The following is a 56,632-nucleotide window of genomic DNA, read 5'->3' on the forward strand; positions in this document are numbered from 1 at the left end:
GCGTTGAGCGCATCGAGCCGTGCCGTGAGTGACGCGCGACGCACCCGCAGGCTTGGGCAGTCACGCACGCAACGTCGAACATCGGCGGAGGTAAGCTGTGCCGTCACGACGGCGCGCTCGTCCATGACGGCGGTGAGACTGCGTCCGGACGGCATCGCTGGCGACGCGACCGACGCCGCACGCTTTTCGCCCGCGTGCATTTGCGCCAAGAGAAAGAACGTCGCATGACCGAAAACGGCAGCCCCCATACAGCCTAGCCACAATCCGGCGGCGACGACCCGAACGCGTAGGACGGCCGCGCGCGCGAGCGCTGGTAACAGATGTGCGGTGACGACTAGCACCACGCCGATTGCGACCCACACAAGTCGTTCCGGCAATGTGCTGCCGCGCTGCCACCCTGAGAGGATGGACAGCGTGACGGCCGTACCGGTGGCCGCGACTGCTAAGGCAAACGCCCAGCGCTGCGTCGTCATGCCGCTGCTCCGCCGAGCAGCACCGCCTGACGCTCCAACTTCTCGCGTAGCGCCTGACGGGGCGATGATCCGTCTCCAGTGGGAGGCGGAGGCGTGCCATCCGATTTCGGCGGTTCCGATGGCGGGTAGAATTCCTCCGCTACGGCGGCCTGCTCCTCAGCACTGTCCTCGAACGCCCCGTTGGCGAAACCAAGACGGGCGGCTGCATCGAGCGCAGCCTGATCGAAACCGGCCGACTTGCGTCGGGCGTCGAGTTCGCGTGCCTGCGTGAGCGCTTCCTCGAGTGTGCTGCCCGCGCGCACGGACAGGTCGACGTAGTAGATCGCCGAGCGGTAGCTCTGCGCGGTCGACTTTCCCCTGAGCTTCAATTCCAGAGGTAAGCACGCGAGTAGGTTGCCCGACACCGCAGCGAAGTAATGCAAGCGCGCGGTAAGCGTACGGATTGAGTTCCAGGACGCCGAGCGAAAGATGAACGAGCCCATCTCGTCCTCGTCACCGATCAGCACGTTCAGCCGCGCATAGGGCTTACAGCCGCCTTGCTGACCGTACATGCAGCCGTCGGGCGAGGCGCACAGCAGTGTCTCGATGCCGTTGTCCGTAGCACGCTTGCACGTCTGACCGTCGCCGACACACACGGGGCGGCCGGTGTCGCGATCGAACAGGCTGTAGTCGGCCCGGAGGTTCAGATCTGGATCGTTAAAGAGCATCCGAACGGGAATCGCGCGCAGCTTACCCGACGTGGCTTTGCGCAGTTGTTCGTTGAGCGGGTGAAGCAACCATTCGCCGCGCTGCTGCACCTGGGTTGTCAACGTGAACTGGTCGTCCTTCTCGGGCAGACGCTTGCCGGCCTTCTCGACGATACGTCCGATGGCAATGCGCCCAACGACGGGCGGCGTAATGGCTAAACCTTTGAGCATGATGGTCCTCAAAATGGAAAGGTGAACGGGGGCGCGACGATTGAGTCACTGCGTCCGGTTGTCGGTGCAAATCGCTTGGCGGGCCGCTACTGTGCGAAGTGAGCCTCGAGCTTTTCGTGAATCTCCTTGGCGACGAGTTGCCAAGCGTTGGCGCCGATCATCGGGTGATCGCCGAATTTCTCCTCCAACTCGTCAAGCGGCATCTGGGCGATGTGCTCGGCGTGCTTGCTCAGTGCGTCCATGACGAACGCTTGCGCGAGCGCGCCGTACCGAGAGAAAGTCATGATCCGCGTGAGGCATTCGAGATTTGTCATGGCCTACTCCGATCAGGTGGAAACGAGAAAGCGGCGCGAACCGGGCTTCGATCCGGCGTATTGCTGCTCCAACTCGGGGTGATCGGCGAGCAGCCGCGCCAGGTCGACGGTGGATGAATCTCGGCTGCGCTTGAACGAGACTTGCCCGGTCTCGAACACCGCGCGCGTTGCTTCGCCCATCGCTTGCTGGATCGCTTGCTTTAACTGGGCTTCGATCGCTTGCTGCGCTTCGATCTGCGCGCGCACGGCAACAAGGTCGGCAAACACCGACGAGAGCTGGCGGTCGTCTGTGAAATCGACCGTGCCGCCGTTGCCGGGATAAAGGTGCCGCAGTGCTCGATCGGCAGATTCCGACCCGTCTGCTGGCGGTGGCATGTCCGATTCGACGTAACGCCAGAAGCGCGCTTCGAGTTCGACGAGTCGGCCGATCAAGGCATCGTCGCGTTCGATGCGATAAACCTCCAACGCCTGCCCGCACAGCAAGACGGCAACATGGGCTGCCTGCTTGCCGGTGACCGCGAGCTGATGCTGCACCTGTAGCTCGACATATTCGGGCACGCCTGCTCGCCACAGCCGAGCGCCAAACTCGCCGGCGGTCTTGCATTCGAGTAGCTGGACATCGCGGCAACCCACGACTTCCCGATCGATGTTGGCGAGCATGAACGGGATGGTCGGGTGACGCAGTACCGCATTGACCCGCCGAACTCGGTTGCCGGTTTGCTTGGTGTAGGACGCGGCGACGATGGGTTCGAGCAGCGTGCCCCAGTAAGTGGGAGCAGTCGTGTCGTTTGGGTCGGGGCCGGGCAGGCCCTCGCCGCGTCCGGTCTTGTCGAGCCACAGTTCAAGTGCGCTCATGTAAGGATTCAGGCCCACGGCGGCTGCGGCATCCGATCCACCGATACCGGTGCGGCGCACGGCGAGCCAATCGTCGCGGCTCAGTTCCTGCGTCTTGACGAGCTTGAGCGCCGGTCGGCGCGTACGAGGCCCGTCGGGTTGAACTGCTCTCATAGTGCCTCTCAAAACAAAGCGGCCCGGCAGGCGAACCTGACCGGGCCGAGGGTGAGGGAAACGGGAGAAACCCGGCTCACACGACGAGCTTGAGCGCTTCATCCCAGGCTTTTTGCTTGATGGTTGCGCCTTGACCGAACCAAGCGGCGTCGCGCCGGTGATCGTCGCTGCGCGCACGGCGATGGTGGTCGACGTACTCCGTGACTGCGTTGAGCAGGCCCCATGCTGTTCCGGAAGCCGACGCGAGGTCCGCGCCTTTACCACGTCCGGCATAGAGCTGGCCTACTGCCTTGATTGCGCGCTCGTTGACGGCGATGGCATCGCGGTCCGCCACGTTCGCCGTCGAGTAAGTGAGCACGCGCCGCAGGAACGCGTCCGCCGCTGCGTCGGAGACCTTGCGCTCAGATAACGCCTTGGTACGCGCCATGAATGCATCCCACGACGAGATAGCGATGCCGAGTTGGCGTTTCACAGCCTGTGCGTCGAATTGGCTGCGGTGGGGCACCTTGACGGCACTGCTGCTGTCCCCCAATGCGATCTGCAAGGTGTTATTGCAGACGACGCGTACGGACGTAAACTGCGCGGTGGTGGCGAGCGTGCCGTCGCAGGCGGTGGCGAGCAGCAGATAACCGCTGATTTTGTCCTTGCCCTTGAGCAGGCCAGACTGCCCGGTCTTGGCGAGCGCCCAGAACTTGCGGCCCTCCTTGAGCACGCCCGCCGTCTCGAGTTCGAAGCCGCCCACTTCGGTCAGATCCCGATAAAACTCCAGAATCTCCCGGGGCTGCACGACCTGATAACGGGCGGAGACGACGGAGAGCGCGGACTTGGTATCGGAGCGATACAGCACCTTCTGATCGGGGAACGCGTGAATAGCGCCGATTCCCGAGGAGCCGGTCACGTACCGCACTTCCGAGGACTCGATGGTCCAGTTCATGCCGGCGCGATCGGCCCAGACTTCGATCGGTTGTTTGGGCGTGAGCTTGTTGCCGAGGCCGTGCCACGGTTCTTGGCCGACGTAGGCCATCGTTTGAACGAGATGCATGGGTAACTCCGAGAAGAAGGCATAAGGTCCGGCGCCAGCCGGACAGCGAGAAATCGATAAATGGGAGACGGGGTAGCCGAGACGGCTCGATGAATACGACGAGGGCGGCGATTAGTCTTGCTGCACGCTGAAGACGTGACCACATGTGCGACACCGATAGTTGTCGAGGACGTTCTCGTCGATGGCCCCGCCGACCATAGATCCGGCCGCGCACCCTGCGGCGCTGCCAACGAGACCGGCAATCACGGCTCCGGCAAGGCCGCCGAAGATCGACCCAATTGGCCCTCCGACCGCGCCGACGACCGCTCCAGCCTCCGCACCGGAGAGAGCCATCGCCATGCCGCTCGTCGCGCCTGCCACGCTACCGATCGTCGTGCCGGCCTTGCGTGCGATGTTCAGCGTGTCGATGCGCGACGAATGGCAGCGCGGGCAGGACAGCCCGACGTCGCTCACGGCCGTCCTTCCAGTCGTGGGTGATCCTGACGGGGAAATCGTAAATCGAGGCTCCGGTATGTCGTCGTGCTCCCCGCGCTCGCTTGGTTCATAGCGGTCGTCCAACTCCGAGTCATCGAATGAGAAATTGCGGTGACGGATCTGTGCTCTGGACGCTTCACGCATGAGCGAGGCGGAGATGCGGGCTGTTCGGGGCGTGTAGTCCGGATAGGGCGCGTTGGCCTGCCATTCGTCGTCAAATGCGGAGGCGTGCGGATCGGCTTGATGCGGAGAAGTTGTGGCCAGTGTCGGTGATACCGGAGACGGTGCCGGGTTGACACGACGCCGGCGGTACCAAATGAAGAAGACAAGAACGGCAACTACGACGACTGTCGCGGCGGCCGTAGCTGCAATGACGAGAGAGGGGGGCATGAGACCTCCTGAGCGAAGTGCGCCGATGCCGGATTGCAAGGGCGGAGCGACCCTAGACGGCCGTGCTCAGGAAGGTGATATGTAACTTCAAAAATCTACGATCGAGTTCGGAGCAAGATTGGAGCCCGGCGGCGGTTTACTCGTCAGGCAAACGGGGGCCGTGATGAGCACGACTCTTGTCGGTTTTAAAAAGATCAGCCGGACTTGTGGCGTGAACCTGGGGATGGCCTGTACAGTGATTACAGACGTCGTGAACGCACGACCCGCACTGACCAATAACGGGAGAAAAAACGTTGATCGATCGGCTTGAAATTGCCGCGTTGTTAAGCAAGGTACGAGACCATTTGCGGATTGTGACGGGCCCCAACCGCGACACGCTGGACGAATGCGAGTGCCTCGCATTACGAGTCGAAGTCGAGGAATGTCTTGATCGGTTGGAAAACGACAATTGAACCAAAGAAAGCGATGATCTCCGCGTTCCGATGGTCGTTAACCGGCAGCTATTGATGGCAGAATACAAGCGAGTCATTTCTCGTGTGCAGCCGGAGATTTTCAGTGTCGAACAAGGAAAACGAAAAAAACCTTCAACGTCTCTCTCTTGCATCCCATACGACATTGCCTACGAGCAAGCGTCTCATCGCGGCGGCATTAGGTAAACTCCTTGTTCGGCTAGGTGCACGGCATGCCGAGTCTTTCGTACAAGGGCGTAGCGTGGGGTACGGAGAAGGTCGCTCGGCGGGCTATATCGCTGGCCTAACTGTGGGACATGCGAACGGCTTTAAAGAGGGGCGAGAGCAAGGGCTCGAAGACGGGCAACACGAAGGGTGGGGGGCGGGTCACGGCGCTGGATATGAGCAGGGCCTTGAAGCAGGCAAGCAGGTGCTAGAAATCGTCGATCGATGCTCGCGTTTGCGCGCTGTGCCCGGTGTGGACGACAAGCTATTCGATGCATGGTTGCTTCCGATCGACGAGCCACTCAAGGCACGTGTACGAGCCGATGTATGTGCGAGGCTACCGAAGCGCAAGCATCCGACGGATGATCAGTGGAAAATGATCTTCAGTACGACGCCGTCGACTTGCGTGGTGGCCGGCGCCGGCTCGGGAAAATCGACGACGCTCGTGCTGCGTATCTTGCTGCTGTACTACTACCTTGGCTACGAACTATCCTCGCTGACCGTGGTGACGTTCACCAACATGTCTCGGTGGGACTTCGTCAGGAAGCTGCAAGATGTATTCGCCCTTTGGGAGCTCGATTTGGAGTTTGGCGTCGCCAAAGCGATCGTCTGCACCTTCCATTCGAAGATTCTGACGTTTGTTCGTGGACTACCTGGTTACGAAAAGGTCCAAGCGTTCGAGTTTGCAAAAAAGCGTGATAGTGGTGGCATTCGTGAGCAAAGCGACGATGAGGGCGACCGAATGCCGTTCGAGACACGTTTGAACAGTCTTCAGCAAGAACTCTTGAATGAGACGTTCACGCGACTCTATGCCGAGGATGAAACATTCCAAACGTTGATCCAAATTCTGTACAAGTGCTCGCTAGTTGCCCCGCCGCTTGAGAACGACGACGAGGTTCAAAAGAAGCTTGCCGTGATCAAGAAAGCGTCGAAAAACGACACTGCGGTTATGGATGCGGTTGAAACGGCATGGCGAGCTGCCGGCAAGTGGCCGATCGCCGGCATTACCGAAAGCCGCGAGGTGATCGTTGTCCAAGGGCAAAAATTCCATGTTCACGGCAGGGTCGCCGCGCTAGACATGCCGGTGATATTGATGCCCGACAAGGTTCCGGGCTCGGACTTCGTTCGTCCAGGCGGGAGTTACCGCTTGGGGCAGGAATTGGGCGTGAAGCAAACCATCTTCCGGGTATGCTGCGACGAGCAGATCGTTTGGTTGAATGAACCCGATGCAACGGATGGCCTTCTGAAGTGGCTTGCGGATGGAGCGAGCGCGCCGCCGGGATTCGAATACCAGGTCGCTGGCGAGATCAAGCGGGAACCGCTGCTCCAGTGTTTTTTCTCGGCGGCTGCATTCATCGAGAACCTGGGGCTAGACGTGCCTCAGACGATCAGAGAGATGGCATTTACGTCCTCTGACCCGGACCGATTCTTCTTTCAGGCGTTGGCGATCTTTTGGCCCGCGTTCGAGGCCCATCTCTCGCAGCAGAAACCTAAGATCATGACGTTCAATCGCATGTTCGCGCTCTTTGGGGAGCAGTCTCCGAGGAATTTGCGCTGCGTGACGGATTCGATGTTGCGCACGATGTCGCATCTGATGGTCGACGAATTCCAGGATATATCGCCGCAGATCGTGTCATGGGTGCGGGCGGTATTGACAGAGATTCGGCGACGCGGCCCGGCGTTGCACGAGGGACGCACAGCGCCCCACAGCTCCCTGCTTTGCGTGGGGGACGACTGGCAATCGATCTATAGCTGGCGGGGCAGTTCGCCAAAATACTTCATGGAGTTTGAAGACCGGTTCAAGTCACCTGCCACCACGCAAATCATGTTGCGCGAAAATTTTCGCAGCCATCAGCACGTCATCGATGCGGCTGAGCACATTGTGCGTTCGGCGCCGGCCATTCCGGGCAAAAGAGCGCGGGCGGCCGGCCCTGCGGCTAAAGACCCCATCCCCATTGTCGTACGTGATCGTGATGATGGCGCGCTCGCTGCGTCCGCCCATGAATTTTACGCGCGAGGACTCTCGGTAATGGTCCTCTTTCGTCGCGGTACGGACGGCGACGAATTGAAAAAGGTGCTAGCCGATTTGATGCGGTTGGACTGCAAACTTCCCGAGGAGCAGCGGCGCTTCAAGCTCCTTTCTTACCACCGCTCGAAAGGATTGGAGGCGGATGCCGTGTTGCTGGTCGGGGACTGCATTCACATGACGGACTCCCCGTACAAGAACCAAGCCTATTTGATCGCAAGGTTGGGCGACAAGAACGATATAGCGCCGTTCGATACAGCCCAGCGGCATGAAATCCTCCGCTTGGCGTACGTGGCAATCACTCGTGCCGCGCGATATTGCTTGTGGTATATCGCGCCGACTGGAGCGCAAGGGCGGGCGAGAGCATCGACGAATGTCCCCGTTGATAAGCCGTATTTCCGTGATGAACGCGAGCGGTGATGGCCCAACGTGCCGTCTGACGAAAACACCGTTTTCACCGAAGTCGACCGCATGGGCGCGATGGTCCCACTATTCGAGAATTCGGCGCAGCGGTTGAGAAGAAGGCGAGATATATTGGCCTCGACCCGCGACAAGGAGGCCGATATGCATCAACTTCGTGAGTGGCGCAGCGCGCATCAAATGACGGAAATTTTCGACCGGTTTGACGAGCTATGGGGTGGGGCGGACCGTCTATCCGACGAAGACCGCATGCTGCTATGGACATCCGGAGAGTACTGCGATCAAGTTGTCGATTTCATCAACACCTGCGAAAAGGTGCTGACATCGGACGACGATGCTCGACACTTGGTCTCTCGAGCAAGGCGGGAGGCGAAAGCTGGACATGTGAGATTTTCCCTATTGACCCTGCGGATAGCGATGCAAGTACACAAACGCGCTATGGGTGAATGATGCTTCCAGTTTTTATCGAACGTGCTCCAAGAGTACTGCTCGCTCTCCCGATGTAAGTTCCGACCATAGAGAGCAACGCCTAACCGCGGGTACTCCACGTAGTATTTGGAGATCGACCTGAACTCCGCATTGCATCTAATGCGGGATTCATAATTGACAATCTACAAGTAACCGTCAAGCGCCTGGACATAGGCGGCTGACTTACCGTCTGGATCACGTCACGACCATCCTGGGTTTCAGATTGCTGAGAGCTGCAGCGATGCGATTGCAACCGAGAATGATACGTTCGTCGGTAGTGGAAAATGACAGCCGCAGGTGGCCGGGACTACCGTATGCCCCGCCATGGACGACTGCCACATGCGCCACTTCAAGGAGGTAGCTGCAAAGATCTTGATCAGTGACGATATTGTATCCGTCGGGTGAAACTGTATTGAGGTATGCCCTACAGTCGGGAAATACATAGAACGCGCCTTCCGGCGGTAAGCATGCCAAGTGCGCGATTTCTGTCAGTCGTCTCATCATTAGATCGCGCCGTCGCTTGAAATCACGACCGGTGGCGGCAACCCATTCTTGAGGGCCGCCGAGGGCTGCCACTGCAGCGGCCTGACTAATCGAACATGCACCTCCCGTGCTCTGTGACATCAGAGTGCTGATGGCATCGATTAGCGGCGAGGGCCCGCCAGCGTAACCAATACGCCAGCCAGTCATTCCATAGGTTTTTGAGACACCGTTGACAGTCAAGGTGCGTTGCCTTAGCGTTGGCATGCAGGCCGCGAACGAAGTATGGAGCGCTCGACTATAAACATAGTGTTCATATATCTCGTCAGACAGCACCCAAACATGAGGATATCGCTCGAGCACGCTGCCCAGCAGTTTCAATTCGTTGATTTTATAAACAGCCCCGGTTGGATTATTAGGATTATTGAGTATTAGCCATCTGGTGCGCGGGCCGATTGCATCTTCCAATGCCTTCGAGGTGAGTTTGAAGCCGTGCTTAGCGTAGCACTCAATTCCGATTGGAATGCCTCCGCTGAAGCGGACGACATCGAAATAGGACACCCAGCAAGGAGTCGGTATGATGACTTCGTCGCCGTCGTCAATGCTTGCCGCCAACGCATGAAATATTACGTGCTTGGAGCCATTGCCGACGACGATTTCGGAGCGTGCGTAGTCAATGCTGTTCTCGCGGGCGAACTTTGCGCGAATTGCTTCAAGAAGGGCGGTCGTTCCTGCGATAGGCGGGTAGCGGGTGTCTCCGCCTAGGGCTGCAGAATGAGCTGCGCTCACGACGTGCGAGGGAGAATCGGTGTCCGGCTCGCCAACGGTAAGGTCGACAATGTCATGACCCGCTGCAGCCAGTTCGCTGGCTCGCGCCCTAGAGGCGATACTCGCTGAAGTCGAAACCCGCCCCATCCGTTTCGCCACAATAGCTGGTGTCATGATTGCCCTAACGATATTGAACGATGAGCTAGCTATGCTCCGATCTGGCCAACCCGTGTGGGTGGGACGCAGCTAGGGTTGCGCGCTACGTTTTCTTTTCGATCCGTGGATGCTTCCTGCTGCCAATAGATTGCGTTCTCCACCTGATCGATGCCGCCAAGACAAACGCATAACCCCAGAACAGCGGCAAGGTGCCCAACGTGCTACCCAAAGCGCCGAAGCCGAGGGGGACTGCGAATTGAGTCAGATTGACGAGCGCTATACGCAAGCCGATAGCCTCGGCGATTTGTTGTGGCGGGGTCACCTCGTGGAGTAGTGCCATGACATTGGGTTGACTGGTGCCGAGAGCAATGCCGAGAAGAAACGACAGGGCGAGCAATTGTTCCAACCCGTTGACGAGCGGGTAAAGCATGAATACGCCGGCGGCGCATGCCATCGCGAGTGCTAGCAGCGTTGCAGACGACAGTCGCGCTCTGGTGAAGGGTGTGCTCAGCCGTGCAAAAAACGCAGCCAGCGCAAACGCCGACATGATTGTCCCAATTCTTGTCGCTGAAAGGCCGATTGCAGCCCCATAGAGTGGGAGCATGAACGCGTGGGTATCCCAGGCGCCGGAAAGCACAGTGTTCGCGATCAATATGCGTCGCACGGAAGACGTGGTGAGTAAGGAGCGGGTATAGCCCGTGTGTCCGTATGTCGTACCGCCTGTGGCGTGAAGAAGGTGTGCGCGCTGTGTTAGAAGAATGGCCGTTGCCGTAGCTGGAAGCAATGCAAGTACGGCGAAGGTCATTCGATATCCGAAGAGACCGAGTACGCCGCCGACTAAAAGCGGGCCGCTGAACGCGGAAACCGATTGCGTTACGGCTAACCGCGAAAAATTGTGTAGACGTCGCGACGGCTCTGATTGACCGAGCAGGTTCTGCATGGCGACCTGGAATACCATGAATCCCGCGCCGATTAGCGACGATGCCCAAATTAATGCGCCGGTGGAGACGAGACATACTGGCCCCAGACATCCGAGAGTGGCGAGCCCCACACCGATAAAAAGAGGGGCTTGAATACCGATGCGGTCTATCCACCGGCCGGTATGCAATGCCAGGAGCATAGGGAATACTGCGAAAAGTGCGATTAAAATGCCGAGTGTCAATGGTGACGTGTGGGCACCGATTGCGCTCAGCGAAACGGCAACTCGCCCACCCGTCAGAGCCGTATGGGTCAATATCGTCGCGATATAGAGAGACATGCCCGATTTCGATGGTGAAATATCGATATTTTGCATGGGGCGATAGTTCTGCGGGAATCAGAGTGCGGTGCCACACAGCAGTGGTTTTTGTTTTTGGGAGATTATTTTGTTATTTATAAGTAAATCAATAATAATGGCAACCGCTTCTTCTGGCGTGCAATTGTCGGTGTGCAGATGCAGATCGGGGGACTTGGGTTGCTCATATTCTGAATCGATGCCTGTAAACCCACGAATCTCGCCAGTCCTGGCCCTTCGATATAAGCCTTTCGGATCCCTCGATTCGGCCACGGATAACGGAACATCGACGAAAATTTCAAAGAATTCTCCCGGTGCAAATCGCAATTTTGCCAGCTCGCGATCACGTCGAAATGGCGAAATAAGGGCGCAAAGGACAATGAGCCCACTGTCAACCATCAGTCGAGCTAACTCGCTGACCCGTCTAATATTCTCGCTTCGAGCGATGGCGTCATAGCCGAGATCCGTGTTTAGTGTCGAGCGAATCTCATCTCCATCCAATATATAAGTGTGCTTTCCTAGGGAAAATAATGCTTTCTCTGTTAAGGTTGCGATGGTTGATTTTCCGGCGCCGGATAATCCGGTAAGCCATATTGCACATGCTTTCTGTTGCTTGATGGATGAGCGTGCAAATTTATCGATGCAAATTGAATTTGTTGTATTCGAATGCATGACCGACTCCTAGATTGGTTTGTTGTCAGAGTAATTGAAAGCACTGTGCGAAAATGGCGCGCACCTGTGCTGCATTATTCGTGAGCACCCAAACAACCTAACCTGGCGCGATCTTCCGGTACGCCGAAAACTGTTTCGTAGTTCGAGCATTGGTCATGCCTTCATTAAAAATTCATAAAATGAACGAGCATCCGGTTTGCATTGTCGACGACTATTTTGTTACGCAGTAACGGATAAATATTCCTTCCACTCATTGCCGTCACGATCAAGCGTCGCGAGAATCTGCTGATCGGCGCTCAGGACGAGTTGCTCTAGCATTTCCCGTTGCGTTATGCCGTAACGTTTAATCAAGCGTCCCAATGCGACCGCCGTGCCATTTGAGATCCAGGTGTTGATTCTACGCTCGCCACTGTCTCCGGCGCATGCCCGAGATTGGCGGTATTTCGCTTGCCGTTCTGCTGACGATTTTGCCATGACTAAACCCTCTTGTTACGCAGTAACGCTATCTTTAATCGTTACTGCGTAACAAGATGATCAATCTGAAAAATCCGGATATTACTGGTCTGCTCGGATTTCGGCATGACCGTAATCCACCGTGTGAAGAATGATAACTGTCAAGGTTTACAGGATTCGTTGCTGCAAAATTTTAAAAAGGGGCAAATCAAAGTTGTCCTTGATGTATTCGTGAATTGTGTTATAAGTAAATACGTTTAACTTCTTTACTAAAGATGAAGGTTATTTCAAAGGATCGGAAGATGCAGATCGAGAGCGCGATTGCTGATTTCTTAAAGAGAAATTCGGGATGTGATGAAATCGTTTCCGTGGGTGATGTGTTTCAATCGGGGCTTGTCAACTCACTATTTGCTATGCAGATTGTGATGTTCATCCAGAAGGAATTTGAGGTGATTATTTTGGATTGCGATCTGAGTGTTGACAATTTCAAGAATTTCGACGCAATTGTCAAACTTGTTCACCGTAAGAGGGGGGGGCGGGTCGCAACCTTGTGAAATGAAAAGGAATTCGGGTGGTTTCGAGGAGAAGTTGATGTCGCCAGATCTGGAATTCAAGAAAAAGATCGACTTGCACCGCGCGTTTGTGGACAAATTTATCGCTCCCTCGGTTGACGTAATCGAGGAAACGAGAGTGCTGCCGTTCGAACTCATCGATGCGCTTGGCGCCCATGGCTATCTCGGTGGCCTTGTTCCAGTCGCCTCGGGCGGAAAAGGCCTGGGGCGTCTCGACTTCGGCTTCGCAGTGGCTAGCTTGAGTGCGGAATCGTCTTCGATCCGAAATTTGCTTACGGTACACAACATGGTTGCCGCCTCCATTTATCGATGGGGGGGCATGCGGTGAAGGATAGATGGTTGAAGTCCATCGCGACAGGGAAGGCAATTGGCGCGCTAGCATTGACAGAGCCCGCGAGCGGAAGCGATTTTGACATGATCGCCACGACGGTATCGAGGCGTGGCGGTTGTCTCGAGGTGCGCGGTACGAAGACATGGATATCCTGTGGTCCGATCGCGAATGTTTTTCTCGTGTTTGGGAAGCTCAATGGGCAGCACGTAGCCCTCATTGTCCCGCGCGATGCGGATAACTTGACGATCGAGCCCATCACACGACCGCTAGTGGGCGCGCGCGCGTCGATGCTTGCGACAATTCGCTTTGACGGCGTAAGGGTCGAGGAATCTAATCTGATAGGCGGACTCGGTTTCGGGAAAGCTACAGTTGGAGCTTTCGCACTCGATATCGGACGATTTGTTATTGCTTGGGGGGCATTGTCGCTTGCGAGAACGTGCATGACCCAATGTCTCAAGCGCGCGGGGACGACTATGCGGTTCGGCTCGAACCTCGTCCGTCATCCGTTGTTCGCCAAAATGATCACTGAAATGTATCTGGCCGTCAGTGCTGCGGAGGCGGCGTGCATCCGGGCGGGAATGCTTCACGACGAAGGCGACCCGGCCGCGATTGACGCGACCTATGTCGCAAAATATACGGCGACCAAGGCGTTGTCCTTGGTGAGTGGGACGGCTCTCCGACTGTCGGGCGCCTCTGGTTGCATGGATGATGGTCTGATTGCGCGGGCATATCGTGATGCGCCGATCCTGGAAATCATCGAGGGCAGCAGTGAACTTCACGAAATCCAGATTGCGGATCATGTTTGCAAGTCGCTCGAATCTGTGACGTGATTCCTGGTAACGGAAGGTCACCGCCACCAGAAACGTTGAAATAATTTAGCGATCCTAATTAATTGAAGATTCCGGTTTCGGAAAATCAAGCCGAGGACATGATGGTCGTCAAATGTGTCGTATGGGATCTTGACAATACGTTGTGGCAGGGCGTGCTGTCTGAAGGAGACGATTTGCGCACCGTCGAATCGGCTGTTGCAGCAATCAAGGCACTGGACGAGCGTGGCGTGCTTAACTCGATTGCGAGCCGTAATGACGAGATGCTCGCCATGAAAAAAATCGATTCGCTTGGTCTCCGCGAGTACTTTCTTTATCCGCAGATTAACTGGGGGGCGAAGAGTGAAGCGCTGACGAGAATTGGAGCCAGCCTCAACGTCGCATTGGATACGTTGGTTCTCGTGGATGACGATGCATTTGAGCGAGCGGAGGTCACTGCTTCGTGCCCAGGCATACGGGCTTTTGCGTTCGAGAGTGTAGAGGGTTTGCTGCGTGATCTGGGCGTATCTGATATGCGCCCCACACCCGAGGCGCGTGAACGCCGGAAGCTATACCTTGGCGAGATGCACCGGCAACAGGCCGAGGCGGATTTTTCTGGGCCTCATCAGGAGTTTCTCAAGTCGCTGGACATGGAAATGCGGATATGGCACGCCGCGGCGGATGACTTGAGGCGCGTCGAAGAGTTGGTGCAGAGGTCTAATCAGCTCAATTCTACAGGGCGCCTCTATTCATACCGTGAATTGAAGGAAATCGCGTCGTCGGCCACGCACTCGTTACTGCTGGCTAGCCTTGTCGACCGATTCGGTGACTATGGCACGATCGGCGTCGCACTGTGCGAAAAGGCCCAGGCTCGATGGAATCTTCTTCTACTGTTGATGTCGTGCCGAATCATGTCGCGCGGTGTCAGTTCGGTCATGTTGAATTTCTTGATCGATATCGCCGTGCAGCACAAGGCGGAATTGACGGCTGTCTTCCGAGACACGGGCCGCAATCAGGCGATGTTCATGGCGTACAAGATGGCAGGCTTCGTCGAGTGTGAGGGTTCCGGCGACGAAAGGATCTTTCTCGCGCCACCTAATGCGCAGCCGTTTCCTCCGTATCTGTCCATTTCGTATGAGGATCCGTCCCGTTCGACCAACTGAAGTGTCACGTGCGTTTCCCGGACGAATCCGGTCGGGGGCAAGTTTCGTCAGCCACTCGTGGTGTTTGCTGCCGTCGTACGAGCCGCCCAGTCCCGGTAGCACGAGGAGAGGAGAGTATGAGCGATCATTATCTAGTGAAATCGTTTCTGGCTTCCAGAGGACTGGCGGTACAGGACTTGTACGTTGACGTCGAACAGATACGAACCTTTGGCGATGACGCGCACTATCGCATCGAAGTTCCGACTGTCAATTCCGTTGCAGCACTTGCCGCCTTGTTGGAAGAGGCGTCCAAGCGAAACGTCGTTATCAACCGAATTACTGAGACGCTGGGTCTGTTCAGGCATGCTCGGCAGGACATCGCGGAATACGTTTCGCTGTGTGCCTCGGCGGGCGCCTTGCTAACCATGTCTGTCGGCCCGAGGGCTGTGTATGACACCGGTGCCTCCGCAGGTAGCATCCAGGGAAAACTAGTCGGCTACCGGTTGCGAGGGCAAGATCAGATTAATCGCGCTGTCAAGGATGTCATGCGCGGGGTCGAGTGCGGCGTCCGGGCCTTCGTCGTCTACGACGAAGGCCTGCTGTGGTTGCTCAACGAATTGAGGAGCGCGGGAATTCTGCCGAGGGAGACGTTGCTAAAGGCGTCTGCGCATATGGGTTGCTGCAATCCGATATCGGCGAAAGTGCTCGAACAGCTCGGTGCGAACACGATCAATCCGATTCGGGACCTACACATCTCGATGATCCGGGCGATCCGAAAAGCTGTTTCGGTGCCGCTCGACATACATACCGATAACCCACCGGAATCTGGCGGCTTCATCCGATATTTCGAAGCTGCGGATATTGTGCGGGCTGCCGCACCGGTTTACCTCAAAACGGGTAACTCAATCTTGCAGCGGCATGGTTCGTTACCGTCAGTTGATGAGGCGAGGGCGATGGCAGCGCAGATTTCCATCGTCGTTGAGATGATCCGCAGCGATTTCCCCGAGTCAAGGCAGAGCCCGGCCGGCAAGAAGAAACTGGTGGCAACTCACGCGGCGTAGCCGTCGAGCGAGGATCGTATGTGCAGAATATTTGGCTCGTATGGTGTCCGTACCAGCGAAGATTGTCTGAAAAAGGTCTCCGATATGCAACGCAGCGGCGGCCCCGACGGATGCTATTTCCTCTCGTCTGAAGCTTGGTCGATTGGTGCGAACCGGCTCGCCGTCGTCGGTCTTCAGGACGGTATGCAGCCGTTCTCACTGGGCAACGTGCATGTCGTCTTCAATGGAGAGATATATAACCACCACGCTCTTCGCGACATCGTCCGGAAACACGGCTACGACGTGGAGAATGCCTGCGACGGCGCGATACTGCCCGCACTGTATGTGATCTATGGTCAAGAATTCGTCCGGTATCTAGACGGCATGTTTGCACTCGCAATCATCGATTCTAGAGGTGAGAAAAAAATAGTCCTTGCCAACGATTCGATGGGAGTCAAGTCGCTCTACTACTTTCACGATCGCGTGTCCGGGGCGCTCTATTTCGCGTCGGAACTCAATGGCCTGTTCGCATTCGACGCCGTTCCGCGGCGCTTCGATGCTGCGTGCATTGACGAGGTCTTCGCATTGCGGGCGGTGTGGGGGCCGAACACGTCGTTCTTCGACGTCCATGACCTGCTGCCAGGATCGATACTTGAGATGGGTCTGCACGGGAAGCTGGTGTCGCATTCGTACAGGCCGGAGCTACCGGAGATTGACAGTGGCGTGGGAGAAAAAAGGCACGGTGACGGGGCAGGTGGCTTCGGCGAACTGTTTGAAGCGGAAGTGAGACAACTGCTCACCTCCGACGTCACTCCTTGTGTCGTGACGAGCGGCGGACTTGATTCCAGCCTCGTCACAGCGATGGCAGCCTCACAGCGAGACGGACTCGATGCCTTTCACATTTGCTACGAGGGCGATTGGTGCGATGACGAGCGCGGCTACGCGAGGCAAGTGGCGGAGCGATGCGGCGTGAGATACAACGAGATTGAGTTGTCTCCGCGGAGATTTCCTGATCTGATCGAAGCGATGTCGCGCTCGATCGGCCAGCCGAATTCCGCACCACATGCGCTGAGTACCTACGCGCTATTCGAGGCGATCCACTCGCATGGCTACAAGGTCGCGTTGACGGGAGAAGGCGCCGACGAATATTTCGCCGGCTACCAGCGGTTCTCGGACTCGGCCTTCGATACGCGCGAGGACTGGCTCGACCGTTACCTGGACAAGCTCGGACCATTTCCTGCCGCTGTGCGTCGATCTATCTACGCTGATTCGTTCCGCGATTACCTGGCGCGCCGGCCGACGGCTGTTGAATCGGTGCGAGACAAGCTTCGGGGGCTCCCTGCCGGCGGGCAGCGATTCGACGCGCTCCTGCGAATGGATCAAGTGGATCGCATGCCTTTTTATATTCACCGGCGCGTCGATCATCTGAGTATGGCGCATTCGGTCGAGGTGCGCGTGCCGTTCTGTCAGCCGAAAGTCGTCGCCTATGCCAATTCGCTGCCGCCCGCCGCGCTGGTCGACGGTAAGCGATCCAAGCTGCCCGTGTACGAAGCAGCGCAAGGGTGGTTACCCGATTCTATCCGGTATCGAAAGAAGCAGCCGTTCACGTTTCCCGTACACCTGTATTTCCGGCCTGGAAATGCGTTGTGGGCCTATGCCAACGACATCTTTGCGTCTCGTTCGTTCGAGGAGCGCGCGATATTCGATACGCAGCATCTGAAAAACATACTGAGCGGGAACGAAGCGATCTCGTCTGACGACGCGATCGCTGTCTGGTGCGCATTAACGCTCGAATCGTGGTTGCGTTGGCAGGAAGGCTGCGGGATGCGTTTTGAATATCGGAGTTAAGCATTTTTTTCAGTCGAGGGAAAACGATGGACAGCTTGAAGATCGGCGTAGTCGGTGCGGGAGTGATCGGCCGCAGCATCGCGGAGGCGGTTCTCGGCGCAGGCCTGGCGGTGACCCTGGTGGACGTGAATAAGGAGACCTTGGTGACGAGCCGGGAGTTGATCGAGACCAGCCTGAAGGCGGCTCGCCTATTCGATACAAGGAATCCGTCGCTTCATGGCACGGACGAGATCCTTTCGAAGCTGATCGTGACGCACGACTACACCAATCTTGTCGACGCGGATATCGTGATCGAGAGCGTGACAGAACAATGGGAAGCGAAGCGGCACGCATATGCCTTGCTCGAGCGCGTGTGCAAGGCTTCCTGTCTCTATATCGCAAATCCGTCGGTATTCCCGATCGCGAAAATCGCTGCGCTCACCGGTCGGGCCGACCGCGTTGTTGGCGTGCATTTTATGAACCCGGTGCCGATGAAGAAGACAGTCGAGGCGATTGTCAATTCCACCGTCTCCGCGCAATCGTCCCAGCGCCTGTTCTACTTTCTCGATCGAATTGGGAAGAAGGCTATTGTCGTGCGAGATGCTCCGGGTTTTGTCTCGAATCGAATCATGATGCCGGTGGTCAACGACGCAGCGAGGCTCGTCGAAGACGAAATTGCCTCGGCTCGCGACGTAGACGCGGTCTTTCGCGAGTGCTTTGCCCACAAGATGGGCCCCCTCGAAATGGCGGATCTCATCGGACTCGACACCGTGCTGTACTCGCTGCAGCGGTTGCAAGAGGAACTCAGCGATGACCGTTACCGGCCTTGCCGGACTCTCGTGGAGAAAGTCGAAAGCGGAAAACTTGGCCGCAAGACCGGCGAGGGATTTTTTGTGTACCGTTGACCATAGCGTGTCGCTAATTCAGAAATCGGAACACGCCAAATGACAAATATCCCAAGTCATGCCGGACCGGCTTCGATCGGCACACGATTCCTCTTGACCGCCAAACGTTTCGCGGATCGCATTGCCATCCGCGAGCGCGATGCTGATATCTCGTATCGCGTGCTGCTCGATCGCGTACTGCGGTTGGCCGGCGGGCTAGATGCGATGGGTGTCAAGCGCGGGACTCCGGTACTCGTGTGCACGTCGACGCCGACTGACGGGGTCATCGCGATATTGGCAACCTTGTTTGTGGGTGCAATTTATGTCCCTGTCGATGACAGCCAACCCCCGGAGCGAGTCGCCTCGATCGTGGCCGATGTTGGCGCGAAAGCGGCGATCATCGACGGTGATTGCGGCGCTGCGTACACCGCCGTCCTGAACGAGGTTCGCATCCCGATCGGTCAGTACGCGAAACTGATTGAAGCGCGGCCGCTGGATACGCGGAAGGTTCATGCGGACGGCGCAAGCATTGCTTCCATCCTATATACATCGGGATCCACCGGACAGCCCAAGGGGGTGGCGCAGATCCATCGCAACGTGCTCCATCACGTCGACGTGTTGACACGACGTTTTTCGATCGATCACGAGGATCGACAGACGCTACTGTCTTCGCTTGCGTTCGACGGCTCCACAACTGATCTCTACTGTGCAATCCTGAATGGTGCCACTCTGCTGCCGTTTAGTTTTCGTCGCGAAGGCGCTGAGGCGTTGCTGTCGTTCCTGGAAGAGACCGAAGCCACACTGCTTCACTCGACGCCGACACTCTTTCGGGCATTGGTCGGTCGGCATGTAGCTCGGGTTCTGCCACACCTCCGAGTGATTATCCTCGGAGGCGAACCTGTATTTCATTCGGACCGCTTGTCCGCGCAGTCGCTCTGCCCACCCGGAGCGTGGTTTGTAAACGGATACGGGGCTACGGAGACGAGTGGCTTTGTCGCGATGCATGCACTGACCGTTGGCGCCCCTGAGCCCACGGAGGAAATGAATCGAATTCTCCCGATTGGCCGTGCCGTCGAGGGTTTCGAGCTATTTTTCTTGGACGATCAGGGGCGGACGAACCTGGAGCAAGGCGAGCTGCAGGTTCGCAGTCCGTATATTGCGCTTGGTTACTGGCGCGGCAGGCAGTTCGGGGCACCGCTGAGCGGCGATGGCGACATGCCCCCAGGCGACACGCGGGTATATGCAACGGGTGACTGGGGGCAGGCCGATGCCGGGGGGGAGATCACCTTGCAGGGGCGTCGGGATCGGCAGGAAAAGGTGCGTGGGTATCGTGTGAACCTCGCGGAGATCGAGATGGTGGCCAGCATGCACGATGACGTGCGCCAGGCTGTCGCCAGGGCTTTCGACGATCCGAGAAGCCTGACACGCGAAATCGCTCTCTATGTGGTTCCGGTCGATGGTCGATCGATCCAACCCGATGCCATGCGGCAACGCCTACGGCGGCATCTGCCGCCTTACCTGCAGCCCGTGCATATCGAGATCGTCGACACGTTGCCGTTGCTCACAACGGGCAAGACGGATCTGCGTGCGCTTTCCATGCCTGTCGCCGTGAAGACGCGACATGATGTGGATGCCAATGGGAATCTCGTCGATCGGATCAGTGCGATCTGGCGCGAGGTCCTCGGTGTGCCGGATATTGACGTCGACAGAAATTTCTTCGATATCGGTGGAAGTTCGATACTGCTTGCACGCGTCCATGTCCAATTGCAGGAAACGACGGGCATCCGCGTACCATTGTTCCGATTGTTCGAATATCCGACGGTATCTCGATTCGCTGCCTTTCTGTCGACCAGGCAAGGATGATTACGGGGACGCCCAGCAGTTTTCTTCGAGGATTAGTTCAGCCATGGACGATAAACGGATAGCGGTCGTGGGAATGGCGTGTCGGTTTCCTCGAGCGCGGACGCCACGGGAGTTCTGGAAAAATCTTTGGGACGGCGTGGATGCCGTACGGAGATTTTCACGCGAAGAGCTCATGGCGCATGGCGTGCCTGCGGAGATTGCTGGTAATGAGCGGTACATCGGAGCGAGCGGCTATCTGGACGACGCGGACCGATTCGATGCGAAATTCTTCGGATATTCGCCGGCCGAGGCTCAACTCGTCGATCCACAGCAACGGCTCTTCCTGGAGGTGTGCTGGCATGCATTTGAGGATGCCGGCTACGATCCGCACTGTACTGGTCTGAAAACCGGTGTGTATGCAGGGTGCGCGCCCAACAAGTACTTTCTCTATCACGTATTCCGCCAGGATATTCCCTCGCTCGACCGCCACAATTGGGATGCCGACGATTTACCGCCAGGTACCAATCCCGATGCGCTGTCGACGCGGGTTGCCTACAAGCTGGGGCTCGATGGTCCGGCGCTGACAGTATTGACTGCCTGCTCTTCATCGCTCGTCGCGATCGCGCTGGCGTGCGACGCGCTCGTCGCTCGACATTGCGACATGGCGGTCGCGGGCGGCGCGGCGATTCAGTTACCGCATCAGACCGGCTATTTTAGCGACGAGGCGGGTGGAATGTTGTCGAAGGGCGGACAATGCCGGCCGTTCGACCGCGACGCGGACGGATCAGTGTTCGGCAGCGGCGTGGGTGCGGTCGTCCTGCGACGACTCGACGACGCGGTGGCCAATGGTGACATGATTTACGCTGTCCTTAAAGGATGGGCGGTGCGCAACGATGGCGCGAACCGAGCGGGTTACAGTGCGCCGAGCGTTGACGGACAGGCAAATACGATCTCAGCTGCACTGCGGATGGCCGAGATAGCACCGTGCGACATCGGTTACGTTGAGGCACACGGCAGCGCGACGCCGGTCGGCGATCCTATCGAGTTCGAAGCGCTCAGGGTAGCGTTCGCGCAGTGTGGCCCAACAGTACAGAACTCCTGTGCGCTAGGATCGGTGAAGGGCAACGTTGGGCACCTCGATGCGGCCGCAGGCATTGCCGGGCTCATCAAGACCGTACTGGCGGTGCATTACGGCAAGCTGCCGTGTTCGCTGCACTTCATCGAGCCGAACGATGACGTTGATCTGGCGAACAGCCCATTCCACATACAGCGACAATCGGCCGACTGGTCTCCGATGGACGGTCGATTGCGACGCGCTGGCGTCAGTTCCTTCGGGTTAGGTGGCACGAACGCACACGTGATCGTTGAGGAGTATCGATCGGCCGAGGCTGCGGTCTCGGCACAGTGGACGGAAGCGATTCTGCCGATTAGCGGCAAGACACCGGAGGCACTGGAGGCGAGGCTTAGTATCCTCGGTAGAGAAGTCGGAGAGCACCCGGCGAAGCTCGCGGAAATGGCTTGGACCCTGGCGACAGGGCGGGCGCATTTCGAGCATCGCGCGGTGGTCGCGGCAAGCGATGATGGGCGTTCACGCGTGTTGATTAAGGCGAGGACCTCGGGGGCGATGACCAACGTCGCCTTCATGTTACCCGGCGTGGGCAATCAACGTGAGAATGCGCTTCGATCGCTCTACGACGAAGATGGGACGTTCCGGTCTACGATTTCGTATATCAGCAACGGTTTTCGTTCATATCTAGACGCGGACCTTGACGAGTTGCTGTTCACGCGGCAGCCGGTGGACTCGTGGCGGCCTGCGCAAGCGTCGCACGCCGCGAGCGATCCGATGGCGGCCCTGCATCAGCCCGCGGTGGAATTGACTCAACTGCAGCGCACGCGTTGGGCCCAGCCGGCCTGCTTTGCCTTCGAATATGCGCTTGCGGTCCAATTGATCGAGTGGGGCGTGCGGCCATCCTCGTTGATCGGACACAGTATAGGTGAATTCGTCGCTGCGGCCCTGTCTGGTGCGATATCGGTCGATGATGCGATCCGTCTCGTCGCCATTCGGGCGCTTGCCATTGAGAAATTGCCTCGCGGCGCGATGATTGCGGTGCCGCTCGGGACGAACGATATCAACCCGTATCTCGGTGAAGGGGTCGCACTGAGCGCATCGAACAGCGATGCGCTCAGCATTCTTGCCGGGACGGAACAACAAATCGAATGGACGAGACAGCGGCTTGCCTCGCACAACGTGCTGGCGCAATGGTTGCCGGTCGAGCACGCCTACCATTCCCATCTGTTGCGAGACGCGGCCGCGGAACTTGATATCGCTGCCCGCTCCGTGCGCGTCCGAGCCCCGTCGATTCCCTACATCTCCAACGTGACCGGGAAATGGATCACCGACCAACAATTGAACGATCCGGGTTACTGGGGGCAACATCTTTGTAGCACGGTGCGGTTCGCTGCCGGAATGCGTACATTGCTTGAAACTACCCGTGTCGGTCTCTTGGTCGAGGTTGGCCACGGACAGACGTTGTCCGGCTATACACAAACCCTACTGCGGCCTACCGACCTGAACGTGCGTATCGAGAGCACCGATCGACAGCCGGCCGGTGGCGACACGCCGTCAGGGCCGCAACCGGCGGCCATGCTCGGCCGACTCTGGGTGGCAGGAGCGAGTGTAGACTGGAAGCAGGTCCTCGGTACTGGCGATGTTCGCCGCATATCGCTCGCTGGTTATCCGTTCGAACCGGCGCGCCACTGGCTATCGCGGCCGAGGACTGGCTCGCGACTCGCGGTGGGCGAGAACAGGCTCTCTGCTCGGTGGAATTCCGCCGGGCAGCAAATTCCAGAAATCCAAGCTTCGCGCGATTTCGATTCCGGGGCCGATTCGATATTGGTCACGCAATCATCCATTCACGAACGCCCGGATCTCCGGACGCCTTATGCGGCCCCAACAAACGAGATTGAGCAGATCATCGCTGATCTGTGGTGCAACCTTTTTGGATTCGACCAGATCGGCATCCATGACGATTTTGTCGAACTCGGCGGACATTCGTTGCTGGCATTGCAGTTTGCAAACAAGCTATGGCGAGCGCGTCGGGTCGAAATGCCGCTTGTCGCACTGCTTAATCATTCGACAGTCGCGCAGCTCGCCGATTTTCTGGCCGATCGGTTCGATGCGGCTCGCGGTGCCGTTACTGGCACGCAAACATGCGACTTGGCACCGTCCGACGGTAAGGTCGAGTTCGACGTGGTTACTCGGTACGTGCAGGACTCGCTGAGGAGATGCCTCGGCAAGGAAATGTTGCTCGACGATACCTTTGCAGACGGTGACATGAGCCGCTTTCTCCCAGAATTGCTGGTTGCAATGCGGCGTGATTTCGATATCCGGTTGTATCCCAACGAAGTGGCCGGCTTTTCTACGCCCGGAGCCGTTTGTGATTATCTGTTAGGCGAAATTACCCGGCACCGTGCGGTGAGCGAGACGCGGCGTGTTGTGACGTGGGGCGACACGGGCGTAGTGCAACAGTCGTCACTCGAGATTGCGTTCGTGCTGTCGTCGGTGCGCTCGGGTTCGACGCTGCTCCGCGTGATGCTGGCTGGGCATTCAGCTCTTTTTTCTCCGCCCGAACTGCACCTGCTACGTCATGAGAATATGGACGAACGCGATCGAGAGGATCGCTCGCCGGATAAAAACCAAGGTCTCGTACGTGCGCTCGTGGAAGTTCTAGACATCGAACCGGCGCATGCCGATGCAATGATCGCCGGGATGGTCGCATCGAAAATGCCCACCTCGGAGGTGCTCGCGAGGCTCGCACAACGACTCGAAGGCCGGCTGTTGGTGGACAAATCGCCGGGTTATTCGAATGATATTGAGGTCCTGCGTAAGACTCTGCGCGATTTTCCCAAGGCCAAGTATCTATATTTAACGAGGCATCCGTGCGCCGTCGTCGAATCGATGGTACGCAACCGTTTTGTCAGGTTGATGGAAGGTGGTAACACCGATCCGTTTGACTTCGGTGAATTCGCCTGGGTGCGTTCGAACGGCAATATTCTGGATTTCAGCGCGGAGGTACCACCCGAGCGGTTTATGCATGTCCGCTACGAGGATCTGATGGCGGACACGCGTGGGAAAATGGAGAGCATCTGCCATTTCCTGCGGATCCAGTTCGAAGACGCACTGCTAAAGCCATACTCAGGCGCGCGAATGCGGGACGGGCTGGGAGATCCGAATTTCTTCGAGCATGATCGGATCGAACCGGGCTTTGTCGACAAATGGAGGCAGGCGAACCGTATCATTCGGCTCGGACCAGCATCTCGGTACCTCGCCGACAGACTAGGTTACCAATCTTGAATGTGCGGAGATCGCACAATTCCATTCGGAGGGGGAGAATTGGGAACAACCACGTTGATCAAGGGCGGTATTGTCGTATGTGGAGACGATGCGGGCACGGTCATAACCGATGGCGCCGTGCTCGTCGATGGCAGCAGTATTGCTGATGTGGGGATCACTGCAACTGTGGCGGCACGACACCCGGCGCCCGACCATATATTGGATGCGGTTGGAAAAATCGTCGCGCCGGGTTTTGTGAGTAGCCACAATCATCTTAGCTTCGTGCTGTTTCGCGGTATGGCAGAGGATGTTGGAGCAACGCCGACACCAACGATGTTTTTACCGATGCGTGCCTTGATCTCGACCCACGAGCGGATCGTATTCGCCCGGCTCGGCGCACTCGAGTTGCTGCGTGGCGGCGTGACGACAATCCTCGCGATGGAGGAGGACGCAGCGGCCATTGCCCCAGTGCTCATCGAATCCGGGATGCGCGCCCAAATCGCACTAATGACGAACGATGTCGATGTGCTGAGCGTACTGCAAGGAAAAACTTCGTTTGATCCAAATCTCACTAAACTTGCGCTGCGACAAACTGAGGAATTGATCGATCGATGGTCGAGAGGCTCATCAGAACGGATCGGCGCCATGGTTGGTGCGAACATGATACTGAGTTGCTCTAAGGCCTTGCTGCAAGGGTTGGGCGAGCTTGCCGTCAGGCATGATATCGGTGTCACGTGTCATGTTGGGCTAGGTGCGTACGAGGTCGAGTTGAGCCATGCGTTGTATGGAATAGGGCCGTTCGCGTTGCTGCGGGACGTTGGTTTTCTCGAGTCAGGTTGTGTGGCGGCGCATTGTCATCATGTGACCGACGGCGATCTCGCGATTCTGCAAAAAGCGGGGGTGACGGTAGCGCATTGCCCAGTGCTCAATGCACTGCGCGGCACGGCTGCGCCGATCAAGTGGATGATTCGGGAGGGGATCCCCGTTGCGCTTGGTCTGGACAACTATTTTGCGGACTGCTTTGACGCGATGCGCATGTACGTTTCGGTCGGGCGCATGCGCGAACACGACGCTTCATTATTCCGATCCCGCGATGCATTTCGGGCGGCGACGCTGGATGCTGCACGGGCGCTACGCCTGGACCACCAGATTGGTTCGATCGAGATCGGAAAAAAGGCTGATATTCAGCTTGTCGACGTGGCGCGCCCGGGAATCGTGCCGATCGTCGATCCCATAGGGGCGCTCGTCTATCATGCTCATGCCGGCGATGTTAGTACCGTATTGATCGACGGCGTCACTGTGCTGCTGAACGGACGCGTCATGTACATCGATGAGTACGGAGTGCTTGCCGAAGCACAGCAACTTGGCGCACTCGCCTGGCGCCGCTTCGCGGCACATTATCCAGAAAAGCTTGCGGCGTTGCGATGGACTCCCGATTCGATTCCGGATTTTTCGGGTGCTTGGCGGTCGGCCGTCTCAGGCGAAATTCATTGAACGATCTGCACGGGTGATGATGATGAATCAACTGACGGTTTGGGGGAGAAAGGACTCTTTCAACGTTCAGAAAGTGGTGTGGCTACTCGACGAACTGGCCTTGCCTTATGACTGGCGGCCGGCTGGCGGCCGGTTTGGCGGTCTTGACGATGCGGCCTTTCTGGCGATGAATCCGCATGGCCGGGTCCCGTTATTGCAGGACGGAGACGAGGCGATATGGGAGTCGCACACAATCGTGCGCTATCTCGCTGACGCCTATGGAGGAGGACGCTTCCGGGCATCCGATCCGCTTGCGCGTTCACGGGAAGAGAGATGGATGGACTGGATGCTGGCGACTTTGCAGCCGGATTTTCTAACCGGCGTTTTCTGGGCCTATTACCGTACACCGGAGCACGAGCGGAAGTGGGAAGAGATATCCCGTAAAGTCGCTATTTGCGCGGATCACGTCCAGTTACTCGATCGACAACTGGCCAATCGAGAATTTCTTTGCGGTGATCGATTGAGTGTTGCCGACATCGCCATCGGCGTGACCTGCTACCGATATTACGAACTCGATATCGATCGCCCCAACGCACCGCATGTCGAGCGTTGGTATGACGCGCTCCAGCAGCGGGCACCGTACCAGCGTAACGTGATGCTGTCTTTCTCCGACATGAAGGGGCGGCTTGCCTACTAGCGCTGGCAGAACCGGGGCCGGCGGTTCCATTCTTTGGCAATCGGCCAGAATGAGGCAAGAGTGCAAACAGGATGCAAACGATGGCAGTTTCCGTAGTGATTGTCGGAGGCGGATTTAGCGGAGCGTTGACGGCCATTCGCCTCGTGTCTACGACCTTGCCGGCCAGGATGTCGCTCACACTGGTGGATGAATACGGTCGATTTGGACGTGGCGTCGGCTACCGCGCCGATGCCGAGGGATGGCGGCTCAACGCACCAGCGCGGGTGCTCTCGGTATCGCCCGACAAGCCGTATGAGTTCGTCGACTATTGCAACAGGCATGGCCATCCGGCGAGCGCTGATAGCTTTTTGCCGCGTTCGCTGTATGGCGACTATCTGGCGGACCAGTTGCGGCAGGTCGACCACAAGTCCGATTCGCATCGGTTGCGCAGGATCAAAGGCCGAGTCGTCGCGGTCGAGTCGGATCGTGATGGCGATATGCAAGTTTGTCTACCTGATGGGGAAGGGTTGCAAGCCACTACAGTTGTATTGGTGACCGGTCCCGGCCGTCGCGGTGGAGACGACGCCACCAGGATAGACGCGTTGGCACGTGACCCGCGCTATTTCCCGGATCCCTGGCAGTTGGTGGTGACTCCCAGCCTACAGGCGGAAGGCCACTTCTTTATCCTTGGTACAGGATTGACATCGTTCGACGTGAACTTTGCGTTGGCGCGACGCAGCCCACGCCGCAGATTTACGTCAATGTCGCGTTGCGGGTTGGTCCCTCAATCGCATGCACCTTGCGTGCAACCGTTGACTTCCGAAGCCAAGTCGTTGCTGTTGTCGAGTTTGCTGGTGCCGCCACGGCAGGCGCTAGCGGTGCTTTGCGAGTCGGTGCTAGTGCATGCTAGTTTGGGCGGAAACTGGCGCGATGTGATCGACAGCCTTCGTCCTACGATCCCGCGGATATCGTTGCGTTGGACCGATGCCGAGCGGCGTGCGCTTGTTCGTCATCTCGCTGCCTATTGGGATACGCATCGGCATCGTTGTGCGCCCGAAACGGTGTCTGTTTTGACGCGGCTAAAGAGGGAAAATCGCCTCACGATACTGGTGGGGCGACTGGAAGCGGGCACGGATCGAAACGGACGGTCTGTTCTTGATGGTCCGGTTGAGAACCTTGGACAGGTCCAGAGGCGTACATGCGTCCTACCTCGTCGAGTGCACCAGTCCTCCGTTGCGTGGCGTTTGTCCCACCGATCCACTATACCGACACTTGCAGCGCGATGGCCTCGTCGCATTCGACGACAACGGCCTTTGTGTGGACAACAAGTATCGTCTCCAGCGCTTACCGTGTGAATCCTGAACTCTTCTATGTCGGTCCCCACTTGAAGCGGCTCTACTGGGAAGCAACGGCGGTCCCGGAGCTGATGGGGCATGTGGTGCGGCTCGTGGCCGTGCTTAAGCGTACGCTTGTTGCCACTGTTTCGGAGCGGACGGGGACAGTAGGCCTTGAGGCTTTGGATAACGAGAGGTGGTGAATTCATGTTGTCAAACGAACAAATTGAATACGGCCCACTGACGATCCATGCTCAGAGCTGGGGAGGGCCCGACGATACGGCGATACTGGCCCTGCACGGCTGGCTTGACAATTCTTCGTCGTTCGAGCCGCTATCAGCGCAGTCGCGCAACTTGCGGTGGTTTGCCCCCGATCTGTTGGGCCATGGTTGGAGTGGACACCTCCCGCCGCACGAGTCCTACACGATAGAGCAGCATGCGCATGCGCTCGCGAGGCTGATCGAGCGACAGGGTTGGTCATCTCTCACACTCGCTGGCCATTCTCTCGGGGCCGGGATCGCTACGGTATTGGCCGCAGCGATGCCGGCGCGCGTGAAACACTTGGTTCTGATCGACGCACTCGGCCCGCCGGCTATTTCGTCACACGCGTCGATATCCAGGTTGCTCGACTCGGTTCGGGGTGGCCGGTCCGCCGTGCTCCCCAGTCACGTCGTTTATCCATCGATCCAGACCGCCATCGAGATTCGCCGACAGACCGCGCAGCTTTCGCATGAAGCGGCCGCCGTGCTCGTGGCGCGGGATCTTATTTCGACCTCAGATGGGTTCGCGTCCAGAACCGACCGGCGACTTGCCTTGAAGCCGCATCTGACGATGACCGAGGAAGAATGCCTGGCGTTGCTGGCAAGCGTCGAGTGTCCGACGCTCTTGATCCGTGCGTCGGCGGGATGGTTGTCGGACGAGCTCGTCGCTCGCCGTTCGGCGGCCATGCGTATGCTGTCTATCGTCGAAGTCGAGGGCGGCCACCACATCCACATGGAGCGGCCGGATCACGTGGCCGACCTTGTCGTCCAGTTTTTGCGAACCGAACGGGTCAATTGATGCGTGCCCAGCCGTTAACTTTCACGACGTCCGTCGATACCTCACATCGGATGCGAATGGCCCACCTCGACTGGCTTGAGGTCGAGTCAATCCACGTCCTGCGAGAACTTGTGGCGGAATGCAGCAAGCCGGCGCTGCTGTTCTCGGGCGGCAAGGATTCGGTTGTCGTGCTGCACCTCGCACTGAAAGCGTTCGGCCTCGGTGCGAACCGCAAGACAACGCTGCCGTTCCCGCTCGTGCATATTGACACGGGCCATAACTATGGCGAAGTGGTCGACTTCCGCGATCGCCGTGCGCAGGAGATCGGCGCCGAGCTGATCATCGGCTACGTCGAGGATTCGATCGGGCGCGGCACGGTAGTGCTGCGTCGCGAAACCGATTCGCGCAATGCCGCGCAGGCCGTCACGCTGCTCGAGACGATCGAGCACCATGGCTTCACCGCGATGATCGGTGGCGCGCGCCGCGACGAGGAGAAGGCGCGCGCGAAGGAACGCATCTTCTCGTTCCGCGACGAATTCGGCCAGTGGGACCCGAAGGCGCAGCGCCCGGAACTGTGGAGCCTGTTCAACGCGCGCCTGCACAACGGCGAGCACCTGCGCGTGTTCCCGATCTCGAACTGGACCGAGCTCGACGTGTGGCAGTACATCGCCCGTGAGAATCTCGAACTGCCGTCGATCTACTATGCGCACCCGCGCGAGATCGTGCGCCGTAACGGGCTGCTAGTGCCGGTTACGCCGCTTACGCCGATGCGTGAGGGCGAGACGAGCGAGCTCGCGCAGGTGCGCTTCCGCACAGTGGGCGACATCAGCTGCACGTGCCCGGTCGAGAGCGATGCGGACGACGTCGAGAAGATCATCGCCGAGACGGCGGTGACCGAGATCACCGAGCGCGGCGCAACGCGAATGGACGACCAAACTTCCGAAGCCGCGATGGAACAGCGCAAGAAGCAGGGCTATTTCTGAAGTTGCGATGCGATATGCAAACGGGCTCGCGTCCAGTCCTCGATCTGGGCGACCGATGCATGCGCAGCGATCCGGTCCAGATCCAGCAGGCGTTGCCGGCCACGCTCGACAATGCATGCTGACGACGTGCTGGTGCACATGATCCGGGTGCCCGTCGACGTGTTGTGCATCGTTCCCGATCCTTCGTGGTCGGGCCGCAAGCGCGGCATCGATACGATTTTGCTGTTTCGTCGCCGCAAGGAGGTGGAGGGACAGATGGCCGACTCGCTCAGTATCCAAACCTGGGGGCGTGTGGGGGTAGGCGACGAGCGACGTATCATCAAGAGCCTGTTCGACAATACGCCCGCAACGTCATGGGAATCCGAAGATCCAATCGATGGAGTCACGTCAGGCGGCCGACCATACTGGGAAAGCGTGCTCGATTATGCGATCAAGATGTTGCTATACCTGACGGTGTGCGATGCGCAGGTTGTTCACGATCGCGCCTATTCGGGCGCCTCGCGCGATCCGAGCGGGTTGGGCAAGCGTCGACGCGCGGAGCGGCTGGCTGAGATCGAATTGCTATATGACCGCTACATCGTCGGACCGGCAGTCCTTGATGTCGAGGCTGCACGTTCGATGTCGACCGATGGCGAGAATGGTGAGGTGCTCGGTCATTGGCGCCGGGCGCACTTTCGGATGCAGCCGCACGGGCCGCAATCGTCTTTGCGAAAGCTGGCGTTTATCGGGCCGACGATCATGCGGCCGGATCGGTTGGGACTGTAGCATGTGCTCTTACGAACCATTGATGGAAACCATGCCTAACTATGCCCGTTGAAATATTTAGCCGGCTTGCGCATGGGCCCACCGACGCCGCCGAACAACTCGTGCTTCAGCGCGTCCTTTCGGTTATCGACAGACGGGACGAGGATGCAGTTATTCTTGTCAACCTGTTTCATCGCCGACATGAAATCGATCTGATCGTCGCAACGCAAACTGCGACGCTCGTGATCGAGATCAAGGGCTACCTTCAACCGGTCGAGGGCGACATCAATAGTCTCTCCTGGACGACGGTTGCCACGGGTGAGCGCCGCTCCAACGCGTATGCAAAAATCGACTCGGCACATATGAACCTGAAAGATGCGCTGCGGGAGATGACCGGTGCCGATCCCGGATACGCGCACGCAGTGGTATTGCTCGCCTACGGCAGGCCGATGGGATCGAACGTGCCCGCGTCGGACCATCGGGTAACGATCACGGGTATAGAGGCGCTCGAAAGTTTGCTGTCGACGCCAGTTCGACCAGGAACCTTGCGGCGGCTTTGGAGCCTGGATGCCGTACGTGAGTTCGCAAAAATGAAGCGACTGGCGCTAATGTCGACGGCCGCGACTGCTCGCTCCGCGACGGTAGGGGTCACCAGATATGCGGAAGTGACCCGCGAATTACGTCGGCCCGGCGTGATGCCGGGCTCTATGCCGCCGGCGAACGATCTGTCTGTGCCGCTTGTGCTGGAGGCAACGCCGATCCGGCGCCCCCAAAAGCGATCTTGGCTGCGAGCCGCAATCCTATTGTTCATCGGACTTCCGGTCTTGGTCGGCGGTGTCTCCGCGTTACTGCATCGCCCGGGCGACGGGGTGAGCAAGGTGGCATCGACCCCACGTCATACGCATGAGCCGATCCGTCGGCATGGCGTGAAAGAAGCCACTCGAAGAAGACGAAGTGAGCAAGCGCAGGAAGATCGCGACGAGTCGTCCTCAGCGCTGCTCGCGGCACAGCAGGCCAATGAGCAGGCGCTGGCGGCACACTCGGTTCAGCCGACACCGGCTGCGCTGATGCCGCCATGTCCGCCTGGTATTGATCGCCTGGGGTGCGTGCCCGATCCTCAAACGCTGGCGAAACTGCGTCATTAGCATGCTCGAGACCGCGATGCCACTCCGAAGTCAGGCTGCATAGACATGCCGTGCCCATGCTTCCATCAGTGGTCGGCGTTGTTCCAGCAAATCAGTTCGGTGGTACGCTGCCTCGACCTTGTTCGCGACAGTATGCGCTAGGGCACGCTCTGCGAGATCCCGAGCGTAACCGTGTTCGCTGGCCCAGTCGCGAAAGCTTGAGCGGAAACCGTGGGCGGTCGCGAATCGCCCAGTTGTGTCACTTTCAGCTTTGACCCGGCGGAGCAACGTGGTCAGCGTCATATCGCTCAAGACTTTTTCGCGGGGTGAGGGGAATACGAGAACGTCGTGCAGCTTGCTTTTCTTGAGCGTCTTAACAAGTGTTAACGCATGCTCGGACAGCGGGACTCGATGCAATTCCTTCGCCTTCATGCGCTGGGCGGGGATGCTCCAGACGCCAGCATGTAGATCGAACTCGTCCCATGTCGCACCGCGAACCTCTCCGCTCCGCGTTGCGGTGAGAATCAGGAAGAGGAGGGCTGCACGGGTGCTATCGCGCGGCGCGTGCGCCGCAAGGTGCTCGGTGACGAATTTGGGCACTTGCCGCCAAGGCATCGCGGGTTGATGTTCAGCCTTGTTCGATTGTTTGGGCAAGATGTGATCGATAACGCTGACCGGGTTCGCGGTGATGTGACCATGCGCCCACGCCCACTGCATGACAGCGTGCATTCGCTGCCGGGTGCGGCTGGCCGTCTCGGCCTTCGTCAGCCAAATCGGCCGCAGGACGTCTGCGCAGTCACCAGGGGTGATCGCGTCGAGCTTGCGGGCTCCAAGTGTCGGGAACACGTATGTTTCAAGGGTGCTGATCCATTGCGCTGCATGCTTCTCGTTCTTCCAGCCCGGCTTGAGTTCTTCGTGGACCTGTCGCGCAGCCTTCTCGAAGTTGAGGGCGGCCAGCGCTACGGCGGCGGCCTCTCGTTCTCGGTTGCGTTGATCGATAGGGTCTTCACCGTTGTCGACGAGCTTGCGCATGGATAGCGCTTTGTCGCGGGCCTCGGCGATCGACGTTTCAGGGTAAGTGCCTAGGCCGGCATCGCGTCGCTTCCCCGTTGCCGGGCTCGTGAAGCGCAGGGTCCATTTGCAGCCGGATTTGGACGGTACCAAGATCAGTCCCGTGACCTTACCGTCAAAGACCGGCTTATCACCCGGCTTCAGTGCCTTTGCTTGTTTGTCTGTTAGCATTGATTTTCTAGCCCATCACTTAGCCCATCAGCGAGTGCTGGATGGGGTTGGAAGGCAGTAGCGTAAATTGGATGCTTGGACAGTGCAAGTCATTGAATCATTGGGGGATGTTTGGATTGGCTTGGATCGCCTTGGGGGAAAATTTGGCGGCCCCTCTCTCCGCCAGAACTTGGCGGAAAACCCAGTAAAATCAATGATTTATGGGGTTTTTGTTTTTCGGCTCACGAAACGACTATCAAACGTACGGCAAGCTGCGGCACTGGCGTCCATAGCCTTTGTATCCCCCTGCACTTCGCGCCATCAACTACAGGGAAACCTCTGCCGTCAGCGCTTCCCACGGCGCGCTCAAGCGCCCGTCTTCCCTGACAATGAGTCCGGCTCCCTCGAGGATCGCGACGTCTTCATGCACACGCTTGTAATCACGATCGAGTTCGCGCGCCAACGCTTTGACGCTATCCGCGCCCGTCCGATGCAGGTGGCGCAACAACTCCAATCGCTTCGGCGTCAGCGCTGCCATCATCTCTTCCAACGAAAGAAACGTAACATGCCGTTCCTCGAAATTCTCGCCCGCCGCAGCCCGATCAAAAGCGGCTGAAAAGCGACGCCCCATGTCTCGAGCACTACCTACATGCGCAGTCAACTTGCTCATTTCACGCTCCTTTCTAGTTCGACGTCGTCCAAAAAATCCTCAACCATGCGCTCCGCGGTCGAGAACACGTATGGCTCTTCACGGCTGCCATAGTGTCGATGATCGCCTTTGCCCCGCTCATTGTCATAACCGATCACCCGCCGGCCATCACGGCCATAAAACAAGCTGTACTTGAGGCCGTGCGGCCGTTCGGCGTCGTGCTCGGGTAGTCGCCAGATACGCATTTCGAGGATGGCTCCATCTGGATAGACGGTCCGATCTTCGAACAGCAGCGTCGCTTTCTTTTTCATATGGCGTAGCATGCCATAGCAGGCGCTATGGCGTCAACCGCCATAGCGTTGCTGAACGCGCCGGATCTGTCATTCCCCAACAGAGGGCCTCCCGGCCGATTGCGCCGTTGAACTGGCGAGGTTAGGAGGGCGCGAAGGCCATTTTAAAAAAGGCTCCCGCGCTCTTGATGTCGGAAGGCATCGAACGTACGAAGTAATCGACCAGACCTGCGCAAGCTGAACAAGTCGCGCACCGCTGCGAGGTAATGCCAACGGCCTTGCGCCCAGACATGCGACGGGTCGTCGGCTGGACATTCTCGCCCCGACCCGGTGCCGACCTGGTCGTGCAGGCGCTGGAGATGGCCTATGAGCAGCGTGGCCGGCCGCAGGGACTGCTGTTCCATTCGGATAAGGGCGCTCAGTATGCAAGTCGGAAGTTCCGACAGCGCCCGTGGCGCTGTCGGATACAGCAGAGTATGAGTCGCCGTGGAAATTGCTGGGACAACTCCCCGATGGAGAGATTGTTCCGCAGCTTCAGGACGGAATGGCTGCCGTCAGTGGCCTACATGTCGGCGCAGGAAGCACACCGGGATATCAGCCATTACCGGATGCACCGGCACAACTGGATACGGCCGCATCAGTTCATCGCAGCCGCAAGCGGATCGCGACCGCCCGTATTAATTAGATTTGCGTTCGGATTCGGAGCACAAACTTTAGCGTGCATACCGCGCGCATGGATACTGAGTGGGCGAAGCTATCGTCGCCTGGCTCGGCGGATGCGGGTTTGGCCGACGCATTCCTTCTCGCGCAGGAGTGGGGCAGGAATACCATCCTAACAAGGCCTACCACGATGCTTCCGAGCAGGGCCGACAAGATGCCCATTCAGATGTAGCCTAATCCTTGACGCGGCGGCTCTGCCGCCCGTCTCTCAATTGGCGTTTCAACCATTGGGACCGACCGGCCCCGCAACCGGTTTCGTCGCCGTGATTTCAAAGCCGCCGCTGTCGAGATCCAATGTGCTCGGGTTCGCGGGCAGTTCGGTGCCGAACGGCGAGACGAATCGTGCTTGAACATCGGTGAACCCGGCCGCCCGTAGATCGGCCTCGACCTGATCGGCTCGCAGCGCGCCTTCGCTGCCGAGCCGCAGATCGATGCTGCCGCCCGGCTTCACTATGCGAGCGAGTTCGGCAATCCCGGGCGGAAGAGAACCCGGCGCCACCGGGCCCTCGGGTCTCGTGAAAACTTGCCACGGAACGTTCTCCGCGACGACCTTGTTCATCGATCCGGAAGGGACAGCCGACATGTCGCGCGCATCGGCCACGACGTCGGCACCGGCCGTGCGGTCGATGTTTAGATAGATCTCTCCCGGGGCAGGCGGACGGAAGACGCGGCCACCCCCGATGGTCAGCGTATCGGCGGTATCGAAATTGGGAGGCGCGATACGGTTTGAAGGCCAGATGACCGTCGTGCGCGACGTCAGATAGTCGTTGGGATCGTCGAACGGAGAATCGTCCGCTGGACCGATTGGAAGCGGTGCGCTGCCGGCCGCATTGCCGCCCGTCGTCGCACCAGCGGGATTGCCGCCCGCAGCCGGGATGCCGGATTGCGGCGGCACTACCGGTGTGCCGCTTGACCCTGCGGCGGGTGATCCCGCCAGCGCGACGCCGGACGTCGACGGGTTCGCATTCGACGTCGATACGCTGGGCGCGGCAGCACCCGAGGGCCCAAGCGTGTTCAAAAACTCGGCGCCTTGCCGCGAAGCGCCGACCACGCCCAAGGCCAACGTCGTCCCGCCTTGGAGCCGCTGATTCCACGAGAGCGAATCCCAATTGCTGACCAACTGATCGCCTGCATAAGCGCCGCTTGCCATCGAGATGCCGTTGGCGGTCCACCCTACGACGCGCGCGCCGGTTTGCACGCCGCCGCTCGCGGCAATCGCCACACCATTCGTCGCAAGCGCATCGACGCCGAGTTTTGCTGCGCCTCCCGTGAAAGGCGTCGCGAGCCCGGCGGCGATTCCGGCGTAATCGCCGAGCGTGGCTTTGCCGGGGGCCCACGACTGGCCGTGGTCCGCGCGATCGGTTAGATCGGATACGCCGTTCGTGGCAGCCACAGCGCCACCGGTCAGCACGCTGCCCCATGCCGCGGCGAGGAGCGGCGTGGCCATGCCGTCGGTGCCGACGAAGGCCGCCACGGTCAGCACGCCCGCGCCGGCGACCGCCAGTCCATCGAGGACATCGCCGCCGTAGCGCTCGACCTTGTCCCAAAAGCCTTCCGTCTTCGTTTGGCTCGCGCTTTCGATGCTGCCGTCCGCGCCGATCGTCAGATGGCCGTCGCTCGGCGTCACAAGTGTCCCGTAGCCGAGCTTGTTGCCGCCGAGATAGTCCTTCATGCTGTTGTAGGTTCGCCCGGTGTCGTCGACATACTGGTCGTTGCCGTTAGCACCGGTGACGCGCCAGACGATGTGCGTCTGCGGGCCATTGTTCGACCCGCTGGCATCGAAGACGACGGGCACGGCGGTGACGCCCCCGTCCGCGCCGCCGGCCTTCGTGATCTGCTGCGCGATACCGCGAATGGCATCGAGCTGCTTCCCGCTGTAGAGGTCGGTCGTGCCGTCGAGCAAGGCGGCGGCTTGCGTGCCGCTCGTCGGTGTTTGCACGTCGGGCTTCAGCCCGAGGTCGCCGCCGATCATGTTGTCGAGCGCAGCGCCCGAGAGATACTGCGGATCGTCGCCGTGCGCGATCATGAACATGTCGAACTGCGCGGCGGCGACGGCTTTCGTGTCCTTCGGCGATTGCTGCGCTTTCGCCATGGTCCCGACGAAATTCGTCAGGAATTTGACGGTCTCCGGGCCCAACTGCTTCGAGACATCGCTGCCGGTGATGGCATTTTGGAGGAGCGATTTTTCGGAGTCCGAAAGATTTCCGCTCGCACTGACCGTCGCCAGCATATGACCCAGTGTCGATAGGTGCGGCGCATCGGATTGCCCCGCCGCGCTGTCGACGATCATCGCAGCGATCTTCGATTTGTCGCCGTCGTCCAGGGCCGTATTCTGGCCCACGCCGATGAGGCTCTGGCCGAGCAGTTGCTGATCGAGCGCACTCGCCGCTTGTGGGCTCGGCACGCGCGAGGACAGCAGGGTGGCCATGGCGATTTGATCGGCGGCGGTTAGCGTATCTTGATCGATCGGATGGCCGGGGTCGCTCGTCGAGAGCGTTTTCGCGGTCTGCCGGATGAGTGCGCTCAACGCCTGTGGCTGAGTCGATGCAGTGACTTGCGGGTTGACCTTGGCGACGATCTCGGACGCCAACGTGTCTTGCGGCAATGGGGCGGACGACGAACCGCCGTCGGTGACCGTGCGCAGCGACATGCGCAATCTCCCGCTTCGGGCGGCAGCGAGTGTGTCGCCGGATGAAGCCGTTGAGCTTACCGTTAAGGGGGACGCGATGCATCGTGGATGCACCGCATGTCACTATACGGAGCCGCTTGAGCGGCTGCGACGGAATATTCCGTAGTCGAGCCGATCGATCGCATCTGTGGATGTCGAACCGCTACGAGGTTCCCACCACCCAACGCTACGCCGTCAATACCCGCTGCGTTTTCTTCACGGCTGCCGCGTGGTCTTCGATCAAGCGATAAAGAACCGGGGCTTCGTGGCGCATTTCCGTCTCGCGGTAGAGATGCTTATCCTGGCGCTTGGTCAGTAGCGCCACGCCGAGCGCGCCGGACGCACACTACAGCGGCCGCGCGCTTGGCCCTAAGAACCCCGACTACTACAGCCAAGAAAACAAATTACTAACCCACCCGTGGTCGGTATGCTGAGCCGGGGCCGTAGTCGGCGTTGGCGTGATGTTCGGGGCGGGCGTCACATACGTTTTTTCGACTGCCGTCTGCGTGGCGTCGTCGGTGCTGCTTTCATACCAGGTAGAGACCTGCTTCGTGCTGGCAGAACCATCATCCTGCAAGCTACCTGGCTTCATATATAGCACGGCACCGCCGATATCGCCGTTTGGCTTCTGATCGTGCATAACGACGAACGCCGAAAGCGAGTGGTTCGACGGGTTCTGAAGGTCGGGCGCGATATCGACCGAAATCGGAGGCACATCGCCGTTTCGGCCTTGTAGCGTCACCAGTTGACTATGAGTGCCGTTCGAAATGTTAAGAAGCGTCCCCGTCATTTCATCGGATGTGCCATTCCCCTCGCCGACGATATCTTCGGATGCGAGATTCCCGTCATTGACGATATGGCCCTCGGAGTCGTAGTGGAACGTCGATGAGATCAGCTTTCCCGTCAAGTTATCAAGAGCGGGTTTGCCGGTGCTCGGATCGTATCTCGTCACCGAAACAGAATTGTTTTTGCTGTCGACGGCGATTTGGCCAACTATCTGACTCTGGCCGTTCTTGATCGTCGCGGTCTCGATCTGGCCGTCGCCGTTCGCGCTCCAAACGAGGTTAGCGTCGCCTACCGTCGTTCCCGTGGCGGGCAGGGTATCCGGCGCAGGCAATGCATACGGATTCGGATCGGGATTCGGTACGGGCCTGTCCGAAAGGGGATTGAGGGTAGAGGGAAAGGCTCGCCCGACGCCAAGCGGATCTAGCATGTATGCCACGTTAAGCTCCTAAATTGCTGATAGGCAGAACGAGGGCGCGTCTCCCGACTTCTGCCACATAAGGCAAGAATAGGGATCGCGTCGCATATGGGAGATTTGTTTGTGCGCAGTATGGACGATTCATCGCAGATCTTGAGTCCCGTGTTCCGTAGTCGCTACTCGGTAGTTCATGGAATGGATCGCTCGGACTGCGGATATCTCCGGTTTGCTTTCAAAACCACAATCGCGAGAGTTGGGGTAGGCAATTAATTAATCAGTACCCCGCCGCGGCCCGTGAGCTAGCGTGAACCGGTTTGCAGGCACGCGGGCATGCAGTGCCTTTCCTTGTCCGAGACGCAGGAACGTTGTATGCGGGCCTTGGCTCGATTCCCTGCCTGTGCTTTTGTGCTACCGCCGCGGCGCGCCATCGCTGCGTCCTGCGAACTGCGCTGCCCGCTCGGGTTACCGGACATGCATCTACGGATGCGATAGGTGCGCGACGCCTCGCTACGCCATCGATACGCTCGGTGTCGAGCCTCGCGGGCAACGGGTAACCACGTCCGACACAGGCCATTTTCTAAGGACGCCTAAATGACTAGCTCATACAGTCTTCCGCTCGTGGCGCTCTCGATCATGCTCGCGGCGACGATGTCGTTTGCCGCAGTCCGACTTGCACGAGCCCAGCTCGCGAGGCCGACGCAAACGAATGCGGTGTGGGCCGCCGCCACGGCGCTCGTGCTCGGCACGGGCATCTGGGCGATGCATTTTGTGGGGATGCTCGCCTTTCAGTTACCGGTCCCGATTGGATATGACTTCACGACAACGCTGGCATCCTGGGCGGCCGCCGTGCTCGTTTGTTGGCTCGGGCTGACGTTCGTGCTGGTGCCGGCTCCGACGGCAAGCGGGGTCGTTCTAGGTGCGATCTTCATGGGTTCGGGAATCGCCGTCATGCACTACTCGGGCATGGCAGCTATGGAGATGAGCCCGCCTATCCAGTATCGGCCTGTGCTCGCTGCGCTATCGGTCATCATCGGGATCGGGGCGTCATACGCCGCGTTGCGCGTCCTCATCGGCCTGCGCACTCGCACGCAAACGTTCGCCAAGGACGTAACGGCTGCAATTCTGATGGGCATTGCCGTGTCGGGTCTGCATTACGTCGCGATGGCGGCCTCCGTATTCGCGCCGTATTGCGTCAGTCGAGCCGCGAACGGCTTCGAGCGACAGCAATTTATCTTTGAACTGGTTATCACGGTCCTTGCCGTGCTCGGCGCAGCGCTGGGCGCGGCGCTGTTTCAAACGCGTAAAGAAGCCCGGTTTCGTGCAATCGAGCAAGAGCAGCGGCTCTCGGCTACGACAAGCCGCCTCGCGGAAAGCGAGCAACGATTCAAGGCGGTGCAGGAGGTTGCCGTCGATCCTTTCTTCATCCTCACGGCCGAGACGAACGGGGCAGCGATCGCCGACTTTCGCTTCAGCTACGTCAATCCGGCCGCGCTCCGGCTTTGGCGACTTCGTGAAGCGGATTTGATTGGGCACAGCTTCCTGAAACAGTTCCCCACAACGATGGCCACGGGCCTGTTCGACGTCTATGCGAGCGTGATGACGAGCGGGGAGGCGGCTATCGTCGAGCAGGAATACATCGGAGAGGGGCTTTCCGGATGGTTTCGGATAAGCTGCGTCAAACTCTTCGACGGGGTCGCAATTTTGTTTTCGGACATCACCGACCGCAGACGTGACGAGCAAGCGCTTCGCACCTCACGTGAAGAGCTGCGTCGGCTCTCGGCACACGTCCAACACGTCAGGGAAGAAGAAAAAGCGCGTATCGCCCGGGAGCTCCACGATGACCTGGGCCAGCAATTGACTGCCTTGAAGATGGCGGCATCGCAATTGGAAAATGTCGCTTGTTCGGATCGACCGTGGCCCCCGCACGAAGCACTGAACGGGATCTACGCAATGATCGACGATCTCGTCAAATCGATCAGGCACATCGCTGCGGACTTGCATCCGGTCATGCTGGAAGATCTTGGCTTGATTCCCGCCATCGACCATTTGCTCGACGATTTTTCCGCGCGCTACCGCATTCGGGCCATTCGTCATATCGATCAAGACGCGATCGATTTCAATCGCCGGTGCCGCAACGATATATTCCGGATAGTGCAAGAAGCGTTGACGAACGTAGCACGGCATTCGGGGGCGACCGAGGTCGTAGTGGCGATCGCGCGCGACGACCCGCACTGCATCGTGCGCATCGCCGATAACGGACGCGGTGTGCAGCACGAGGGGCCGAAGCAATCGTTCGGATTGTTGGGTATGCGCGAACGTGCCACGCTGCTTGGCGGAGAAATCCGCATTAGCACTGAGCCCGGCGCGGGACTTATCTTGACCGCGATCTTGCCGCTGTCGTCCATAGAGACCAACGATGTGACGAAATTTGGCACGCAACACAGCTCAACCGCACTGAGGAACAGCGTTGATGCTGAGGGAGGCGGTTGAATCCCCCGGCGGGCCGCGGAGGTAGGCTGGGGTTCAGTTTAACTTTCCCACGCCGTTATTACCTGAACGGGTGGCGTAAGCCCCGGCCGTCCCTTGCTTGCTCGAAAACTGCACCTGCCGCTGCGGCCGTTGCATCGTGCGATCGCTGGATGTCCGAGGCTACCCGAGCCATCGCCCGCTTTCTCCTGATGAAAGCGTTCAGAGTGGCCCGCCACCATTGATGACTGCACAAATTGGGGATGGACCTTTATGGTTTCGCAAATGAACCCGATCCGGTTTCCTGGGTCGCTGGGCTCGAGCACTATTTATACGGTGGTTCCAGGCGTCACGGTACGCATTTTTCTCGTGGATGCATCTTTACCGCTTTACAACGTGGTGTACGGTCCCCTCAAATTCTTTGCCGACCGAGATCAAGCGCAGCAACAGATTGAAGCATTGATACGCGATGGCGCGCAGATGCCTGCGCCGAACTGGACATGGAAGCTCGATGCGGGCTTTGATAAGTCGGTCGACGGACACGCGAAGAAGGGATGGACCGTCGAGTACAACGGCTAGGCGGCTACGGCGAAACTGATACATCGTTGTGCTTGTCCCCGGGTGTGGCGTGGCTTGAGAAATAGCGCCCCCTGACTGACGGGCTCATATGAATAGGGATCTTGATGAGCAAGGAGATGAGGATTCTGGTGGTCGACGATTTTCCGACTATGCGGCGGATCGTACGAACCCTCCTGAAGGAACTCGGGTACAACAGCATCGAAGAGGCGGAGGACGGGGCGGTCGCGCTGGGGAAACTACGCGCTGGCGGCTTCGATCTCGTCGTGTCGGACTGGAACATGCCAAACATGGATGGGCTCGAGATGCTGAAGTCGATCCGCGCCGATGCGACGCTGTCGTCGCTCCCGGTGTTGATGGTGACTGCCGAGGCGAAAAAGGAAAACATCATTGCAGCTGCGCAGGCCGGAGCAAACGGTTACGTGGTCAAGCCATTCACTGCGGCGACGCTCGACGAGAAGCTAAACAAGATTCTCGAAAAGCTGACGAACGTCGGAGGGTAGATTGGAACACCATAACGCCTTTCTTCATGCGGCGGGGCTCGAGTCGATAGCTGGTGTGACTTCCTCGGACCGCATTTTGGCTCACGTCGGGCACGTGACCCGCACCTTGCTCGATTCGATGAGCGGCCTCGGCCTCGACCGGCAAATCGAGCACGCTGCACAAGCCGTGCCTGACGCGCGGGATCGGCTAAGGTACGTTGCGACGATGACGGAAGAAGCCGCGGAGCGTGTCCTGGCCGCTGTTGAATTGGCAAAGCCACTTCAGCAAGCGCTCGAGCAAGAGGCCGTTGCGCTCGAGCTGCGATGGTCCCGGTATTTTGATGGGTCGGGCGACCGGGCGGACGTACGCGAATTGATGCGCGACACGCACGCATTTGTGGGCGGGCGCATTCCGGAAGCGAGTGCGGCAACGAACCAGCATCTGCTCGATATTTTGATGGCTCAAAGTTTTCAAGATCTGACCGGTCAGGTCATCAAGAAGCTTATGGACATCGTGATCCTGATCGAGCAGCAACTGCTCTCCGTGCTGCTCGAGCACATCACGCCTGAGCGACGCGAGCAATTTGCCGCGAACGCCGCTGCGCTCGCGAGCTCGAACGCGCCGGAAACACTAAAGAACGGCCCGCAAATCGATCCTGAGGGCAAGCCTGGCGTTATGCAGGGGCAAGCCGACGTCGACGATCTGCTTGCCAGTCTAGGGTTATGAGTCGGCCACGAACTTCTGGCCCGAGCGCGGCCGATAGCTCATAGGCAGCAAGCGAAAAAATGAAGTGGTTTCCCGCGGTCGTCACTTGCTCCACAGGACCGCGTGGAAATTCCCATTCGCTGTCGTGGCATCTCCAACCACGTCGCCGTTCTCGTTGATGCTGAGCGCTTCGCTGAACACGCCGCCGGGCAACGTGCCGAGGTCATGGAACGGCGTGGCTTCGGGAAGCCGGCTTGCAGGGAAAGGTCGCGCGCCGCGCCGGTCGTCGCGATGCCTCTAGGGTTCAAAAATGTTTCAGTCTCGAAACACGGATCGCGCCTGCAAAATCGTCCAATACTTTCGTCGCAAGGGTCTTTAGCATTCTCTCCCGCGAGCATGATTTCAGGAGAGACGCCGTGTTGTTGCAGCCCGAAGTATCCCCCTCGAGCGAGGCCTCGCCGGTAACGGGGCCCCAGCGTTGCGTGATCGTCGTGGATGAGGCGTTGTCCCCGGGTAAGGCGTCGAACGCTGCGGCAGTCGTTGCCTTCACATTGGGACAGCGCCACAGTCATCTCGTCGGAGCACAACTGTTCGATAGCGAGGGCGCAGGCCACCCCGGCCTGATCCCAATCGGCATCCCCATACTCAAAGCGACCGATCGCCAACTAATCGACCTGCGCCAGAAGTCGCTAGGCCATTGCGATGTCGTCGACTTTCCGGTGGAAGGGCAAGCGACCACCGATTACCTTGCCTTCTTGGAAGCGGTACGTGCGCTGCCGGGTGATTCGCTTCGATACTTGGCCGTGGGTATCGTGGGCGGCAGAAAGAAGGTCGGCAAACTCGTCGGGGGTTTCTCGCTGTTCTCGTGATGGAAGCAGAAATCATTGCGAATTTCGATGGTCGAATGCAGTCCACTCGATGCCGCAATTCGACGGTTATGATGGATATTTTTCGGTCACATCCGCGGTCCGCCCGATCATGAAAACGTCTGCGTCGACTCATTCGATCAAGCTGTGGCGCGCCCCTGACGTCATGGATGCGGTCATGCTCAAAGGAGAATTCGTTGGGCATCGCTATCCGCCGCATGCGCACGATACCCATTGCCTCGCAGTCATAACCGGCGGTGCGCTGGCCGTCGAAGCGAAAGGGCAACGACGTGTATGCCGTCGGGGCGATGTGATCGTCATCGATGCCGGGGTCGTCCATGCCGGTGCGGCTGCGGGCGATGGACGCTGGAAGATGCGGGTGGAGCACGTCCAGCCGCTCGCACTGGCATCGTATTGCGACGCCCTCGGCATTGCGCGGCGCGAGCGATTCGATACGAAAAGCCCCTTCATTGTCGATGCGGATCTCGCACGGAACCTTTACGGCATCAATTGGTGCTCGGAGGTGGGCGACGATCGGCTCAAGCGTAGCGAGGCGCTAGCGGGGGCGGTATTGGGCTTATATGCTCGACATGGCAGCTCCGCCGGCGGTTTGCCGATCGTGCGAAGGGAGCCTGCGCTAGTCAATGCGGTGAAGCGTCGGTTGCTGGAGGATCTGCATGCGCGCCCCACATTGTCGACGCTTGCGAATGACTATCAAGTGACGCCGTTCGTACTGTTGCGCGCTTTCATACGGGAAACGGGAATGAGCCCGCATGCCTTCATGCAGCAAAAACGCGTGCGCGTCGCGATGCAGCTGTTGCGTGACGGTTCGAGCATCGCGGAAGTCGGCGCGCGAGCAGGATTCGCTGATCAGTCGCATTTCACGCGGGTGTTCAAACAACAAACGGGCGTGACGCCGAAGGTGTATCAAGCCGCATTTCGATAATCGGTGCACGGACTGTGCGCGTTGACTTTCCGGAGGAACGCGCTTCGCGGTCTCGTTTGGTGTATTGGCTTTCGGTCGATCCATCGATGCTGAGATGCGACGGGATCCAATACTTGTCGGCAAGTTCTCAACGCCTGCGGCCGTTTCTGAAGCGGATGCGGGCGTGCCACGACAGCGAAGGGCCGTCGTGTATCGGAAGACCCATTTGCACCGTTCAACACATTGTGCGACGAGCGAGGCGTGACGCGCCCGCAAGAAGTGACGAGTCAGCGCTATCAGCGTTACTTATTCCTATATCGCAAGCAAAACGGCGAGCCGCTGCCGGAACGCAGCCAACATATGCGGCTCGTGCCAGTGAGGGTACGGTTCCGGTGGCTAGTGGGTAATCACGTCATCCTTTTGAACCGCGCAGCCGAACTCGCGAACCTGCCGGTGGATCACGTCGACCATAAGAGCCAGGCACAGATGGTGTGTAAGGGTAGGGGCGCTTGGGGTTATTGGTGTCGGATTACGTCAAGCGCTCGGGGGTAACAAGCGCGGCTGCGCAGGTCGGTGTATGGGTATAAGGAAGCGTGACTACTAGGTGCGGGCGATGCCGGGGTTTGTTCAATGGGTAGTTTTTAAAATACAATTCATTCGATAACGATTGAGCTAAAGCAAACGGAGACGTTTCGAAAATGGCGAGCGGGGTTGAAGGACGAGCGGGTTCGAGCGCTGATCGCATCGAGGCTTGATCGCCTGGCCTTCGGCCATGTTGGTGATGCTCAGCCGGTGGGGCAAGGGATCAGCGAGTTACGCATCCACTATGGACCGGGGTACCGCGTGTACTTTCAGAGGCGGGGCAATACGATCGTCGTGTTGTTGTGCGGTGGAACGAAGAGCGAACAAGCGAGAGACATCGAGGCGGCAAAGCGCCTGGCAAATGAGTTGGGAGAGTGAGATGGCCGAAAAGCTAACGACCTACGATCCTGCCGAGGACTTAGGTAATGAGGAAGCGATGGCGGTATTCATGGCGGAGGCATTCGAGACGAGCGATGTGGCTTACATCGCCCATGCGCTCGGGGTGTTAGCCCGCGCTAAGGGCATGGCGCAGATTGCAGGGCAAACGGGGCTCTCACGCGAGCAACTGTATCGTTCCTTCAGCGACCAAGGCAACCCGACGTTAAAGACGATGCTGGCGGTGCTGAAAGCGTTGGGCCTTGAACTAACCACGAGGGTTGCTCACGCGTGAGTGGGCGCGAGCGCGAAGCGCCGTACGAGCATCAGGTCCCGCAAGCGCTTGCGTGAACTCTTCGGCGGCCTGTTTGAGTTCAGGAAGAAAGCGCTTCACTGCCTCTTTCGCGGCGATGGCTTTCGACAGATAAATCACATTGAGGCTTGCGAGTACGCGGTCATTCGATCCGACTGCCACCGCGAGCGCACCGATCTTCTTTTGTTCGGACCAATCGCCATGATTGGAGCCGAAGCCGTCCTCTCGCGTTTGGCGCACAAGATTCCGAATATAGGCGTCGTCGCATGCCAGGCAACGAAGGCCGAGCGCGAGCCGGAAACTATCGCCGGACGTGCTGCGGCGCACGCAGCCCTCATCTACGAGCGTTTCGAGCAGCCGGCGCACCGTCGTGCGGTGCAGCCCCGACGCTTCGCTGCTACGATATTGTTTCGTGCGGCCATTTCCACGGTCAGTACGTGGCTCAGGTGATGGACCTGTTGGCGCTTGTCATGACCGATCTGAGCGCAATCTGCGATCGTCGAAACAATCAACTGATAGACCCGGCCTGCAACTATGGGTTGCCTCGGAACATGATTGCGACGGAACCCGGGATCAATACGGGTTTCGCCGTTGTTCAAAGCATGGGCACTGGGCTCGTGCTTGAAAACATGGGACTTTGCAGTCCCGCGAGCGCGACGAGTCTGCCCGCCAAGGGAAACCAGGAAGATCACATCAGCAACGCTTGCTTCGCGGCCCGACGTACGCGCACGGTCGTTGAGAACGCGCAGGCGGTGGTCTGCGCCGAAATCCCAATCGCGGCACAGGCCTTGGATATTGCCGCGCCGGCCCTGTGCAATTTTCCGCTAGGGCGTGGCGCTAGGGGCGCTGGCGCCGTGAAAAAAGCCGTAGCCGTCGTTATAAAGACATCTCCTGTTGGCGCGTACCACCCCTAATCGCAAGGGGACCTTTTGAACGCGGAGGATGACTTCGGGGGAGGCGGCTCGCCTGAGCGGGGCTCCCTAAGATAGAGCTGGTTCAGGGTGCCGCAAGACTGGCGAGCGTGCTGATCCATGGCATCGATCGTAGCCCCGTCTCCCCATCCAAAGGGAGCATGTCCCGCGCAGAACTGACGATCGGCCTTGTCGACACAGCGCCGAAGTTTTTCCAACGCACGTTGAAAGCGAAGGCCGGCGCTTTGCGTTTGTTCTATCGTTGCACTCAGCGCACATGGCGCACCGGCGCGGAAGTGGAACGAAAGATTCGTCCCGATATCGTCGTCGAGATGGCCTCGATATTCGAAATAATCGACGCCGTCGGTTGCATGTTGAAAACGCGAGCGAGGAAGTACTCGAGTAATGTCCGCCGAAGTGATGCAAGCAAATGGGGGTAATGGGGCGAACGCGAGCTTAGCCTCGGTCTGTTCCTGAAGGGCAGGAAGCGAATCGGCGCATTGGATCGTATGCGTCACCTGGTAGTCGATGGCGGGCTTTCCGGCGATCGTGACCTCGGGATTGATCGCAAACGCCGGGACACGAAGTCTTTCCGTGCCGAACGGCGAGGGTGCATACCACCGGCTTTCAGTGACTTCGACAGTGGCGCGCACTTGGCTTCGGGGATGCCAAGCGATAGGCGCATCCCTGTGAGCAGCCGGTATATGACGAACGCTTATTTCATATACAGATCGATACGTTCATTAAAAACATCGAGATGACGTCACAAGCAACTACCGTAACCGCCACGTCTCTATTAACGCGCGTCAAGTCGAAGAAAAGTCGCAATAAGTATTTTCCTAGTTGACCAGCCGAGCCGTTTGCGATTCCATCGCGAATGCGCTTTGGGTTTAGTAGGAATCCTCGGTAACACTCAATTCGCGCGCTCATTCCCACGTAATTTCCTCTGCGCAGGAAATGCGCTAACCCATTTCTTTTTGATCGTCATGGACACTAGGCTACGAGAATTGGGCATCGAGCTGCCTCCCGTCGTTCCCCCGCCGGGCAGCTTTGTGCCTTACCTGATCAGCGGCAACTATCTCTACCTCTCGGGAAAGGGCGCGCCCCGGCGAAATCTATCGCCCGGCGATATCGTTCCCAAAGTAGGAAGAGAGGTCAGTCTGCAAGAGGCGAATGATTGCGCTCGAGATATCGGTATTTATTTTCTTGCCTTGATCAAGGAGGCCCTAGGCAGCTTGGATCGAGTGGAGCAAATCGTCAAGGTGTTCGCGATGGTCAACGCGGTAGATGACTTTACGGAACATACGGAAGTCATCAATGGCTGCTCGGATTTATTGGTCCAAGTGTTCGGCCGGCGCGGGCAGCATACCCGCTCGGCGGTAGGCGTTAAATCGTTGCCAAAGGGTTTTGCAGTCGAAATCGAAGCAATGGTGGAAATACGTAACGCCTAAACGCTGCATTTCCGATGCACTCAATCGGACAGGTCCGTTCTCTTCAAAATCACACGACAGCGCATTCCATCGGCCCCTTACGCTGTCGTATCGCGCCGAGTCATCGAGCATTCGGCCGACTTTCAATAAGAAGACTCGCATGCATAAAGACGACCGTCAGAACCCTGCATCCTCGTCCGAGGACGCGCAACAGCCCCGTGCCAATCGGCGCAGAGAATTCCTGGAAAACCTAGGTCGCGTTGCCGGTGCGGGAGCGACTTATGCCGCAATGACCGGCCTCGGGTTATTGAATGTGCCGGCCCATGCGAGCGGCCGCTCGACGCTTCTTCCTCACGTTGACGATCTATCCGATCAAGTCGGGAAAGGTCATTCGGTGGCCATCGTCGGTGCCGGCATCACCGGTTTGACGCTGGCGTATGAATTGAGCCGCCTCGGCTTCTCGGTCACGGTGCTCGAGGCAAGCGCTCGTCCCGGCGGACGGTCCCACACCGTCCGGGGAGGAGACCGGCTGCAAGAATACGGTGGTGTGCAAGAAGTGCGCTGGGATAAGGAGCCGCACCTTTACGCCAACATGGGGCCGGCCCGCATTCCGTACCACCACCAAACGATCATCGGGTATTGCAAGGCCTTCGGCGTGCCGCTTGAAGTGTTCGTCAACGAGAACCGCGGCGCATTGATCTATGAAAGCCGCGCGTTCGGCGGCAACCCTGTCGAAAATCGCTACTTCGTGCACAGTACGCGCGGCTGGGTGTCCGAATTGCTGGCCAAGGCCGTCAATCGTCAGGCGCTCGACGACGTGCTGAGCAACGAAGACAAGGAGAAGCTGCTCGTCATGCTGAAGGGATACGGGGAATTGGATGCCCAATACCAGTATCCGGGCGCGAGCCGGGCCGGCTATCGAGTCACGCCCGGCGCGGGCCTCGTCGCCGGGGAGCTCAATCCTCGCGCGTCGTTGCATGACTTGTTGAGCAGCGAATTCGCTAAGTCCAATCTGAGCTTCACGGAAGAGTGGAATCAAGCCGCAACGATGTTGCAGCCCGTGGGCGGCATGGATCGCATCGTTCAAGCTTTCGTTAAGCGGGTTGGCCAGCACATTCGCTATGACAGTCCCGTGACCAGCCTGCGCAAGCTCGGCGATCGCGCGCGGGTGACCTATCGAAGCCAAGGAGAGGAACGCGCGCTCGAAGTCGATTTCGCCATCGCCACGGTGCCGTTTCCAGCGTTCGCCAAAGTACCGAACGATTTTTCGCCGGCGCACCAAGCCGCCATGCAAAGCTGTCATTACACGCAGGCAGCCAAGGTCGCCTTTCAAGCGGACCGGCGCTTCTGGGAAGAAGATCTGCACATCTATGGCGGCATTTCGTGGACCGATCAGGACATCGGCCAGATGTGGTACCCCTCGGGGGCTTTGATGGGCAGAAAGGGCATCGTCATGGGGGCGTATATCCGCGACGATAGCGTCGGTACGCGATACGCGGCGATGAGCTTCCCCGAGCGAATCGAGGGCGCCTTGCAATGCGGCGAGCAGATTCATCCGCGCTATCGCAACGAGGTCAAACAGGGCGTATCGGTGTGTTGGCCCCAGGTTCCGTATGCGGATGGCGGCTGGGCCGTCTGGAGCGACGCGGCCCGCGCGGAGCACTATCCGGTCCTCACGCGACCCGATGGAGCGTTGTATCTGGCCGGCGACCAGATCAGCTATCTGCCCGGGTGGCAAGAGGGCAGCGTATTGTCCGCTCACGCTGTTGCCGCGGCACTCGTCGAGCGCGTGAGCGCACGTGCCGCAGCTTAACCGCCGCACTAAGTAAGCATGCGGTCGGCTGCGTCCGCAACATCCGGTGTGGACGCAGCCGTATCAGCTCGCTGCGCGCTTTAGAAGCGTCGCCTGAATCAACCGCCGTCGGATGGCGTTTCGGTCTTGGGCATGACGCTATGGTGGCGCGTTTTCGTCTTCGAAGACTTACCCAGGCGGTGCGATTTCGCACTAGAGGTATCGGTATCGGCGGTGCGGTCGGCTTGCGTATCGGAGCGATCCGCGGCGCGAGCGAGACCCTTGTCGCGATCGCCGGAGATCGGGCCGTTGGAGTTTTTCAGGCCTTCGGCGCTCATATGGCCCGCCGATAGGCCACCGAAGTTTCCTTTCGTGCCTCCGATCCCGCTGCCCATCCCGGCGCCCATGCCCGCGCCATGTCCACCGCCGGATCCTCCACCGCCTCCGCCTCCGCCATTACCACCGCCGCCAGCAGCGAACGATACCGGCGATAGGGCCAAGGCTATGCTAGTGGCTGCGAAAAGTGCCCAACGTTTCGGTGTCATCTATTGCTCCCAATCGAATGCCTGCGATGGCATTGTCGGAGAAAGCAGGGACAGGGGACGACGACGTCGTTACCGTTTGTATCTGAAAGCGCCGAGCGAAATCGAGGCAGAGTCGCGTTTTGGCAAGCGTGGCGGCCCTCTGCCTACGTCTGCGAGCGCGGACGATTCAGACGGGCGATGCGACATTCGACACAAAAATTCTTTCGCTTCGACGTTCAAAACAGCGCGGCAAGACGATCCGCGTGCTGCGCGAATTGCTTGCGCTCTTCGCCGTGCAACCGGGTGTCGTTGGGCAGCGTAACGGTCAGCGGATTGTGCGCCACGTCGGCAACGCGCACTTCATAGTGCAAATGCGGACCTGTCGCCCAACCGGTCTGGCCGACATAGCCGATCACCTGTCCGCGCCGCACGCGAGAGCCTCGATGCAGCCCCTTCGCGAACCGCGACAAATGGGCGAATGCGGTTTGATAGGGCGGCGCGTTGTCGATGACGACGAATTTGCCGTAACCGGTCTCCCATCCAATGTACGAAATCGTGCCGCGCGCGGTGGCGTGGACGGGCGTGCCGATCGGTGCGGCCAGATCGACGCCGTCATGGCTTTGCCATTGATGCGTGACGGGGTCGAGACGGCGCGCGGAAAAATCAGACGATACCCGCGTGTATGCAAGCGGATAGCGCGCGAACGCCGGTGCGCCCGATCGGCCCTCGGCTGTGTAATAGAACGGCTTGCCTTGCAGATCGCGATGCAGGAACAAATCGTGGTCGGTGTCGCCGCGTACGACGCGCACGGCGAGCGGCACGCCGTCGGCGGCTTGTGCGCCGCTCGCGGCTTGCGCGGGAGGCATCACGAGACTGATCGTATCGCCCTTGTGCAGGTCGTGGCGAAAATCGATTTGTCCCGCGAACGAGCGGACGAGCAGGGCCGTGATGTTCTCATCGACGCCTAGGCGCCGCATCGCATCGGCGAAACTCGAATCGATCGTGACGGATCGGGTGAACGGACCAGATGGCGTAGCGGGACCCCCGCTTCCCAGTGAACGGCCGGTAGGGACGTCGTTGTAGATGGCGGCTGGAATCGACGCCGTGTCCGGTCGAGCCGCGCGAAGTGCATCGGCATCTTGTGCGGCGGGCGAGGGCCGGTCGGTAGCGGGCGTGTCGTCGTCCGGATGAGAACCCGGCTTGCCCGGTGAGAGGACCAAAGCGGCGCAAGCTGAACTCAGCGCAAAAGCGAGTACGGCTTTGCCGATGCGCGTCGTCGGTACGACGGATGCAAAGAGAGCCATGAGCGAGAACGGGAGAATCAGTGAGCGGAGCGGCGACGGGTACGGGGGCGGGGCCGGAGTCGCCGGCGATTGCATCGGGCACGCAGGCCCGGATGCTTGGCAAACGAAGTTTGCGCGGATGGTTGTGCGCAGAGCGGCAACCGCTATTCGCGCTGTACGTGCATGAGAATGCGGAAAGCGGGGCGCGATGCGCAGGCGGGGGAACGTTGAACTGACATCGAGCTGCGCATCGCCATGGGAAGCCGAGGGAAGGGCTACCGTAGACAGCGAAACTTAAGCGAAGCTTAAGAAAGGCTCGAACGATTTAGGGCTGGAATGATCGATTCATCGCGAGGCCGAGCAACGACCCATTTACTACGAAATTGTCGCTATTCGACGCTCAAGCGACCGTAAGAACAGCCCCGGCGCTCATTCAGCCGGGGCATATTCGCTGCGGAAGGTTCTAACGGTTAAGCCTCGGCCGCGCTCGCAGCTTTAGCCGGCTCTTGCACTTCGGGCGTACGGATCAGGTAGTCGAACGCGCTCAATGCCGCCTTCGCGCCGTCGCCCGCGGCGATCACGATCTGCTTGTACGGTACCGTCGTGCAGTCGCCCGCGCCGAACACGCCGGGGACGTTGGTCTGCCCCTTGGCGTCGACGACGATTTCGCCGAACCGGCTCAACTCCACCGTGCCCTTGAGCCATTCGGTGTTCGGCACCAAGCCGATCTGCACGAACACGCCTTCGAGCGCAATCGTATGCTCCGCGCCGGTCGTTCGATCCTTGAAGCTCAGACCGTTGACCTTGTTGCCGTCGCCCGTGATTTCGGTCGTTTGCGCATTCACTCGAACCGTTACGTTCGGCAGGCTACCGAGCTTCGCGACCAAGACCGCATCGGCTTTGAGCTGGTCGTTGAACTCGATCAACGTGACGTGCGCGACGACGCCCGCCAAATCGATTGCCGCTTCGACGCCCGAGTTGCCGCCGCCGATCACCGCCACGCGCTTGCCTTTGAAAAGCGGACCGTCGCAGTGCGGGCAGTAGGCCACGCCCTTGTTCTTGTACTCCTGCTCGCCCGGCACGTTGACGTTGCGCCAGCGGGCACCGGTCGAGATGATGACGCTGCGGCTCTTGAGCGTGCCGCCGTTTTCCATCCGCACACTCACGAGACCGCCGGGCTGCGAGGCCGGAATAAGTTCGACGGCGCGTTGCTGCGACATGATGTCGACGCCGTAATGACGCACTTGCGCTTCGAGGGCCGCCGAGAACTTCGGGCCGTCGGTTTCGAGTACCGAGATGTAATTCTCGATCGAGAGCGTGTCGTTGACTTGGCCGCCCATGCGTTCCACGGCGATGCCCGTATCGATGCCCTTGCGCGCCGCATAGACCGCCGCTGCCGATCCGGCCGGACCGCCGCCGACGATCAGCACGTCGAAAGCGTCCTTGGCATCGAGCTTAGCGGCCTCGCGCTGTGCGGATCCGGTGTCGAGCTTGGCGACGATTTCCGCGAGCTCCATGCGTCCGGCGCCGAACATCTCGCCATTCAGATACACGCTGGGGACGGCCATGATCTGGCGCTCGTCCACTTCCTTTTGGAACATCGCGCCGTCGATCACGACGGTCTTGACGCGCGGGTTCAGCACGGCCATCAGGCTCAACGCCTGGACGACGTCCGGGCAGTTGTGGCACGACAGCGACATGTAGACCTCGAAGTTGTAGTCACCGTCGAGGGCTTTGATTTGCTCGATGAGCTCCGGCTCGACCTTCGGCGGATGGCCGCCGGTCCAGAGCAGGGCGAGTACGAGCGAAGTGAATTCGTGACCGAGCGGAATGGCCGCAAAGCGAAGGCTTTGCTCGCCGCCTGCACGGTTCAGGCTGAACGACGGCTTGCGCGCATCGGTGCCGTCGGTGCGCACCGTGATCTTGTCGGACAGCTCGGCGATGGTCCGGAGCAGTTCTTCGAGTTCGCGCGAGCTCGCTTGCTCGTCCAGCGATGCCACGAGTTCGAACGGCTGGTTCACACGCTGCAAATAGGCCTGCAATTGGCCCTTGAGGCTGTCGTCCAACATAATGATCCTCGATGCTTGAAAAGTGACGAACGTGTTGCTTCAGTGCCGGCCGGGAAGTACCCGGCCGGCGCGTCATGACAACTGACGGTGAGGCGTGAGGCTTAGATCTTGCCGACGAGGTCGAGCGACGGGGTCAGCGTCTTCGCGCCTTCCTTCCACTTGGCCGGGCAGACTTGGCCGGGGTTGGCGGCGACGAATTGCGCTGCCTTCAGCTTGCGCAGCGTTTCGGAGACGTCGCGAGCGATCGCGTTGTCATGCACTTCCAGCGTCTTGATCGTGCCTTCCGGGTTGATGATGAAGGTGCCGCGCAGCGCCAGGCCTTCTTCCGGGATGTGCACGCCGAAGGCGTTGGTCAGTTGATGCGTCGGGTCGCCGACGAGCGGGAACTTCGCCTTGCCCACGGCTTCCGACGTTTCGTGCCACACCTTGTGCGAGAAGTGCGTGTCGGTCGTGACGATATAGACTTCAGCGCCGGCCTTTTGGAATTCGGCGTAGTTTTCCGCCGCATCTTCGACTTCGGTCGGGCAGTTGAACGTGAATGCAGCCGGCATGAAAATCAAAACCGACCACTTGCCCAGGAGCGACTGTTCCGTGACCTCAACGAACTTGCCGTTGTGGAACGCTTGTGCCTTGAACGGTTGGACTTGGGTGTTGATGAGCGACATGAAGTTTCCTCGAACAGTGGGTTGGGTGGAACAATTCGTGTGATGGACTCTATATTGACGAAATCTTTTGGAAATTGCAATTCGATAGTCGCTATCTAAGCGATAGCGTGAGCCTAACGGCGTCATAGCCGCGGGTAGGCGGGGCCGCTCAAGCGGCCCGAGGGGTGAAGCGCGAAGGCGGGCGGCGACGCTGACCGATCGGTCTACTTCGCGAGGAGCCCCGCATCGAGCGCGGCCGGCGCGAACTCGAACACGATAGACGGATCGGGGCGCACAAGCGTTTCATCCTTGTCGTCGTAGTCGAGCCTGGCAAGGATGTCGCGTATCAAATTCAGGCGCGCGAGCTTTTTGTCGTCGGCCCGCACGATGTGCCACGGGGCCAACGGCGTGTGCGTGCGTAGCAGCATCGTATCGCGCGCCTTCGAATAAGCGCGCCAGTGTTTGACGGCTACTTCGTCGATCGGGCTGATTTTCCACTGTTTGAGCGGATCGCGCTTGCGCGCCTCCAGCCGCTCCGATTGTTCCGCTCGAGAAATGTCGAGGTAATACTTGAGCAGCCGGATGCCCGAGTCGACGAGCATCGCTTCGAACCGCGGCGCCGATTGTAAAAATTCTTCGACTTGCTTGGGCGTGCAAAATCCCATGACGCGCTCGACGCCGGCCCGGTTATACCAGCTTCGATTGAAGAGAACGAGCTCTTCGGCCACGGGCAGATGGGGAACGAATCGCTGGAAATACCAGGCGCCGAGGTCTCGATCCGACGGGCGCCCAAGCGCGACGACCCGCGTGTCGCGCGGGCTCAGGTGTTCGACGATGCGTTTGATCGTGCCGTCCTTGCCTGCCGCGTCGCGTCCCTCGAGCAGCACGAGAATCTTGTCCTTGCAGCGAATCAAGTGGCGTTGCAGCTTGACGAGTTCGATCTGAAGCTCGTGCAATTGACTCTCGTATACGTCGTGCGACAGTGCTTCATGCGTGGACGTCGATCCGTCGCTCACGGCGCGATGGGAATGAGCGGGCGCGCGCACCGCTTTCGTTTTGTGGCTCATCGTAAGCTCCGCCCGTCTCGGTTTGCCTGTCGAAGAATCAGTATGCGCTTCGATGCTTCATGCGATCGTGCTAGACTCCCCAGCCATGTCATATTGCCGCAGAATCTTCATCGTCGTGCTGCTGATACTGAGCCTTCCGGTTCAGTCGTACGCGGCCGTCTCGATGACATGCGCGGCCGTATTGGCGGATGCGGGTGAAAGTGCAGTCCTGCACCTCGACTCTAGCGCATCCGAACATCATCACGACATGCGGACCGCGACATCCGCGGGCGATGCGCATCACCACGACGGCAGCCGTCATCTGCATGCCTGTTCGACCTGCGTGTCTTGCTGTATCGGCGCCGGCCTGCCGGCCGCTCCCGCCGTTGCGATTTCCATGGCCAACATCCTCGTTGCCATTCGTATTCCGCCTTCCGCCGGTGTCGTGTCGTTTTTGACCGGCGGCATCGACCGTCCTCCTCGCCACACCCTCGTCTAATTCCCCATCGCGGCGGATGACCCGCTGCGATCCGGTATTCGCTTTGGCGGTCCTGTATGGACTCGCCAGATGACGCACGACGAGAACATCTATGCGACTGATATCAGCAGCGCTGCTCGGCGCGGCGGTTGTCCTGCCGGCGCTCGCGCATGCGGTGGCTTTAATGGCCGATCCCGCGGACGCGGCGGCCGTGGTGCCCACAACCGCCGTTCCTTCGGCCTTCGACGGCTATCGCCC

Annotated in this window: 55 protein-coding genes and 1 pseudogene (2 of these 56 running past the window's edge); 32 read left to right on the forward strand and 24 right to left on the reverse strand. The window is 59.1% G+C overall.

All coding sequences use genetic code 11. The features are described 5' to 3' along the window. The 6 genes from AB1286_RS18805 to AB1286_RS18830 form a co-directional block, all read right to left on the reverse strand. Positions 1 to 473, reverse strand: partial view of a hypothetical protein gene (locus tag AB1286_RS18805; protein WP_430364679.1) — the start only. It extends 580 nt beyond the left edge of the window; 473 of the gene's 1,053 nt are visible here — the first part of the coding sequence; the start codon lies at positions 471 to 473; its stop codon lies beyond the left edge, outside the window. Then, positions 470 to 1,390, reverse strand: coding sequence for a phage capsid protein (locus tag AB1286_RS18810; RefSeq protein ID WP_430364680.1), 921 nt, complete (start codon positions 1,388 to 1,390; stop codon positions 470 to 472). Before AB1286_RS18810 ends, AB1286_RS18805 begins: the two co-directional genes overlap by 4 nt. An 86-nt stretch (positions 1,391 to 1,476) precedes the next feature. Beyond that, positions 1,477 to 1,704 (reverse strand): hypothetical protein, encoded by a 228-nt coding sequence (locus tag AB1286_RS18815; RefSeq protein ID WP_430364681.1) that lies wholly within the window; start codon positions 1,702 to 1,704, stop codon positions 1,477 to 1,479. Positions 1,705 to 1,716: 12 nt separating this feature from the next. Beyond that, entirely contained in the window at positions 1,717 to 2,712 is a 996-nt protein-coding gene (locus tag AB1286_RS18820; RefSeq protein WP_430364682.1) for a YqaJ viral recombinase family protein, read from the reverse strand. Positions 2,713 to 2,788: 76 nt separating this feature from the next. Further along, on the reverse strand, positions 2,789 to 3,754 hold the full coding sequence (locus AB1286_RS18825; protein ID WP_430364683.1) for a DUF932 domain-containing protein: 966 nt from the start codon (positions 3,752 to 3,754) through the stop codon (positions 2,789 to 2,791). A gap of 111 nt (positions 3,755 to 3,865) precedes the next feature. Beyond that, on the reverse strand, positions 3,866 to 4,618 hold the full coding sequence (locus AB1286_RS18830; RefSeq protein ID WP_430364684.1) for a hypothetical protein: 753 nt from the start codon (positions 4,616 to 4,618) through the stop codon (positions 3,866 to 3,868). Positions 4,619 to 5,173: 555 nt separating this feature from the next. On the opposite strand from AB1286_RS18830, the gene AB1286_RS18835 reads away from it, so the two are divergent. Both AB1286_RS18835 and AB1286_RS18840 read left to right on the forward strand, forming a co-directional pair. Beyond that, entirely contained in the window at positions 5,174 to 7,738 is a 2,565-nt protein-coding gene (locus tag AB1286_RS18835) for a UvrD-helicase domain-containing protein (RefSeq protein ID WP_430364685.1), read from the forward strand. Positions 7,739 to 7,882: 144 nt separating this feature from the next. Next, on the forward strand, positions 7,883 to 8,188 hold the full coding sequence (locus AB1286_RS18840; protein WP_430364686.1) for a hypothetical protein: 306 nt from the start codon (positions 7,883 to 7,885) through the stop codon (positions 8,186 to 8,188). A 213-nt stretch (positions 8,189 to 8,401) separates the two neighbouring features. On the opposite strand, the gene AB1286_RS18845 is transcribed toward AB1286_RS18840, so the two are convergent. The 4 genes from AB1286_RS18845 to AB1286_RS18860 form a co-directional block, all read right to left on the reverse strand. Further along, positions 8,402 to 9,628 carry a pyridoxal phosphate-dependent aminotransferase gene (locus AB1286_RS18845; protein WP_430364687.1) on the reverse strand — a complete coding sequence of 409 codons (1,227 nt, stop codon included), beginning with the start codon at positions 9,626 to 9,628 and terminating at the stop codon, positions 8,402 to 8,404. An 85-nt stretch (positions 9,629 to 9,713) separates the two neighbouring features. Next, entirely contained in the window at positions 9,714 to 10,904 is a 1,191-nt protein-coding gene (locus tag AB1286_RS18850) for an MFS transporter (protein ID WP_430364688.1), read from the reverse strand. Positions 10,905 to 10,925: 21 nt separating this feature from the next. Then, the gene (gene cysC / locus AB1286_RS18855; RefSeq protein WP_430364689.1) at positions 10,926 to 11,555 is read right to left on the reverse strand and encodes an adenylyl-sulfate kinase; all 630 of its coding nucleotides are present in this window, start codon (positions 11,553 to 11,555) and stop codon (positions 10,926 to 10,928) included. 219 nt (positions 11,556 to 11,774) lie between these two features. Beyond that, positions 11,775 to 12,029 carry a hypothetical protein gene (locus AB1286_RS18860; RefSeq protein ID WP_430364690.1) on the reverse strand — a complete coding sequence of 85 codons (255 nt, stop codon included), beginning with the start codon at positions 12,027 to 12,029 and terminating at the stop codon, positions 11,775 to 11,777. Between the two features lie 281 nt (positions 12,030 to 12,310). On the opposite strand from AB1286_RS18860, the gene AB1286_RS18865 reads away from it, so the two are divergent. From AB1286_RS18865 to AB1286_RS18940, 16 genes are all read left to right on the forward strand, one after another. Next, on the forward strand, positions 12,311 to 12,562 hold the full coding sequence (locus tag AB1286_RS18865; protein ID WP_430364691.1) for a hypothetical protein: 252 nt from the start codon (positions 12,311 to 12,313) through the stop codon (positions 12,560 to 12,562). A gap of 37 nt (positions 12,563 to 12,599) precedes the next feature. Continuing rightward, positions 12,600 to 12,908: an acyl-CoA dehydrogenase family protein gene (locus AB1286_RS18870; RefSeq protein WP_430364692.1), complete on the forward strand. Its 309-nt coding sequence runs from the start codon at positions 12,600 to 12,602 to the stop codon at positions 12,906 to 12,908. A gap of 11 nt (positions 12,909 to 12,919) precedes the next feature. Then, complete coding sequence (locus tag AB1286_RS18875) at positions 12,920 to 13,741, forward strand: acyl-CoA dehydrogenase family protein (protein WP_430364693.1); 822 nt, start codon at positions 12,920 to 12,922, stop codon at positions 13,739 to 13,741. 62 nt (positions 13,742 to 13,803) lie between these two features. Continuing rightward, positions 13,804 to 14,880, forward strand: a complete 1,077-nt coding sequence (locus AB1286_RS18880; protein WP_430364694.1) for an HAD-IIIC family phosphatase — start codon at positions 13,804 to 13,806, stop codon at positions 14,878 to 14,880. Between the two features lie 116 nt (positions 14,881 to 14,996). Next, positions 14,997 to 15,920, forward strand: a complete 924-nt coding sequence (locus AB1286_RS18885; RefSeq protein ID WP_430364695.1) for a hypothetical protein — start codon at positions 14,997 to 14,999, stop codon at positions 15,918 to 15,920. An 18-nt stretch (positions 15,921 to 15,938) separates the two neighbouring features. Beyond that, on the forward strand, positions 15,939 to 17,747 hold the full coding sequence (asnB, locus tag AB1286_RS18890; RefSeq protein ID WP_430364696.1) for an asparagine synthase (glutamine-hydrolyzing): 1,809 nt from the start codon (positions 15,939 to 15,941) through the stop codon (positions 17,745 to 17,747). Between the two features lie 26 nt (positions 17,748 to 17,773). Continuing rightward, positions 17,774 to 18,631: a 3-hydroxyacyl-CoA dehydrogenase family protein gene (locus AB1286_RS18895; RefSeq protein ID WP_430364697.1), complete on the forward strand. Its 858-nt coding sequence runs from the start codon at positions 17,774 to 17,776 to the stop codon at positions 18,629 to 18,631. A 39-nt stretch (positions 18,632 to 18,670) separates the two neighbouring features. Next, positions 18,671 to 20,473 (forward strand): non-ribosomal peptide synthetase, encoded by a 1,803-nt coding sequence (locus AB1286_RS18900; protein ID WP_430364698.1) that lies wholly within the window; start codon positions 18,671 to 18,673, stop codon positions 20,471 to 20,473. Positions 20,474 to 20,516: 43 nt separating this feature from the next. Beyond that, positions 20,517 to 24,806 (forward strand): beta-ketoacyl synthase N-terminal-like domain-containing protein, encoded by a 4,290-nt coding sequence (locus AB1286_RS18905; RefSeq protein ID WP_430364699.1) that lies wholly within the window; start codon positions 20,517 to 20,519, stop codon positions 24,804 to 24,806. A 276-nt stretch (positions 24,807 to 25,082) separates the two neighbouring features. After that, on the forward strand, positions 25,083 to 26,279 hold the full coding sequence (locus AB1286_RS18910; protein ID WP_430365118.1) for an amidohydrolase family protein: 1,197 nt from the start codon (positions 25,083 to 25,085) through the stop codon (positions 26,277 to 26,279). 22 nt (positions 26,280 to 26,301) lie between these two features. Next, positions 26,302 to 26,955 carry a glutathione S-transferase family protein gene (locus AB1286_RS18915; protein WP_430364700.1) on the forward strand — a complete coding sequence of 218 codons (654 nt, stop codon included), beginning with the start codon at positions 26,302 to 26,304 and terminating at the stop codon, positions 26,953 to 26,955. Positions 26,956 to 27,035: 80 nt separating this feature from the next. Beyond that, a complete protein-coding gene (locus tag AB1286_RS18920; RefSeq protein WP_430364701.1) occupies positions 27,036 to 28,289 on the forward strand; it encodes an FAD/NAD(P)-binding protein in 1,254 nt (417 codons plus the stop codon). Between the two features lie 186 nt (positions 28,290 to 28,475). Beyond that, entirely contained in the window at positions 28,476 to 29,327 is an 852-nt protein-coding gene (locus tag AB1286_RS18925; RefSeq protein WP_430364702.1) for an alpha/beta fold hydrolase, read from the forward strand. Further along, positions 29,327 to 30,289 (forward strand): sulfate adenylyltransferase subunit CysD, encoded by a 963-nt coding sequence (gene cysD, locus AB1286_RS18930; RefSeq protein ID WP_430364703.1) that lies wholly within the window; start codon positions 29,327 to 29,329, stop codon positions 30,287 to 30,289. The genes AB1286_RS18925 and cysD overlap by 1 nt, the downstream gene beginning before the upstream one ends. A 111-nt stretch (positions 30,290 to 30,400) precedes the next feature. Beyond that, entirely contained in the window at positions 30,401 to 31,054 is a 654-nt protein-coding gene (locus AB1286_RS18935; RefSeq protein ID WP_430364704.1) for a hypothetical protein, read from the forward strand. Positions 31,055 to 31,095: 41 nt separating this feature from the next. Further along, on the forward strand, positions 31,096 to 32,178 hold the full coding sequence (locus tag AB1286_RS18940) for an NERD domain-containing protein (RefSeq protein ID WP_430364705.1): 1,083 nt from the start codon (positions 31,096 to 31,098) through the stop codon (positions 32,176 to 32,178). Between the two features lie 30 nt (positions 32,179 to 32,208). On the opposite strand, the gene AB1286_RS18945 is transcribed toward AB1286_RS18940, so the two are convergent. The 3 genes from AB1286_RS18945 to AB1286_RS18955 form a co-directional block, all read right to left on the reverse strand. Further along, positions 32,209 to 33,399, reverse strand: coding sequence for a tyrosine-type recombinase/integrase (locus AB1286_RS18945; RefSeq protein ID WP_430364706.1), 1,191 nt, complete (start codon positions 33,397 to 33,399; stop codon positions 32,209 to 32,211). Positions 33,400 to 33,703: 304 nt separating this feature from the next. Further along, positions 33,704 to 34,048: a hypothetical protein gene (locus AB1286_RS18950; protein WP_430364707.1), complete on the reverse strand. Its 345-nt coding sequence runs from the start codon at positions 34,046 to 34,048 to the stop codon at positions 33,704 to 33,706. Continuing rightward, on the reverse strand, positions 34,045 to 34,338 hold the full coding sequence (locus AB1286_RS18955; RefSeq protein WP_430364708.1) for a toxin-antitoxin system TumE family protein: 294 nt from the start codon (positions 34,336 to 34,338) through the stop codon (positions 34,045 to 34,047). Before AB1286_RS18955 ends, AB1286_RS18950 begins: the two co-directional genes overlap by 4 nt. Before the next feature lie 272 nt (positions 34,339 to 34,610). Between AB1286_RS18955 and AB1286_RS18960 the strand changes: the two are divergent. Further along, a pseudogene (locus tag AB1286_RS18960) lies at positions 34,611 to 34,958 on the forward strand (DDE-type integrase/transposase/recombinase); the annotation flags it as partial. A gap of 299 nt (positions 34,959 to 35,257) precedes the next feature. On the opposite strand, the gene AB1286_RS18965 reads toward AB1286_RS18960, so the two are convergent. The 3 genes from AB1286_RS18965 to AB1286_RS18975 all read right to left on the reverse strand — a co-directional run bounded on the left by AB1286_RS18965 (position 35,258) and on the right by AB1286_RS18975 (position 38,927). Beyond that, entirely contained in the window at positions 35,258 to 37,687 is a 2,430-nt protein-coding gene (locus AB1286_RS18965) for a DUF4781 domain-containing protein (protein ID WP_430364709.1), read from the reverse strand. Positions 37,688 to 37,892: 205 nt separating this feature from the next. Next, positions 37,893 to 38,030, reverse strand: coding sequence for a hypothetical protein (locus tag AB1286_RS18970; protein WP_430364710.1), 138 nt, complete (start codon positions 38,028 to 38,030; stop codon positions 37,893 to 37,895). 60 nt (positions 38,031 to 38,090) lie between these two features. After that, positions 38,091 to 38,927: a hypothetical protein gene (locus tag AB1286_RS18975; RefSeq protein ID WP_430364711.1), complete on the reverse strand. Its 837-nt coding sequence runs from the start codon at positions 38,925 to 38,927 to the stop codon at positions 38,091 to 38,093. 570 nt (positions 38,928 to 39,497) lie between these two features. Between AB1286_RS18975 and AB1286_RS18980 the strand changes: the two genes are divergently transcribed. The 4 genes from AB1286_RS18980 (at position 39,498) to cheZ (ending at position 43,157) form a co-directional block, all read left to right on the forward strand. Next, a complete protein-coding gene (locus AB1286_RS18980; protein WP_430364712.1) occupies positions 39,498 to 41,396 on the forward strand; it encodes an MHYT domain-containing protein in 1,899 nt (632 codons plus the stop codon). Positions 41,397 to 41,657: 261 nt separating this feature from the next. Continuing rightward, positions 41,658 to 41,951, forward strand: a complete 294-nt coding sequence (locus tag AB1286_RS18985) for a hypothetical protein (protein WP_430364713.1) — start codon at positions 41,658 to 41,660, stop codon at positions 41,949 to 41,951. Positions 41,952 to 42,055: 104 nt separating this feature from the next. Next, entirely contained in the window at positions 42,056 to 42,451 is a 396-nt protein-coding gene (cheY, locus tag AB1286_RS18990) for a chemotaxis response regulator CheY (protein ID WP_430364714.1), read from the forward strand. Between the two features lie 46 nt (positions 42,452 to 42,497). Continuing rightward, entirely contained in the window at positions 42,498 to 43,157 is a 660-nt protein-coding gene (cheZ, locus tag AB1286_RS18995) for a protein phosphatase CheZ (RefSeq protein ID WP_430365119.1), read from the forward strand. Between the two features lie 81 nt (positions 43,158 to 43,238). On the opposite strand, the gene AB1286_RS19000 is transcribed toward cheZ, so the two are convergent. Then, positions 43,239 to 43,337: a hypothetical protein gene (locus AB1286_RS19000; protein WP_430365120.1), complete on the reverse strand. Its 99-nt coding sequence runs from the start codon at positions 43,335 to 43,337 to the stop codon at positions 43,239 to 43,241. A 215-nt stretch (positions 43,338 to 43,552) separates the two neighbouring features. Here AB1286_RS19000 and AB1286_RS19005 point away from each other — a divergent pair, with 215 nt between their 5' ends. The 4 genes from AB1286_RS19005 to AB1286_RS19020 all read left to right on the forward strand — a co-directional run bounded on the left by AB1286_RS19005 (position 43,553) and on the right by AB1286_RS19020 (position 46,179). Continuing rightward, the gene (locus AB1286_RS19005; RefSeq protein ID WP_430364715.1) at positions 43,553 to 44,005 is read left to right on the forward strand and encodes a DUF2000 domain-containing protein; all 453 of its coding nucleotides are present in this window, start codon (positions 43,553 to 43,555) and stop codon (positions 44,003 to 44,005) included. Positions 44,006 to 44,114: 109 nt separating this feature from the next. After that, a complete protein-coding gene (locus AB1286_RS19010; RefSeq protein ID WP_430364716.1) occupies positions 44,115 to 44,948 on the forward strand; it encodes an AraC family transcriptional regulator in 834 nt (277 codons plus the stop codon). Positions 44,949 to 45,638: 690 nt separating this feature from the next. Further along, on the forward strand, positions 45,639 to 45,887 hold the full coding sequence (locus AB1286_RS19015; RefSeq protein WP_430364717.1) for a type II toxin-antitoxin system RelE/ParE family toxin: 249 nt from the start codon (positions 45,639 to 45,641) through the stop codon (positions 45,885 to 45,887). A 1-nt stretch (position 45,888) separates the two neighbouring features. Beyond that, positions 45,889 to 46,179, forward strand: a complete 291-nt coding sequence (locus AB1286_RS19020) for an addiction module antidote protein (RefSeq protein WP_430364718.1) — start codon at positions 45,889 to 45,891, stop codon at positions 46,177 to 46,179. Here AB1286_RS19020 and AB1286_RS19025 read toward each other — a convergent pair. After that, on the reverse strand, positions 46,153 to 46,563 hold the full coding sequence (locus AB1286_RS19025; protein ID WP_430364719.1) for a hypothetical protein: 411 nt from the start codon (positions 46,561 to 46,563) through the stop codon (positions 46,153 to 46,155). The two genes, AB1286_RS19020 and AB1286_RS19025, sit on opposite strands and share 27 nt — an antisense overlap. A gap of 83 nt (positions 46,564 to 46,646) precedes the next feature. Here AB1286_RS19025 and AB1286_RS19030 point away from each other — a divergent pair, with 83 nt between their 5' ends. Beyond that, positions 46,647 to 47,111 carry an aromatic amino acid lyase gene (locus AB1286_RS19030; RefSeq protein WP_430365121.1) on the forward strand — a complete coding sequence of 155 codons (465 nt, stop codon included), beginning with the start codon at positions 46,647 to 46,649 and terminating at the stop codon, positions 47,109 to 47,111. On the opposite strand, the gene AB1286_RS19035 is transcribed toward AB1286_RS19030, so the two are convergent. Next, a complete protein-coding gene (locus AB1286_RS19035) occupies positions 47,108 to 47,761 on the reverse strand; it encodes a hypothetical protein (protein WP_430364720.1) in 654 nt (217 codons plus the stop codon). The two genes, AB1286_RS19030 and AB1286_RS19035, sit on opposite strands and share 4 nt — an antisense overlap. Before the next feature lie 333 nt (positions 47,762 to 48,094). On the opposite strand from AB1286_RS19035, the gene AB1286_RS19040 reads away from it, so the two are divergent. Together AB1286_RS19040 and AB1286_RS19045 are read left to right on the forward strand one after the other, a co-directional pair. After that, positions 48,095 to 48,559, forward strand: a complete 465-nt coding sequence (locus AB1286_RS19040; protein WP_430364721.1) for a RidA family protein — start codon at positions 48,095 to 48,097, stop codon at positions 48,557 to 48,559. Between the two features lie 139 nt (positions 48,560 to 48,698). Beyond that, positions 48,699 to 50,351 (forward strand): NAD(P)/FAD-dependent oxidoreductase, encoded by a 1,653-nt coding sequence (locus tag AB1286_RS19045; RefSeq protein ID WP_430364722.1) that lies wholly within the window; start codon positions 48,699 to 48,701, stop codon positions 50,349 to 50,351. A gap of 98 nt (positions 50,352 to 50,449) precedes the next feature. Here the strand turns inward: AB1286_RS19045 and AB1286_RS19050 are convergent, their stop codons facing one another. The 5 genes from AB1286_RS19050 to ppk2 form a co-directional block, all read right to left on the reverse strand. Next, entirely contained in the window at positions 50,450 to 50,737 is a 288-nt protein-coding gene (locus tag AB1286_RS19050; protein ID WP_430364723.1) for a hypothetical protein, read from the reverse strand. A gap of 353 nt (positions 50,738 to 51,090) precedes the next feature. Beyond that, positions 51,091 to 52,158, reverse strand: coding sequence for a peptidoglycan DD-metalloendopeptidase family protein (locus AB1286_RS19055; protein WP_430364724.1), 1,068 nt, complete (start codon positions 52,156 to 52,158; stop codon positions 51,091 to 51,093). 449 nt (positions 52,159 to 52,607) lie between these two features. Continuing rightward, positions 52,608 to 54,206 (reverse strand): alkyl hydroperoxide reductase subunit F, encoded by a 1,599-nt coding sequence (gene ahpF / locus AB1286_RS19060; RefSeq protein WP_430364725.1) that lies wholly within the window; start codon positions 54,204 to 54,206, stop codon positions 52,608 to 52,610. Positions 54,207 to 54,307: 101 nt separating this feature from the next. Further along, entirely contained in the window at positions 54,308 to 54,871 is a 564-nt protein-coding gene (ahpC, locus tag AB1286_RS19065; protein WP_430364726.1) for an alkyl hydroperoxide reductase subunit C, read from the reverse strand. 203 nt (positions 54,872 to 55,074) lie between these two features. Beyond that, complete coding sequence (gene ppk2 / locus AB1286_RS19070; RefSeq protein WP_430364727.1) at positions 55,075 to 55,917, reverse strand: polyphosphate kinase 2; 843 nt, start codon at positions 55,915 to 55,917, stop codon at positions 55,075 to 55,077. An 85-nt stretch (positions 55,918 to 56,002) separates the two neighbouring features. Between ppk2 and AB1286_RS19075 the strand changes: the two genes are divergently transcribed. Both AB1286_RS19075 and AB1286_RS19080 read left to right on the forward strand, forming a co-directional pair. Next, on the forward strand, positions 56,003 to 56,395 hold the full coding sequence (locus AB1286_RS19075) for a hypothetical protein (protein WP_430364728.1): 393 nt from the start codon (positions 56,003 to 56,005) through the stop codon (positions 56,393 to 56,395). 91 nt (positions 56,396 to 56,486) lie between these two features. Beyond that, positions 56,487 to 56,632, forward strand: partial view of a hypothetical protein gene (locus tag AB1286_RS19080; protein ID WP_430364729.1) — the 5' end (the start) only. 160 nt of this gene lie beyond the right edge of the window; 146 of the gene's 306 nt are visible here — the first part of the coding sequence; its start codon is at positions 56,487 to 56,489; its stop codon lies off the right edge, out of view.

Origin of the sequence: Trinickia sp. NRRL B-1857 (genome assembly GCF_050470685.1) — a bacterium.
Classification (GTDB): domain Bacteria; phylum Pseudomonadota; class Gammaproteobacteria; order Burkholderiales; family Burkholderiaceae; genus Trinickia.

What these genes read in the sequence shown, in the direction of transcription:
- ppk2 (WP_430364727.1), bottom strand. Translation starts at nt 55,917, where the DNA reads ATGAGCCACAAAACGAAAGCGGTGCGCGCGCCCGCTCATTCCCATCGC.
- AB1286_RS18935 (WP_430364704.1), top strand. Translation starts at nt 30,401, where the DNA reads ATGCATGCTGACGACGTGCTGGTGCACATGATCCGGGTGCCCGTCGAC.
- AB1286_RS18920 (WP_430364701.1), top strand. Translation starts at nt 27,036, where the DNA reads ATGGCAGTTTCCGTAGTGATTGTCGGAGGCGGATTTAGCGGAGCGTTG.
- AB1286_RS18905 (WP_430364699.1), top strand. Translation starts at nt 20,517, where the DNA reads ATGGACGATAAACGGATAGCGGTCGTGGGAATGGCGTGTCGGTTTCCT.
- AB1286_RS18940 (WP_430364705.1), top strand. Translation starts at nt 31,096, where the DNA reads ATGCCCGTTGAAATATTTAGCCGGCTTGCGCATGGGCCCACCGACGCC.
- cysD (WP_430364703.1), top strand. Translation starts at nt 29,327, where the DNA reads ATGCGTGCCCAGCCGTTAACTTTCACGACGTCCGTCGATACCTCACAT.
- AB1286_RS19075 (WP_430364728.1), top strand. Translation starts at nt 56,003, where the DNA reads ATGTCATATTGCCGCAGAATCTTCATCGTCGTGCTGCTGATACTGAGC.
- AB1286_RS18925 (WP_430364702.1), top strand. Translation starts at nt 28,476, where the DNA reads ATGTTGTCAAACGAACAAATTGAATACGGCCCACTGACGATCCATGCT.
- AB1286_RS18885 (WP_430364695.1), top strand. Translation starts at nt 14,997, where the DNA reads ATGAGCGATCATTATCTAGTGAAATCGTTTCTGGCTTCCAGAGGACTG.
- AB1286_RS19020 (WP_430364718.1), top strand. Translation starts at nt 45,889, where the DNA reads ATGGCCGAAAAGCTAACGACCTACGATCCTGCCGAGGACTTAGGTAAT.
- AB1286_RS19050 (WP_430364723.1), bottom strand. Translation starts at nt 50,737, where the DNA reads ATGGGCGCCGGGATGGGCAGCGGGATCGGAGGCACGAAAGGAAACTTC.
- AB1286_RS18915 (WP_430364700.1), top strand. Translation starts at nt 26,302, where the DNA reads ATGAATCAACTGACGGTTTGGGGGAGAAAGGACTCTTTCAACGTTCAG.
- AB1286_RS18810 (WP_430364680.1), bottom strand. Translation starts at nt 1,390, where the DNA reads ATGCTCAAAGGTTTAGCCATTACGCCGCCCGTCGTTGGGCGCATTGCC.
- AB1286_RS19010 (WP_430364716.1), top strand. Translation starts at nt 44,115, where the DNA reads ATGAAAACGTCTGCGTCGACTCATTCGATCAAGCTGTGGCGCGCCCCT.
- ahpF (WP_430364725.1), bottom strand. Translation starts at nt 54,206, where the DNA reads ATGTTGGACGACAGCCTCAAGGGCCAATTGCAGGCCTATTTGCAGCGT.
- AB1286_RS18965 (WP_430364709.1), bottom strand. Translation starts at nt 37,687, where the DNA reads ATGTCGCTGCGCACGGTCACCGACGGCGGTTCGTCGTCCGCCCCATTG.
- AB1286_RS18950 (WP_430364707.1), bottom strand. Translation starts at nt 34,048, where the DNA reads ATGAGCAAGTTGACTGCGCATGTAGGTAGTGCTCGAGACATGGGGCGT.
- AB1286_RS19045 (WP_430364722.1), top strand. Translation starts at nt 48,699, where the DNA reads ATGCATAAAGACGACCGTCAGAACCCTGCATCCTCGTCCGAGGACGCG.
- AB1286_RS18815 (WP_430364681.1), bottom strand. Translation starts at nt 1,704, where the DNA reads ATGACAAATCTCGAATGCCTCACGCGGATCATGACTTTCTCTCGGTAC.
- AB1286_RS19040 (WP_430364721.1), top strand. Translation starts at nt 48,095, where the DNA reads ATGGACACTAGGCTACGAGAATTGGGCATCGAGCTGCCTCCCGTCGTT.
- AB1286_RS18825 (WP_430364683.1), bottom strand. Translation starts at nt 3,754, where the DNA reads ATGCATCTCGTTCAAACGATGGCCTACGTCGGCCAAGAACCGTGGCAC.
- AB1286_RS18850 (WP_430364688.1), bottom strand. Translation starts at nt 10,904, where the DNA reads ATGCAAAATATCGATATTTCACCATCGAAATCGGGCATGTCTCTCTAT.
- AB1286_RS18945 (WP_430364706.1), bottom strand. Translation starts at nt 33,399, where the DNA reads ATGCTAACAGACAAACAAGCAAAGGCACTGAAGCCGGGTGATAAGCCG.
- asnB (WP_430364696.1), top strand. Translation starts at nt 15,939, where the DNA reads ATGTGCAGAATATTTGGCTCGTATGGTGTCCGTACCAGCGAAGATTGT.
- AB1286_RS19055 (WP_430364724.1), bottom strand. Translation starts at nt 52,158, where the DNA reads ATGGCTCTCTTTGCATCCGTCGTACCGACGACGCGCATCGGCAAAGCC.
- AB1286_RS18840 (WP_430364686.1), top strand. Translation starts at nt 7,883, where the DNA reads ATGCATCAACTTCGTGAGTGGCGCAGCGCGCATCAAATGACGGAAATT.
- AB1286_RS18900 (WP_430364698.1), top strand. Translation starts at nt 18,671, where the DNA reads ATGACAAATATCCCAAGTCATGCCGGACCGGCTTCGATCGGCACACGA.
- AB1286_RS18830 (WP_430364684.1), bottom strand. Translation starts at nt 4,618, where the DNA reads ATGCCCCCCTCTCTCGTCATTGCAGCTACGGCCGCCGCGACAGTCGTC.
- AB1286_RS18870 (WP_430364692.1), top strand. Translation starts at nt 12,600, where the DNA reads ATGTCGCCAGATCTGGAATTCAAGAAAAAGATCGACTTGCACCGCGCG.
- AB1286_RS18980 (WP_430364712.1), top strand. Translation starts at nt 39,498, where the DNA reads ATGACTAGCTCATACAGTCTTCCGCTCGTGGCGCTCTCGATCATGCTC.
- AB1286_RS18895 (WP_430364697.1), top strand. Translation starts at nt 17,774, where the DNA reads ATGGACAGCTTGAAGATCGGCGTAGTCGGTGCGGGAGTGATCGGCCGC.
- ahpC (WP_430364726.1), bottom strand. Translation starts at nt 54,871, where the DNA reads ATGTCGCTCATCAACACCCAAGTCCAACCGTTCAAGGCACAAGCGTTC.
- AB1286_RS18860 (WP_430364690.1), bottom strand. Translation starts at nt 12,029, where the DNA reads ATGGCAAAATCGTCAGCAGAACGGCAAGCGAAATACCGCCAATCTCGG.
- cheY (WP_430364714.1), top strand. Translation starts at nt 42,056, where the DNA reads ATGAGCAAGGAGATGAGGATTCTGGTGGTCGACGATTTTCCGACTATG.
- cysC (WP_430364689.1), bottom strand. Translation starts at nt 11,555, where the DNA reads ATGCATTCGAATACAACAAATTCAATTTGCATCGATAAATTTGCACGC.
- AB1286_RS18865 (WP_430364691.1), top strand. Translation starts at nt 12,311, where the DNA reads ATGCAGATCGAGAGCGCGATTGCTGATTTCTTAAAGAGAAATTCGGGA.
- AB1286_RS18955 (WP_430364708.1), bottom strand. Translation starts at nt 34,338, where the DNA reads ATGAAAAAGAAAGCGACGCTGCTGTTCGAAGATCGGACCGTCTATCCA.
- AB1286_RS19030 (WP_430365121.1), top strand. Translation starts at nt 46,647, where the DNA reads ATGGACCTGTTGGCGCTTGTCATGACCGATCTGAGCGCAATCTGCGAT.
- AB1286_RS18985 (WP_430364713.1), top strand. Translation starts at nt 41,658, where the DNA reads ATGAACCCGATCCGGTTTCCTGGGTCGCTGGGCTCGAGCACTATTTAT.
- AB1286_RS18910 (WP_430365118.1), top strand. Translation starts at nt 25,083, where the DNA reads ATGGCAGAGGATGTTGGAGCAACGCCGACACCAACGATGTTTTTACCG.
- AB1286_RS18845 (WP_430364687.1), bottom strand. Translation starts at nt 9,628, where the DNA reads ATGACACCAGCTATTGTGGCGAAACGGATGGGGCGGGTTTCGACTTCA.
- AB1286_RS18820 (WP_430364682.1), bottom strand. Translation starts at nt 2,712, where the DNA reads ATGAGAGCAGTTCAACCCGACGGGCCTCGTACGCGCCGACCGGCGCTC.